General features: G+C 54.7%; 45 protein-coding genes and 2 pseudogenes (2 of these 47 cut by a window edge). 21 read left to right on the top strand and 26 right to left on the bottom strand.

From position 1 onward, the window contains the following. A pseudogene (coaBC, locus tag H3L93_RS05580) lies at positions 1–716 on the bottom strand (bifunctional phosphopantothenoylcysteine decarboxylase/phosphopantothenate--cysteine ligase CoaBC); its annotated part reaches 463 nt to the left of the window's first position; the annotation flags it as partial. Between the two features lie 377 nt (positions 717–1,093). Between coaBC and H3L93_RS05575 the strand changes: the two are divergent. Together H3L93_RS05575 and H3L93_RS05570 are read left to right on the top strand one after the other, a co-directional pair. After that, positions 1,094–4,918 carry a DUF3683 domain-containing protein gene (locus tag H3L93_RS05575; RefSeq protein ID WP_003795540.1) on the top strand — a complete coding sequence of 1,275 codons (3,825 nt, stop codon included), beginning with the start codon at positions 1,094–1,096 and terminating at the stop codon, positions 4,916–4,918. Positions 4,919–5,025: 107 nt separating this feature from the next. Next, positions 5,026–5,511, top strand: a complete 486-nt coding sequence (locus tag H3L93_RS05570) for a DUF4303 domain-containing protein (protein ID WP_040558194.1) — start codon at positions 5,026–5,028, stop codon at positions 5,509–5,511. A gap of 293 nt (positions 5,512–5,804) precedes the next feature. On the opposite strand, the gene H3L93_RS05565 is transcribed toward H3L93_RS05570, so the two are convergent. After that, positions 5,805–6,428 carry an L-threonylcarbamoyladenylate synthase gene (locus H3L93_RS05565; RefSeq protein ID WP_003795544.1) on the bottom strand — a complete coding sequence of 208 codons (624 nt, stop codon included), beginning with the start codon at positions 6,426–6,428 and terminating at the stop codon, positions 5,805–5,807. A gap of 644 nt (positions 6,429–7,072) precedes the next feature. Then, positions 7,073–8,569 (bottom strand): ribonuclease G, encoded by a 1,497-nt coding sequence (rng, locus tag H3L93_RS05560; protein WP_003795548.1) that lies wholly within the window; start codon positions 8,567–8,569, stop codon positions 7,073–7,075. 275 nt (positions 8,570–8,844) lie between these two features. Between rng and erpA the strand changes: the two genes are divergently transcribed. The 4 genes from erpA to H3L93_RS05540 all read left to right on the top strand — a co-directional run bounded on the left by erpA (position 8,845) and on the right by H3L93_RS05540 (position 12,996). Further along, the gene (gene erpA / locus H3L93_RS05555) at positions 8,845–9,192 is read left to right on the top strand and encodes an iron-sulfur cluster insertion protein ErpA (RefSeq protein ID WP_003795554.1); all 348 of its coding nucleotides are present in this window, start codon (positions 8,845–8,847) and stop codon (positions 9,190–9,192) included. Positions 9,193–9,382: 190 nt separating this feature from the next. Further along, the gene (pnp, locus tag H3L93_RS05550) at positions 9,383–11,533 is read left to right on the top strand and encodes a polyribonucleotide nucleotidyltransferase (RefSeq protein WP_003795556.1); all 2,151 of its coding nucleotides are present in this window, start codon (positions 9,383–9,385) and stop codon (positions 11,531–11,533) included. Between the two features lie 216 nt (positions 11,534–11,749). Continuing rightward, positions 11,750–11,941 carry a hypothetical protein gene (locus H3L93_RS05545; protein ID WP_235964668.1) on the top strand — a complete coding sequence of 64 codons (192 nt, stop codon included), beginning with the start codon at positions 11,750–11,752 and terminating at the stop codon, positions 11,939–11,941. A gap of 53 nt (positions 11,942–11,994) precedes the next feature. After that, positions 11,995–12,996: a quinone-dependent dihydroorotate dehydrogenase gene (locus H3L93_RS05540; protein WP_003795560.1), complete on the top strand. Its 1,002-nt coding sequence runs from the start codon at positions 11,995–11,997 to the stop codon at positions 12,994–12,996. 369 nt (positions 12,997–13,365) lie between these two features. Here H3L93_RS05540 and rfbC read toward each other — a convergent pair whose 3' ends face one another. The 3 genes from rfbC to H3L93_RS05525 all read right to left on the bottom strand — a co-directional run bounded on the left by rfbC (position 13,366) and on the right by H3L93_RS05525 (position 15,458). Then, on the bottom strand, positions 13,366–13,908 hold the full coding sequence (gene rfbC / locus H3L93_RS05535; RefSeq protein ID WP_003795563.1) for a dTDP-4-dehydrorhamnose 3,5-epimerase: 543 nt from the start codon (positions 13,906–13,908) through the stop codon (positions 13,366–13,368). Between the two features lie 101 nt (positions 13,909–14,009). Further along, complete coding sequence (surE, locus tag H3L93_RS05530) at positions 14,010–14,768, bottom strand: 5'/3'-nucleotidase SurE (RefSeq protein ID WP_003795566.1); 759 nt, start codon at positions 14,766–14,768, stop codon at positions 14,010–14,012. 12 nt (positions 14,769–14,780) lie between these two features. Next, the gene (locus tag H3L93_RS05525; RefSeq protein ID WP_003795569.1) at positions 14,781–15,458 is read right to left on the bottom strand and encodes a tetratricopeptide repeat protein; all 678 of its coding nucleotides are present in this window, start codon (positions 15,456–15,458) and stop codon (positions 14,781–14,783) included. 167 nt (positions 15,459–15,625) lie between these two features. On the opposite strand from H3L93_RS05525, the gene H3L93_RS05520 reads away from it, so the two are divergent. The 4 genes from H3L93_RS05520 (at position 15,626) to H3L93_RS05505 (ending at position 19,020) form a co-directional block, all read left to right on the top strand. After that, positions 15,626–17,329: a proline--tRNA ligase gene (locus H3L93_RS05520; protein ID WP_040558196.1), complete on the top strand. Its 1,704-nt coding sequence runs from the start codon at positions 15,626–15,628 to the stop codon at positions 17,327–17,329. Between the two features lie 74 nt (positions 17,330–17,403). Further along, positions 17,404–17,883 (top strand): DUF302 domain-containing protein, encoded by a 480-nt coding sequence (locus tag H3L93_RS05515; protein ID WP_040558460.1) that lies wholly within the window; start codon positions 17,404–17,406, stop codon positions 17,881–17,883. Between the two features lie 56 nt (positions 17,884–17,939). Then, positions 17,940–18,251, top strand: a complete 312-nt coding sequence (locus tag H3L93_RS05510) for a hypothetical protein (RefSeq protein ID WP_003795574.1) — start codon at positions 17,940–17,942, stop codon at positions 18,249–18,251. 514 nt (positions 18,252–18,765) lie between these two features. Further along, the gene (locus H3L93_RS05505) at positions 18,766–19,020 is read left to right on the top strand and encodes a hypothetical protein (RefSeq protein WP_003795579.1); all 255 of its coding nucleotides are present in this window, start codon (positions 18,766–18,768) and stop codon (positions 19,018–19,020) included. Here the strand turns inward: H3L93_RS05505 and dinG are convergent. After that, entirely contained in the window at positions 19,004–21,136 is a 2,133-nt protein-coding gene (gene dinG, locus H3L93_RS05500) for an ATP-dependent DNA helicase DinG (RefSeq protein WP_003795581.1), read from the bottom strand. The genes H3L93_RS05505 and dinG overlap by 17 nt on opposite strands. 357 nt (positions 21,137–21,493) lie before the next feature. Then, the gene (pqiB, locus tag H3L93_RS05495; RefSeq protein WP_003795585.1) at positions 21,494–23,143 is read right to left on the bottom strand and encodes an intermembrane transport protein PqiB; all 1,650 of its coding nucleotides are present in this window, start codon (positions 23,141–23,143) and stop codon (positions 21,494–21,496) included. Between the two features lie 164 nt (positions 23,144–23,307). Between pqiB and purL the strand changes: the two genes are divergently transcribed. Then, positions 23,308–27,201: a phosphoribosylformylglycinamidine synthase gene (purL, locus tag H3L93_RS05490; protein ID WP_003795587.1), complete on the top strand. Its 3,894-nt coding sequence runs from the start codon at positions 23,308–23,310 to the stop codon at positions 27,199–27,201. A gap of 5 nt (positions 27,202–27,206) precedes the next feature. Here the strand turns inward: purL and H3L93_RS05485 are convergent, their stop codons facing one another. Further along, entirely contained in the window at positions 27,207–27,362 is a 156-nt protein-coding gene (locus H3L93_RS05485; RefSeq protein WP_155803079.1) for a hypothetical protein, read from the bottom strand. Positions 27,363–27,726: 364 nt separating this feature from the next. On the opposite strand from H3L93_RS05485, the gene H3L93_RS05480 reads away from it, so the two are divergent. Together H3L93_RS05480 and H3L93_RS05475 are read left to right on the top strand one after the other, a co-directional pair. Further along, positions 27,727–29,115: a GntP family permease gene (locus H3L93_RS05480; RefSeq protein WP_003795592.1), complete on the top strand. Its 1,389-nt coding sequence runs from the start codon at positions 27,727–27,729 to the stop codon at positions 29,113–29,115. Between the two features lie 204 nt (positions 29,116–29,319). Beyond that, positions 29,320–29,829 (top strand): gluconokinase, encoded by a 510-nt coding sequence (locus tag H3L93_RS05475; protein WP_003795594.1) that lies wholly within the window; start codon positions 29,320–29,322, stop codon positions 29,827–29,829. A gap of 488 nt (positions 29,830–30,317) precedes the next feature. Here the strand turns inward: H3L93_RS05475 and H3L93_RS05470 are convergent, their stop codons facing one another. Next, positions 30,318–30,749 carry an EamA family transporter gene (locus H3L93_RS05470; RefSeq protein WP_003795597.1) on the bottom strand — a complete coding sequence of 144 codons (432 nt, stop codon included), beginning with the start codon at positions 30,747–30,749 and terminating at the stop codon, positions 30,318–30,320. 148 nt (positions 30,750–30,897) lie between these two features. Here H3L93_RS05470 and ybaK point away from each other — a divergent pair, with 148 nt between their 5' ends. Then, a complete protein-coding gene (gene ybaK, locus H3L93_RS05465; RefSeq protein WP_003795598.1) occupies positions 30,898–31,380 on the top strand; it encodes a Cys-tRNA(Pro) deacylase in 483 nt (160 codons plus the stop codon). A 10-nt stretch (positions 31,381–31,390) separates the two neighbouring features. Next, complete coding sequence (locus H3L93_RS05460; RefSeq protein ID WP_003795601.1) at positions 31,391–32,050, top strand: tetratricopeptide repeat protein; 660 nt, start codon at positions 31,391–31,393, stop codon at positions 32,048–32,050. Between the two features lie 228 nt (positions 32,051–32,278). On the opposite strand, the gene H3L93_RS05455 is transcribed toward H3L93_RS05460, so the two are convergent. Continuing rightward, entirely contained in the window at positions 32,279–33,289 is a 1,011-nt protein-coding gene (locus H3L93_RS05455) for a D-alanyl-D-alanine carboxypeptidase family protein (RefSeq protein ID WP_003795603.1), read from the bottom strand. Between the two features lie 402 nt (positions 33,290–33,691). Here H3L93_RS05455 and H3L93_RS05450 point away from each other — a divergent pair, with 402 nt between their 5' ends. Then, the gene (locus H3L93_RS05450) at positions 33,692–35,587 is read left to right on the top strand and encodes a monovalent cation:proton antiporter-2 (CPA2) family protein (protein WP_003795607.1); all 1,896 of its coding nucleotides are present in this window, start codon (positions 33,692–33,694) and stop codon (positions 35,585–35,587) included. Beyond that, the gene (locus H3L93_RS05445; protein ID WP_003795610.1) at positions 35,587–36,084 is read left to right on the top strand and encodes a GNAT family N-acetyltransferase; all 498 of its coding nucleotides are present in this window, start codon (positions 35,587–35,589) and stop codon (positions 36,082–36,084) included. The genes H3L93_RS05450 and H3L93_RS05445 overlap by 1 nt, the downstream gene beginning before the upstream one ends. 104 nt (positions 36,085–36,188) lie before the next feature. On the opposite strand, the gene H3L93_RS05440 is transcribed toward H3L93_RS05445, so the two are convergent. The 5 genes and pseudogenes from H3L93_RS05440 to H3L93_RS13315 form a co-directional block, all read right to left on the bottom strand. Beyond that, positions 36,189–37,139 (bottom strand): cupin domain-containing protein, encoded by a 951-nt coding sequence (locus H3L93_RS05440; RefSeq protein WP_003795612.1) that lies wholly within the window; start codon positions 37,137–37,139, stop codon positions 36,189–36,191. 143 nt (positions 37,140–37,282) lie between these two features. Continuing rightward, positions 37,283–37,582, bottom strand: coding sequence for an AzlD family protein (locus H3L93_RS05435; protein WP_003795615.1), 300 nt, complete (start codon positions 37,580–37,582; stop codon positions 37,283–37,285). Further along, positions 37,579–38,289, bottom strand: a complete 711-nt coding sequence (locus H3L93_RS05430; RefSeq protein WP_003795618.1) for an AzlC family ABC transporter permease — start codon at positions 38,287–38,289, stop codon at positions 37,579–37,581. Before H3L93_RS05430 ends, H3L93_RS05435 begins: the two co-directional genes overlap by 4 nt. Before the next feature lie 213 nt (positions 38,290–38,502). Next, positions 38,503–39,803, bottom strand: a pseudogene (locus H3L93_RS13485) (tannase/feruloyl esterase family alpha/beta hydrolase). Between the two features lie 152 nt (positions 39,804–39,955). Beyond that, entirely contained in the window at positions 39,956–40,081 is a 126-nt protein-coding gene (locus H3L93_RS13315) for a hypothetical protein (protein WP_003795626.1), read from the bottom strand. A 119-nt stretch (positions 40,082–40,200) separates the two neighbouring features. Here H3L93_RS13315 and H3L93_RS05420 point away from each other — a divergent pair, with 119 nt between their 5' ends. Next, complete coding sequence (locus H3L93_RS05420) at positions 40,201–40,368, top strand: hypothetical protein (protein ID WP_003795628.1); 168 nt, start codon at positions 40,201–40,203, stop codon at positions 40,366–40,368. A gap of 128 nt (positions 40,369–40,496) precedes the next feature. Here H3L93_RS05420 and H3L93_RS05415 read toward each other — a convergent pair whose 3' ends face one another. Continuing rightward, complete coding sequence (locus H3L93_RS05415) at positions 40,497–41,747, bottom strand: glutamate-5-semialdehyde dehydrogenase (protein ID WP_003795631.1); 1,251 nt, start codon at positions 41,745–41,747, stop codon at positions 40,497–40,499. A gap of 139 nt (positions 41,748–41,886) precedes the next feature. Then, entirely contained in the window at positions 41,887–42,087 is a 201-nt protein-coding gene (locus tag H3L93_RS05410; RefSeq protein ID WP_003795634.1) for a hypothetical protein, read from the bottom strand. 206 nt (positions 42,088–42,293) lie between these two features. Here H3L93_RS05410 and nrdA point away from each other — a divergent pair, with 206 nt between their 5' ends. Next, positions 42,294–44,567 carry a class 1a ribonucleoside-diphosphate reductase subunit alpha gene (gene nrdA, locus H3L93_RS05405; protein WP_003795638.1) on the top strand — a complete coding sequence of 758 codons (2,274 nt, stop codon included), beginning with the start codon at positions 42,294–42,296 and terminating at the stop codon, positions 44,565–44,567. A gap of 385 nt (positions 44,568–44,952) precedes the next feature. On the opposite strand, the gene asd is transcribed toward nrdA, so the two are convergent. From asd to H3L93_RS05380, 5 genes are all read right to left on the bottom strand, one after another. Further along, entirely contained in the window at positions 44,953–45,843 is an 891-nt protein-coding gene (gene asd / locus H3L93_RS05400) for an archaetidylserine decarboxylase (RefSeq protein WP_003795641.1), read from the bottom strand. A 168-nt stretch (positions 45,844–46,011) separates the two neighbouring features. Continuing rightward, entirely contained in the window at positions 46,012–46,614 is a 603-nt protein-coding gene (locus tag H3L93_RS05395) for a tetratricopeptide repeat protein (protein ID WP_003795643.1), read from the bottom strand. A gap of 170 nt (positions 46,615–46,784) precedes the next feature. Then, a complete protein-coding gene (locus H3L93_RS05390; RefSeq protein WP_003795647.1) occupies positions 46,785–47,453 on the bottom strand; it encodes a class I SAM-dependent methyltransferase in 669 nt (222 codons plus the stop codon). A gap of 36 nt (positions 47,454–47,489) precedes the next feature. Continuing rightward, positions 47,490–47,675 (bottom strand): DUF3460 family protein, encoded by a 186-nt coding sequence (locus H3L93_RS05385; protein WP_003795650.1) that lies wholly within the window; start codon positions 47,673–47,675, stop codon positions 47,490–47,492. A 117-nt stretch (positions 47,676–47,792) separates the two neighbouring features. Continuing rightward, positions 47,793–48,383: an NAD(P)H-dependent oxidoreductase gene (locus tag H3L93_RS05380; protein WP_040558197.1), complete on the bottom strand. Its 591-nt coding sequence runs from the start codon at positions 48,381–48,383 to the stop codon at positions 47,793–47,795. 302 nt (positions 48,384–48,685) lie between these two features. Between H3L93_RS05380 and H3L93_RS05375 the strand changes: the two genes are divergently transcribed. Together H3L93_RS05375 and odhB are read left to right on the top strand one after the other, a co-directional pair. Next, entirely contained in the window at positions 48,686–51,514 is a 2,829-nt protein-coding gene (locus H3L93_RS05375; RefSeq protein WP_003795652.1) for a 2-oxoglutarate dehydrogenase E1 component, read from the top strand. Between the two features lie 135 nt (positions 51,515–51,649). Further along, positions 51,650–52,828, top strand: a complete 1,179-nt coding sequence (gene odhB / locus H3L93_RS05370; protein WP_003795654.1) for a 2-oxoglutarate dehydrogenase complex dihydrolipoyllysine-residue succinyltransferase — start codon at positions 51,650–51,652, stop codon at positions 52,826–52,828. A 309-nt stretch (positions 52,829–53,137) separates the two neighbouring features. Here the strand turns inward: odhB and H3L93_RS05365 are convergent, their stop codons facing one another. From H3L93_RS05365 to H3L93_RS05355, 3 genes are all read right to left on the bottom strand, one after another. Next, on the bottom strand, positions 53,138–55,513 hold the full coding sequence (locus H3L93_RS05365) for a phosphoketolase family protein (protein ID WP_003795656.1): 2,376 nt from the start codon (positions 55,511–55,513) through the stop codon (positions 53,138–53,140). Between the two features lie 174 nt (positions 55,514–55,687). Then, entirely contained in the window at positions 55,688–56,884 is a 1,197-nt protein-coding gene (locus tag H3L93_RS05360) for an acetate kinase (protein ID WP_003795658.1), read from the bottom strand. 131 nt (positions 56,885–57,015) lie between these two features. Continuing rightward, positions 57,016–57,671 carry the 3' portion of a DUF808 domain-containing protein gene (locus H3L93_RS05355; RefSeq protein WP_003795660.1) on the bottom strand. It continues 211 nt past the right edge of the window, so the window shows 656 of its 867 coding nt (coding positions 212–867); its start codon lies off the right edge, out of view — the gene reads right to left on this strand; its stop codon occupies positions 57,016–57,018.

The raw sequence follows: 57,671 nt of genomic DNA, 5'->3' as shown, positions 1-57,671 counted from the left end.
TGTGCCATGCCAAACGGGATTTCCGCCGTCATTTTGCCGTGCACAAGGCTCACTTTCGCGCCCGCACGGCGGCAAGCGCGCGCAATTGCCACACCCATTTGCCCGCTGGAAATATTGGTAATCCCGCGCACGGGGTCAATCGCTTCGTAAGTCGCGCCCGCGCTGATTAACACGCGTTTTCCGCGCAAGGGCTTCGGTGTCCACACATCGGGCAACACTTCCACAATATCCGCGGGCTCAACCATGCGCCCCACGCCCACTTCGCCGCAGGCTTGCTCGCCCGAAGCGGGCATCAACACGCGGATGCCGTCTTTGTGCAACTGCTGGATATTGCGCAGGTTGGCGGGCTTTTGCCACATTTCCACATTCATCGCAGGCGCAATCACCAAAGCGCATTTGCGCGCCGAAGCCATTTCGGTAATCAAATTATCGGCAAAGCCATGCGCCAATTTGGCGATGGTGTTTGCCGAAGCGGGCGCAATCAGCATCAAATCTGCCGCGCGCGTGGCATTGATATGCGCCATGCTGCCGCTGTTTTCCGTTAAAACAGGATTGCCGCTTAGCGCTTCAAACGTTTGCGCCGACACAAATTCACTCGCCGCTTTGGATAAAGCCACGTTTACTTCGTGCCCTTCTTTTTTCAACAAACGCACCAATTCGCAAGATTTATATGCCGCGATGCCGCCCGTAACCGCCAATAAAATTCGTTTTTGCATTTGTCTTTCCCTGAAATTTGAAAAAGCGACATTGTAGCCCAGCCGCGTAAATTTCGTTTCAAAATCGTTAAATTACGCCAAATTTTGGCAAGAAAACGGATTAAAAAACAACAAAAAGCAGAGGGCGATTTCAGGCTGCCTTTAACGAATATTTACGTTAAAATGCGGCTTCGTTTTGCCAGAGGCAGCCTGAAAAGGCTGAAACGATATGCAGACGATGGCGTATGGTGTTTTCAGGCTGCCTTTAACGCATCGCAAACGATAACGCTTATCCCGCACACACCCCAAAGGTAGCCTGAAAAAGCCACCACAAACAAAAAAAGCGGATACCAACCCCAATCCGCATCACCAAAGCACAACCCACAAGGAACACACTCATGACCCATCCCCAGCGCATCCGCGAAATCCCCTATAACTACACCTCTTATTCCGACCGCGAAATCGTGTACCGTCTGCTGGGCGCAGACGCTTGGCAAACTTTGGAAACCCTGCGCGGCGAGCGCAAAACAGGGCGTTCGGCGCGGATGCTGTTTGAAGTGTTGGGCGATATGTGGGCGGTGGTGCGTAATCCTTATTTGGTGGACGATTTGTTGGAACACCCCAAACGCCAAGCCGCGCTGGTTGCCGCCATGCGCCACCGTTTGGGCGAAATTAACAAACGCCGCGATAACAACGAGCGCGTGTTAAGCCTGATTCAGGCTGCCGAAAGCGCGGTGAACCAGTTTGACAACAGCTTTGCGGCAACCAAGCTCAAACGCGCGCAAATTCTGTCGCGCCTAGCAAAAATCACGAAAAAACATAACATTATGTTTGACGGCTTGGCGCGGGTAACGCACGTTACCGATGCCACCGACTGGCGCGTGGAATATCCGTTTGTGGTGGTAAACCCTGATAGCGAAGCCGAAATTGCGCCGCTGGTTCGCGCCTTGATTGAGCTGGATTTAACCATCATCCCGCGCGGCGGCGGCACGGGCTACACGGGCGGCGCAGTACCGCTGGATGCAATGTCTGCCGTCATCAACACCGAAAAATTGGATAAACATCAAGGCGTTGAGTTTGTGGAACTGGCGGGCTTGGCTGGCAAGCATCCGATTATTCGCTGCGGCGCAGGCGTGGTTACGCGGCGCGTGGAAGAAACGGCGCACGCGGCGGGTTTGGTGTTCGCGGTTGATCCCACATCGGCGGATGCTTCGTGCATCGGCGGCAATATTGCCATGAACGCAGGCGGCAAAAAAGCCGTGCTGTGGGGCACGACGTTGGACAATTTGGCTTGGTGGAAAATGGTCAATCCGCAGGGCGAGTGGCTGAAAATTGAACGGGTGTGCCACAATTTCGGCAAAATCCACGACGAAGAAACCGCGCTGTTTGACGTGCACACGCTGCAAGACGATGGCGAAACCATCGCCCACACCGAGCGTTTGGCGATTTCAGGCTGCCGTTTTCGCAAAGTGGGCTTGGGCAAAGACGTTACTGACAAATTCCTCAGCGGCTTGCCTGCGGTGCAAAAAGAGGGCACAGACGGCATCATCACCAGCGCGGCATTCGTGTTGCACAAAATGCCGCAGCACACGCGCACCGTTTGCTTGGAATTTTTTGGCACGGTTGCCAATGCTACGCCGTCTATCGTGGAAATTCGCGATTTCCTGCTGCACCACCCAACGGTTCGGCTGGCGGGCTTGGAACATTTGGATTGGCGCTATGTTCGCGCGGTGGGCTATGCCACCAAAGCCGCGGGCAAAGGTCGCCCCAAGATGGTGTTGATTGCCGATGTGGTTTCCGATGATGAAAACGCCGTTCAGGCTGCCGCAGAACAAATCGTTTGCTTTGCCCAAGCGCGCGATGGCGAAGGCTTTATCGCCATTTCGCCCGAAGCGCGCAAAACCTTTTGGCTAGACCGCAGCCACACCGCCGCCATCGCCAAGCACACCAATGCTTTTAAAATCAACGAAGACGTGGTGATTCCGTTGGAGCGCTTGGGCGAATATTCCGACGGCATTGAGCGCATCAACATTGAATTGTCTATAAAAAACAAGCTGAAACTCTGCGCTGCGCTGTTGCAATACCTTTCAGGCAGCCTGCCTGTTGAACAGTTTGACGGCTTGCCCAAAAGCGATTTGCTGGGCGAGCGCGCCAACTATGCCGCCGCCCATGTTGCCCAAGTGCAAGCGCGTTGGCAGTGGCTGCTGGATAATTTGGACGCGCCGCTGGCGTATTACCAAGCGCGTTACGGCGACCAAATCCACGCCGCACCCGAAGCCGACCCGTCGGAAAGCTGCTTTATCGCGTTTCGCGATTTCAGGCTGCGTGTGTCCATCAAATCCGATGTGATGACGCCGCTGGCGGAAATTTTTAGCGGCAAGGCAGACACCAAAATCATGGCGGGCTTGGGCAAGATTCACGCGCAAATTGTGCGCGGCAGAGTGTTCGTTGCGCTGCACATGCACGCGGGCGACGGCAATGTGCACACCAATATCCCTGTTAATTCAGATGATTACGAAATGCTGCAAACCGCGCATCAGGCGGTCGCCCGCATTATGGACATTGCCCGCAGTCTGAACGGCGTGATTTCGGGCGAACACGGCATCGGCATCACCAAGCTGGAATTTTTGACCGATGCCGAAATGCAACCTTTTTGGGATTACAAAGCCAAAATTGACCCCAAAGGGCATTTCAATCGCCACAAATTGATGCGCGGCGCAGATTTACGCAACGCCTACACGCCGTCTTTTGAGCTGCTGGGCTTTGAAAGCCTGATTATGGAGCAGTCGCATCTGGGCAAAATCACCGACGCCATCAAAGACTGCCTGCGCTGTGGCAAATGCAAACCCGTGTGCAGCACCCATGTTCCCCGCGCCAATTTGCTATACAGCCCGCGCAACAAAATCCTCGGCGTGGGGCTGCTTGCCGAAGCGTTTTTATACGAAGAGCAAACGCGGCGCGGCGTGTCGCTGAAACATTTTGACGAGCTGGGCAACATCGGCGACCACTGCACCGTGTGCCATCGCTGCGTGAAGCCTTGCCCTGTGAACATTGATTTTGGCGATGTAACCGTGGACATCCGCAACTTTTTGCACCAAACGGGGCATACGCATTTCAACCCCGCTGTGGCGGCGGGCATGGCGTTTTTGAACGCGAAAAACCCGACCGTTATCAAAATATTGCGCGCGGGCGTGGTAACCGCGGGCTTTAAAGCGCAAAACATCGGCTACGATTTGGGACAGCAGTTCCACATCGGCGCCAACAAACAAAAGCGCGCACCCAAAGCCACCACGCAGAAAGCCTCGTTAAAAGAACAGGTTATCCACTTTATCAACCGCCCCTTGCCGCGCAATGTGCCGCTGAAAACCGCGCGTTCCATGCTGGGGCTGGATGGCGACGGCAGCACCGTGCCCATCATTCGCAACCCCGCTCTGCCCGAAGACGCGGAAGCGGTGTTCTACTTCCCTGGTTGCGGCTCGGAGCGGCTGTTTTCGCAAGTGGGGCTGGCCACCCAAGCCATGCTGTACCACGCGGGCGTGCAAACCGTGTTGCCCCCCGGTTATCTTTGCTGCGGCTATCCGCAATCCGCGCACGGCGACGCGGGCAAAGCCAACGATATGGTTACCGAAAACCGTGTGCTGTTTCACCGCATGGCAAACACCTTGAATTATCTGGACATCAAAACCGTAGTCGTATCCTGCGGCACTTGCTATGATGCGCTGGCGGAATACCGCTTTGAAGACATCTTTTCAGGCTGCCGCATTGTGGACATCCACGAATTTCTGCTGGAAAAAAACATCAAATTAGACGGCGTGTCGGGGCAGCAATACCTGTATCACAACCCCTGCCACACGCCCATCAAAAGCATGGACGGCGCAAAACTCGCCAGCGAACTCATCGGGCAAAACGTGCCGTTGAGCGACCGCTGCTGCGGCGAAAGCGGCATGTTTGCCGTAAAACGCCCCGACATCGCCACCCAAGTGAAATTCCGCAAGCAAGAGGAAATTGAGAAAAACCTCGCCGCGCTGCCGCAAGGCGAACCGGTGAAAATGCTCACCTCCTGCCCCGCCTGTTTGCAAGGGTTAAGCCGCTACGCCGAAGACAACAACCTGCCTGCGGACTACATCGTGATTGAAATGGCGAAACGGATTTTGGGCGAGAATTGGCTGAACGAATTTGTGGAAACCGCGAAGAACGGCGGCGTGGAGAAGGTGTTGTTGTAGCAGGATGGGCGGCGGATAGGCAGCCTGAAACCGCAACCGCGCCATAAAAGCAAAAGGAAGCCCCATGCGCCACGCCGACCCCGACTTATGAAGCCTTAACCCGCGAAATCGCACAAGCCGTTTTTCAGGCTGCCGCAGACCTGTTTGCCGGCACGCGCGAGCGGTTTTACTTTTTCGCGCTGTGCACCACGGGCGAGGCTTTTCCGCCCTATGTCGCCGCATGGTCGCACGAAGCCTTGCAGCGCGTGCCGGCGGCAGAGCGGGCGGATGTGAAATGGGATACGTCTTCCAGCCCGTATTTTGCCTTTGGCGCGGAATATTTTGCCGGCGTGAACCGGGTGTTTGAAGCACGCGGCGAGCTGTTCGGCATGGACGACGCGGCTTCGGAGCGGGAGTTTGAGTTCAGAATCAACGCCATGATCGAAGCGCTGCGCCGTTGCGACCAACAAGGCATTTTTGCGCTGAACCAGCCGCGCGCGGAAATAGTGATTAATGTGGAACTGCTGCCGCCTGATGAAACCAACACCCTGCGCGCCAAACGGCTGAACCCGCCCGAAGCGCTGGGGCAATGGCTGATAGAGGCGGCAGAATAGGCAGCCTGAAACGGTGCAATCTTGTTTCAGGCTGCCTTTTTGGCTTGTTGAGATGCCGCAAGGGGGATAGGGCGCGGCTCGCGGTAGGCGGCGAAACGCCTGCGCTGTGCGATTAAGCGATGTTTGTTGGCGAGTTGAAACGGGTTTTGTCATCCGTATTCTATTGCCGTTTTTTGTTTTCAGGCTGCCGTATTCATGATTGATGTTTACGGCAGCCTGAAAACAAGGCAAGCCGCTCGGCTGCCATTTGCTGCCATTTGATTTGCGCGTTGCGGAACGGCGTTTCAAGCCGCCTAGCGCAACCGCCTGTTTTCCGCCCAATCCACAATCTCACTCGGCTGCTTACGCTTGCCCACGCGCCCGCCCACAATCCACAGCTTGCGCCCAAACAGCCGCCGCACTTCGCGCTCGCTTTTGCACGCGCGTTTGCCCGATTGGTTACACGAAGTGGACACCAGCGGCGTGCCTGCGATGCGACACAATTCCCGCGCAACGGCATGGTTGGGCACGCGCACGGCAAGGCGGTTGCGCTGGTTGCCACGCAGCAGCGGCAACACGCGCGGATGGGCAGGCAGTACAAAGCTAATCGGCGCGGGCCATGTGGCGCGCAGATGTTGGCGCACGTTTTCAGGCTGCCTTTGCAGCAGCGGTTCAAGCTGCGCCAAGTTATTGCCGATGGTGATAAAGCCTTTGTGCTGCGGGCGTTTTTTCAGGCGCAAAATGGCGCGCAGGGCGTGCGCGTGGCGGGGGTTTGCGCCGATGCCGTAGCAGGATTCGGTGGGGTAGGCGATTAAGCCGCCGCGTTGGATGTGGCGGCGGAGGGCGGATGGGGCGTGGTGGGTGAGTAGGCGGGGCATAATAGAATGATTGAGGGAATGGATTTGTGGGCTGAAATCTTTGCAAGGTAGGTCGGGCATTTATGCCCGACGTTTTTAGTTGTGGCGCATTTAAAGATAAATAGGTCAGCGTGTGTCGGGCATAAATGCCCGACCTACAAACAACAGTTTGTTTTTGCGGTAATTTCTGAATATCAAGCAAGATTCCCGCCTGCGCGGGAATGACGGCATTTCTTGTTTTCAGGCTGCTTATATGGAATGAATGCAATATCCGTTTTAATCGGCAGGTAGGGCGTGAACTTGTTCGCGCACCATTAAACAAACATTGCTAATTGCTAAACGGTGCGTGGCAGAGCCATACACCCTACGCCGATATTCCGATACGCAACCCGGTAGGCAGCCTGAAACAAAACTCGGCATCGCTCAAACAAACACGCCGCATAAAACGCGGGCGCACACGTTGGGCAGCCTGAAACGCTCTCCCGCGCTCTTACGGCTTGCCGGCAAACCGTGCGTCGGCAAAAGATGATGGACGGAACGGATTGGGCGGCGAATCGTCGCTGTGCATCATTCGCTTTTTGCTGCATTAAACGCTGTTTTCACTCAACGCTGTTTCAGGCTGCCGTTTGTGGTAGCAATCCATTTTAGGTTTCAGATTAGGTAGCCTGAAACCCGAATCTTGCTTTTCAGGCTGCCTCAAATATCAAGCTAGTCAAACCGTTAAACTAAACCAGCACAATATCGTATTGTTCCTGCGTGTAAGCCGTTTCCACCGACAGCGAAATCGGCTTGCCGATAAAATCAATCAGCATCGCCAGCGATTGCGATTCTTCGTCCAAAAACATATCAATCACTTTGGGCGAGGCGATGATGCGGAACTCGCGCGCGTCAAAACGGCGGCTTTCGCGCACAATCTCGCGCTGGATTTCGTAGCACAGGCTTTGCGCGGTTTTCAGGCTGCCTTTGCCTTGGCAGGTGGGGCAGGGCTCGCACAAAATGTGTTTCAGGCTTTCGCGGCTGCGTTTGCGGGTTAATTCCACCAAGCCTAGCCGCGTGAAGCCGTTGAGGGTAACGCGCGTGCGGTCAAAGCTCAACGCTTTGGCTAGCTCCTGCAATACGGCTTCACGGTGCTCTTCCAGCATCATGTCGATAAAATCAATGATGATGATGCCGCCCAGATTGCGCAGCCGCAGCTCGCGGGCGATGGCGTGGCAGGCTTCCAAATTGGTTTTGAAAATGGTTTCGTCAAAATTGCGCGCGCCTACGAATCCGCCGGTGTTCACGTCTATCGTGGTCATCGCCTCGGTGGTTTCGATAATCAGATAACTGCCGAAATTCAGGTTTACACGCGGCTGCAAGGCGCGGTTGATTTCGGCTTCCACGCCAAACGTTTCAAACAAAGGGCGCTCGCCCTGAAATCGCTGCAATTTTTCCACCGCGCCTTGCACATATTGCTCGGCAAAATGCTTCATGCGGGCAAAGTTCTGGCGCGAGTCCACCAAAATTTCGTGCGTGTTGTTGTTAAACATATCGCGCAGCACGCGTTGCGCCAGCGGCAAATCTTCATACAGCAGCGATTCGGGCGGCAACACTTTCGCCTGATGCTGGATATTGCCCCACACCTTGGTCAAATAATCAATATCGGCTTGCAATTCGGCATCGCTGGCGTTTTCCGCGCTGGTGCGGATGATGTAGCCGTGGCAGGCGGTTTCAGGCAGCAGCGCGTTGAGCCGCTCGCGCAAGGTGTGGCGGTCAAATTCGTTGTCGATGCGCTGCGAAATGCCGATGTGTTCGTCCTGCGGCAAATGCACCAGAAACCGCCCTGCCAGCGAAATTTGCGTGGAAAGTCGCGCCCCTTTGCTGTTAATCGGGTCTTTAATCACTTGCACCAGCAGCGTTTGCCCTTCAAACAAAACGTGTTCAATGCGTTGATTGGATTCAGGGTTTTGCCGCTGCTCCACAATATCCATAATGTGCAAAAACGCCGCCCGCTCCAAACCCACGTCCACAAACGCGCTTTGCATGCCGGGCAACACGCGGCGCACAATGCCCAAATAAATATTGCCCACCAAGCTATGCTCGCTGTTGCGCTCAATATGCAGCTCGCAAATATTGTTCTCTTCCAAAATCGCCACGCGCGTTTCCTGCGGCGTGATGTTCACCAACACCGTTTCGGGCGGGCGCGGTAAATCCTTGGGCAAAGGGTAGGTTTCAAAAGCCATGATTCATTCCAATATGCAAAAAAATAGAAAAATGTTTTGCCATGGCGACTGAACCAATGCAGAAGTCATGGCAAAACAGTTTTCAGGCTGCCTCAAACGCGTAAATTATACGCGAAAATATCGCGCCGTTTTTTGGGATTACATTTGGCTATGCCCCGTTTTTACCGCGTATGTGCATTTTGCATGAACATTTGCTTTGGAGTAAAATCCGAGCCACTTGAATCTCGCGCGACACGCCCAAATCTCGCGCGCACAACACACTAAGGAGACACATCATGTCAGAAGAATTTGAATCCCCCATTAACTTCACCGATTCCTGCTGCACCAAAGTAGCCGAGCTTATCGCCGAAGAAGACAACCCCGAATTGATGCTGCGCGTTTTTGTGAACGGCGGCGGCTGTTCAGGCTTCCAATACGGCTTTACGTTTGACGAAATCAAAAATGACGACGATTTTGAAATTGAAAAAAACGGCTTAAAATTTTTGGTTGATCCCATGAGCTATCAATACCTTTTGGGCGCAGAAATTGACTACACCGACGGCTTGCAAGGTTCGCAATTTGTGATTCGCAGTAACCCGAACGCCGTAACCACTTGCGGTTGCGGTTCATCTTTCTCCGTTTAATCGCCTAACCATTTTCAGGCTGCCTAATCATTGCAAACAGGGTTAGGCAGCCTGAAAACGCATTTTGTGTTAAAATTCCACCCGTTTTTCAACCCGCTCGCCGCCTGAAATACTACCCATGTTTATTGCCGTGTTTCGCAGTAAACATTGCTAGTGTTTTAGCGCGGGCAACTTTTTGTAAAGGTCTATTATGTTTAACAAACACGTTAAATCATTCCAATATGGCAAACACACCGTAACCCTAGAAACAGGCGAAATCGCACGCCAAGCCGCAGGCGCGGTAAAAGTATCCATGGGCGATACCGTGGTTTTGGTTGCGGTAACCACCAATAAAGAAGTGAAAGAAGGGCAAGATTTTTTCCCGCTCACCGTTGATTATTTGGAGCGCACCTATGCCGCAGGCAAAATCCCTGGTGGCTTTTTCAAACGCGAGGGCAAACAAAGCGAAAAAGAAATCTTAACCAGCCGCTTGATTGACCGCCCGATTCGCCCGCTGTTTCCCGAAGGCTTTTATCACGACATCCAAATCGTAGCGATGGTGATTTCTTGCGACCCTGAAATTGACAGCGACATCCCTGCGATGATTGGCGCATCCGCTGCGCTGGTGTTAAGCGGCGTGCCATTTGCTGGTCCAATTGGCGCGGCGCGCGTGGGCTATGCCAATGGTCAATATTTGCTCAACCCCAGCAAAACCGAATTGGCGACTTCGCAATTAGACTTGGTGGTGGCAGGCACCAAACAAGCTGTGTTGATGGTGGAATCCGAAGCCAATATTTTGCCCGAAGACGTGATGCTGGGCGCGGTGGTGTTTGGTCATGAGCAAATGCAAGCCGTAATCAACGCCATCAACGAATTGGCAGACGAAGTCAACCCCGAAGTGTGGGACTGGAAAGCCCCTGAAACCAACACCGAATTGGTTGCCAAAGTGCGCGAAATTGCGGGCGCAACCATCGCCGAAGCGTTCAAAATCCGCCAAAAACAAGCCCGCAGCGCCAAATTGGACGAAGCGTGGGCAGCCGTTGAAGCAGCGTTAATTAACGAAGAAACCGACACGCTCGCCAAAAACGAAATCAAAGGCATCTTTAAGCAATTGGAAGCCGATGTGGTGCGCGGTCAAATTTTGGCAGGGCAGCCGCGCATTGACGGACGCGACACACGCACCGTGCGCCCCATCAACATCCAAACCAATGTGTTGCCGCGCACCCACGGCTCGGCATTGTTTACCCGCGGCGAAACGCAAGCGCTTGCCGTTGCCACGCTCGGCACTTCGCGCGATGAGCAAATTATTGACGCACTGAGCGGCGAATACACCGACCGCTTTATGCTGCACTACAACTTCCCACCATATTCAACAGGCGAAGTAGGACGCGTGGGCGCGCCTAAACGCCGTGAGATTGGGCATGGTCGCTTGGCAAAACGCGCTTTGGTGGCAGTGTTGCCCGATCCGGAAGATTTTAACTACACCATGCGCGTGGTTTCGGAAATTACCGAATCCAACGGCTCGTCTTCTATGGCAAGCGTGTGCGGCGGCTGTTTGAGCTTGCTCTCGGCAGGCGTGCCTTTGAAAGCACACGTTGCGGGCATCGCGATGGGCTTGATTTTGGAAGACAACAAATTCGCCGTGTTAACCGATATTTTGGGCGACGAAGACCATTTGGGCGACATGGATTTCAAAGTAGCAGGCACCACCGAAGGCGTTACCGCTTTGCAAATGGATATTAAAATTCAAGGCATTACCAAAGAAATCATGCAAATTGCGTTGGCGCAAGCCAAAGAAGCGCGTTTGCATATTTTGAGCCAAATGCAAGCCGCGGTGGCAGGGCCGCAAGAGCTGTCGCAACACGCGCCGCGCTTGTACACCATGCGCATCAACCCCGATAAAATCCGCGAAGTGATTGGCAAGGGCGGCGAAACCATCCGCAGCATCACCGCCGAAACCCACACCGAAATCAACATCAGCGATGACGGCGTGGTAACCATTGCCGCCACCACCGCCGAAGCGGGCGAAGCCGCTAAAGCGCGCATTGAGATGATTACCGCCGAAGTGGAAGTGGGCAAGGTGTATGAAGGCACAGTGGTGAAAATCTTGGATAACAACGTGGGCGCGATTGTGTCTGTGATGCCAGGCAAAGATGGCTTGGTGCACATCAGCCAAATTGCGCATGAGCGCGTGAAAGATGTGAACGATTATCTGAAAGTGGGGCAAGTGGTGAATGTGAAAGCATTGGATGTGGACGAGCGTGGTCGTGTGCGCCTGTCTATCCGCGCTTTGTTGCCGCAGCCTGAACGCAGTGCGCCTGCGCAAGAAACGGAAGCGGCTGGCGAATCATCCGCAGAATAATTGAGCGCACACAAAGGCAGCCTGAAAACGATTTCAGGCTGCTTTTTAGTATGGTAGTTTGGGAAAGCGGTGGTGTGTATGGGTTTGCGTTGCCCAATTTGCTTTCTAGAACAATCAATAGACAAGCACTTGATGCTCAACATCGCCCACCAATCAATAAGGAATTAGATTCATGGAAAAAATAACTGCTGATTTTGCTTATAAAGAATTAAAAAAATGATTAGTGAAAATTGTGATAATCAAATGATATCCAAATCTGCTACTAGTTTTTTTAATTTATGGTCAGATAGTGAATCTATAAATTCCCGCAATATTATTTATGATTTAGCCTTGCTAGATGAGCCTGGAATGGAGTTATCTCGTAATGAGGTAATTGAGTTAATTGAGAAATTAAGAAATGTGAAATAGGGTTACTCGCTTTCAGGCTGCCTATCCCGTCATTTTTTTAAGGAAATCTAAAGATGTATGCCACTTTTATCCGCCCCCTGCTGTTTAAACTTGACCCCGAGCAGGCGCACAACCTGACCATCCAAACCCTTGCCCGTGCCTATTGCCTGATGCCGCGCGTGAACCCGCACACCAAGCCCACCGCGCTGATGGGCTTGCATCTGCCCAACCCCGTGGGGCTGGCGGCGGGCTTGGACAAAAACGGCGAGGCGATTGACGGCTTGACGGCGCTGGGCTTCGGTTTTATTGAAATCGGCACGGTTACGCCGCGCCCGCAAGAAGGCAATCCGCAGCCGCGCCTGTTTCGTGCGCCCGAGCATCGCGCCATCGTGAACCGCATGGGCTTTAACAACCACGGCATTGACGCGCTGATTGCCAATGTGAAACGCGCGCGCTATACGGGTATTTTGGGGATTAACATCGGCAAAAACGCCAGCACGCCGATTGAGCGCGCGGCGGATGACTATTTGATTTGCTTGGAAAAAGCCTACGAATACGCTTCTTACATCACCGTCAATATTTCTTCGCCCAACACGCAAAACCTGCGCTCGCTGCAAGGCGGCGACGAGTTGAGCAGGCTGTTGGGCAGCCTGAAAAGCAAGCAAGCCGAGCTTGCCGCGCGTGTGGGGCGGTATGTGCCGCTGGCGGTGAAAATCGCGCCCGATTTGGACGAGGCGCAAATCGCCGACATCGCCCATGTGGTCGTGCAAAGTGAAATGGACGGCTTAATCGCCACCAACACCACTATCGACAAAACCGCGCTGGGCGCATCGCCGCTGGCACAAGAAGCAGGCGGGCTGAGCGGCGAGCCTGTGCGCGAACCGAGCAACCGCGTGCTGGCAGCGTTTGCGCGGGAATTGGGCGGCAAAGTGCCGATTATCGGCGCAGGCGGAATTTTGTCGGGCGAAGATGCGGCGGAGAAAATGCAGCTGGGGGCGAGCGCGGTGCAGCTTTATAGTGGGTTGATTTATCGTGGGGCGGGATTGGTAAAGGAGTGTTTGCGGGCGTTGGGGTAGGTTTCAGGCTGCCTTCGGGGGATGAGGTTGAGGCAGCCTGAAAACGGTTTGCGTGCGGGGTGCAGGGGCTTGCCCCTGCTCGTGGTAGACGGCGAAACACCTGCGCGGGCAAAAGATTAGCTATGTTTAAAGGCAGCCTGAAACAGGGTTGGAGCGTTTTCAGGCTGCCTTTGGGTTGCGGCAATCAGAGTAAGCAGGCTGGGCACGTTATTGCCCCGTGGCATGTTTGCCGTGAAATCATCGCGGGCGACCGCTTGCCCAGCCTGCGGGCAGCGCAATTAAACAAACAGGCAGCCTGAAAACGCATTTGAACCATTCAAGCGTTTTCAGGCTGCCTTTTATCTGCGCGGTGGTTAGGCAAACAAGCCTTTATTCAAACGTAACGGCTTCGGCAAGCGGTTTGCCGGCCAAGTCTTTGGCGGACAGGCTGGGCTCGCCGTTCAGTTGCCAGTCGATGCCGATGGTGGGGTCGTTCCAAATCAGCGAATGTTCGGCTTTTGGGTTGTAGTAGTCGGTGCATTTATAGACAAACTCGGTGTGGTCTTCCAGCACATAAAAGCCGTGGGCAAAGCCTTCTGGCACCCAAAGCTGGCGTTTGTTGTCGGCGGAGAGCACCGCGCCTGCCCATTTGCCGAAGGTGGGCGATGAGCGGCGCAAGTCCACGGCAACGTCTAACACGCTGCCTACAACCACGCGCACGAGTTTGCCTTGGGTGTTTTCAGTTTGGTAGTGCAAGCCGCGCAGCACGCCTTTGTTGGATTTGCTGTGGTTTTCTTGCACGAAGGTGCGGCGAGCAATGTGTTCGTTGAACCAGTTGTCGCGGAAGGTTTCCATAAAAAAGCCGCGTTCGTCGCCGAAGACTTGCGGTTCTAGGATTTTTACGTCTGGGATGGTGGTGTCGATGATGTTCATGGTTGTCCTTTGGGGGTGGGGCAGCTTGAAAGCTGCGTTGGGGGGGATTTATGTTTTTCAGGCTGCCTCATATAGATGGCGTTGAGGCAGCCTGAAAAGCGTTATTCAAACGTTAAGCCTTGCCAGTATTCATCCAAGGCGTGCATTTGCGAATAGGCGGTCAAATCAATTTGCAGCGGCGTGATGCTCACATAGCCCGATTCGCAGGTGGCAAAATCGGTGTCTTGTTCGTTGTCGGCAACCGCGCCCACCGCGCCTATCCAGTAAATGTCTTCGCCGCGCGGGTTGGTGGCGTGCACGATGCTTTGGGTGTGGTGCCGCCTGCCCAGCCGCGCGATTTTGTGTCCGCGCAATTGGTCGGGCGCGACGGCGGGGATGTTTACGTTCCACAAAATCGGCGCGCTAGGTGGGTTTTGCACGAGGCGGGAAACGATGTTCCACACGGCTTTTTCGGCGGTGGCGGCATATTTGTGAAATTCGTGGCTGGTGAGCGAGAAGGCAACGGCGGGGATGCCCATCAGATAGGCTTCGGTGGCGGCGGCAACGGTGCCTGAATACAGCGTGTCGTCGCCGAGGTTGGAGCCGTGGTTGATGCCTGATAACACGAGGTCGGGCTGGAAGTCGGCAAGGGCGTGCAAGCCGAGGTGGATGCAGTCGGTGGGCGTGCCGCTCACATAATAAAAGCCGTTTTCCGCACTGCGGATTTTGAGCGGGCGGTCGAGCGTGAGCGAATTGGACACGCCGCTGCGGTCGCGCTCGGGGGCAACCACGCGCACATTGGCAAATTCGCCTGCGATGCGGGCAAGGGTGGCGATGCCTTGCGATAAATAGCCATCGTCGTTGGAAATTAAAATATTCATGTTGTGCCTTTGTTATTTTTTGTGGATTTGGTTGCGCGCGCGCGCGGCAGCGGAGCTTTTGGGGTATTGCTGGATGATTTTGCGCCATGTGTCGCGGGCGATGTCTTGTTGTTGAATGCGCCATTGGCATTGGGCAACCAGCGATAGGGCTTCGGGCGCGTTCAGGCTGCCTGAAAAGCGGGTGGCGTAGCGTTGCCCGATGTTAATCACGCTTTGGCAATGGTTGAGCTTTTGATGCGCTTGCAGCAGCAGAAACATACTTTTTTGCGCGGTTTCGCTGCCATCGCCGCCGCTATCGGCTTCGCGCAGGGTGGCGGTAGCGGCTTGGTATTGCTGGGCGCGGTATTGCTGTTGCGCTTTTTCTAGCAGGCTGGGCGCGTTTTCCGTTTTCAGGCTGCCTTGAAAGGGCGGCGCGATGGGTTTGTTCACGCGCACGCGGGTGGGGCGTTTTGCAGACGCGGCGATGCGTTGTTCTAGCTGTTCCACGCGCTCGTGCAGCTCGGCAACTTGGTTTTCCAAACGGCTCACTTGGATGGCAAGCTGCTCAAATTGCTCGTTAGCCGTGGTTTCGGGATAGGGCAGCGATGACGCGATTGGGGGTGTTTCAGGCTGCCTCGGCGGCGGCGTAGTGGGCGGGGTGGCGCAGGCGGCGGTTGCCAAAGCGAGTGCGGTAAGCGATAGGCGGTTCATGTGAGCGGTTGGGATGGCTTAAAAAAGGGGCGATTATGCCATTTTTGCGCGGCGCATGGCTAGGATTGGCAGGGGCATTTTGCCACTTTCAGGCTGCCTCGACCCCACGAAGCGCAAGGGATTTTGCTATAATCCGCCCCTTTCGTTTTATCGCACAGGACACTCCCATGAAAGCCAGCCAATTTTTCATTTCCACCCTCAAAGAAGCCCCCGCCGAAGCCGTGCTTGCCAGCCATAAACTCATGCTGCGCGCAGGGCTGATTAAAGCCAACGCATCGGGCTTATACACTTGGATGCCGATGGGCTTGCGCGTGCTGCGCAAAGTGGAAGCCATCGTGCGCGAAGAAATGAACCGCGCAGGCGCGATTGAATTGCTGATGCCTGTTGTGCAACCTGCTGATTTGTGGAAAGAAAGCGGGCGTTGGGATTTTTACGGCGACGAGCTTTTGCGCATCACCGACCGCCACGACAACGCCTTTTGTTTCAGCCCCACTTGCGAAGAGCTGATTACCGACATCGTGCGCAAAGAAATCAATTCATACAAACAGTTGCCCAAAAACTTCTACCACATCCAAACCAAATTCCGCGATGAACGCCGCCCGCGCTTTGGCGTGATGCGCGCGCGCGAATTTGTGATGAAAGATGCGTATTCCTTCCACGCCGATTTTGAATCGCTTAAAGCCACCTATCAAACCATGTACGACGCTTATTGCCGCATTTTCAACCGCTTAGGCTTGGATTATCGCCCCGTGGCGGCGGATACGGGCAGCATCGGCGGCACAGGCTCGCACGAGTTTCAAGTGTTGGCAGACAGCGGCGAAGACGTGATTGCATACAGCGATGCCTCCGATTACGCCGCAAACGTAGAACTGGCGCAGACTTTGCCGCTTTCAGGCTGCCGTGTTGTGCCCGCGCAAGCGTTGGCGAAAATCCACACGCCCAATGTGAAAACCATTGCCGAATTGGTGGCGTTTTTAAACATTCCCGTTGAGCAAACCTTGAAATCCATCGTGGTGGAAGGCGAGGGCGAAGGCGAATTGGTGCTGCTGATGCTGCGCGGCGACCACGAATTCAACGACATCAAAGCCGAAAAACTGGCGGGCGTGAAATCGCCGCTCACCATGGCATCGCCCGAAGCCATCGTGGCGCAATTTGGCGCAAACGGCGGCTCGCTCGGCTGCGTGGGCTTCGCGGGCAAAGTGTATGCCGATTTTGCCTGCGAAAAAGGCGCGGATTGGGTAATCGGCGCCAACGATGACGACCACCACTACACAGGCTTCAACTTTGGGCGCGATGCCGCCGAGCCTGAATTTGTGGATTTGCGCAACGTTATCGCAGGCGACCCCAGCCCCTGCGGCAAAGGCAGCCTGAAACTGGCGCGTGGCATTGAAGTGGGGCACGTGTTCCAACTGCGCGACAAATATTCCGCCGCGCTAAACGCCAGCTTTTTGGACAGCAACGGCAAAAGCCAAATCATGGAAATGGGCTGCTACGGCATCGGCATCACGCGCATCGTTGCCGCCGCGATTGAGCAAAACAACGACGAGCGCGGCATCATTTGGACGGAGGCGATGGCGCCGTTTAGCGTGGTGATTGTGCCGATGAACTACAAAAAATCCAACAGCGTGCGCGAGGCGGCCGATCAAATCTACGCCGATTTGCAAGCCGCAGGCGTGGATGTGTTGCTGGACGACCGCGACGAACGCGCAGGCGTGTTGCTTAACGACAGCGAGTTGCTCGGCATTCCGCACCGCATTGTGATTGGCGACAGAGCGCTCAAAGAAGGCAATGTGGAATATGCCGAACGCCGCAGCGGCGAAAGCATCAGCGTGCCGCTTAATGAAATCGTGGCAAAAATCTGCGCGATTTAATGCCAAGGCAGTCTGAAAGTGGGTTTTCAGGCTGCCTTAATATTGTTCACATTTATCTGAAAGGAAATCCTATGATTAAACCCGCCCTAACCGCATTGGCAACCGCCGCCAGCTTAACCGCTTGCGCACAAAACAGCGCGCCCGAAGCGCCTGCCACGCAAGCCACAAACGCGCCGCGCATCCACACCGTTGCCAGCCAATACCCGTTTGACGAAACGGTAACGCGCCTGCAAAACGCCATCCAAGCCAAAGGCATGACCGTGTTTGCCGTGATTGACCACCGCGCCGCCGCCCGTCAAAGCGGCTTGGAAATGCAACCCGCCACCGTGATTGTGTTTGGCACGCCCAAAGCAGGCACGCCGCTGATGGTGAAAGACCCCACCTTCGCGCTGCAACTGCCGCTGCGCGTGTTGGTAACGCAAACCCCAGCGGGCGTGCAAGCCGTGTTCACCGACACCCACGCGCTGATTGACGGCAGCCGCATTGAATACAGCGAAGTGGAAAACACGCTGGCAAATGCGGAGAAGTTGATACGCGCGGTAGTGGCGCAATAACTCACAATAGGCAGCCTGAAAACGGTTTCAGGCTGCATTCTTAAATCCAACCCATTATGCAAACCACCTTCAACCTTGTCTTTTCCCTGCTGCTCACCAAACTTTGCTTGGATGCCGCCACGTATTGCAGCGCGCTTTATCAACTGTTTCGGCAGCCTGAAACCGAGTCGCGCAGCGTTTCCACCAATATGCTGATTAACTTTGCGCTGATGCTGGCATCGGCTATATTGGCGGCTTGGGGCGGGGTGTCGCTGTTGGGGCTGTGCGTGTGGCAGACGGTGCTGGCGATTGTGTTGTCGCCCGTGTTGCCGTTTGCTTTGGCGGCGTTGTTTGGCGCGGGGCTGAGTGTGATTTTGCGGCGGCGGTGAAATGGGCAGCCTGAAATGCTGCACGCCCTACGCCAAATACACGATGCTGTTTTAATGATGATTTAACGATAACAAACGAATTTGTCGGCTAGCCGCCGACGCTCCATTTTTAATTTTAGCTTCGCAACTCCGCTACGCCCCGCAGGCTGCCTTGACGGATTGAGGCAGCCTGAAAATAATTTGTGCTTTGTGGTTGGCTTTGGGTGTAGGGGAAAGGGCAGTAGCATCAAGCAGTTGTGAAGCATTAGGCAGCCTGAAACCATTGCCAAACCTAAGTAGGTCGGGCATTGATGCCCGATGTTTTTAAATTTCTGGCGTGTTAAGAGACAAATAGTATTTGTCGGGCATCAATGCCTGACCTACAAATGCCTTGATGGAATAGGCAGCCTGCGGAGCGTAGCGGCGTTGCGAAGCTCAAACCAATCTATCCAGCAAAAACCGCGTGGCAGAACACCAAGCGGTTTTTGTTTTTCAGGCTGCCTTTTGTTTATGCGATAAGGCAGCCTGAAACGGGATGCGGCGTGTGAACGTGGGCGCAAAGGTTGGGCAGCCTGAAAAGCTAATCCGCGCCTCTACGGCTTGCTGGCAAGCCGTGCGCTGGCAAAGGATGATTTGGCTGAATGGGCTGATTGGGCGGCGCGCCGCCGACACTCCATTGGATTGTTTTAACTTCGCAACTCCGCTATGGTTTCAGGCTGCCTATTGTGTATGCGACACACACAATAGGCAGCCTGAAACCGTATGCGCGGGGTTTACCCTAGCCGTTTAAACGGCGGTAAGCAGGCGAGCAGTTGTTGCCCGTAGCGTTGAGTGGTGATGCGGTTGTCTAGGATGGTGATGCGCCCGTAGTCGCTTTCGGTGCGAATCAGCCGCCCAACGGCTTGCACCAGTTTGATGCTGGCTTCGGGCACGGTGATTTCCATAAAGGGTCGCCCGCCGCGTTTTTCTATCCAGCGGCTTTGGGTTTTTTCTATGGGGTTGTCGGGCATGGAAAAGGGGAGTTTGACGATGATAACGTGCACGCAGGCTTCGTGCGGCAAGTCTAGCCCTTCGGCAAAGCTGTCTAGCCCGAAGATGATGCTGGGCTTGCCATCGGCAAGGTTTTGATGATGCTGGGCAAGCAGCTTGGATTTGGATTGTTCGCCTTGTATCAGCAGGTGCGGCAGGTAGTTTTCAGGCAGCCTGAAAGCGACTTCTTGCATTTGCTTGCGCGAGGTGAATAACACCAGCGTGCCTATGGGAGCGGTGTCGCTGATGAGCTTGGGCAGCCATTCAATCACTTCGTTGGTGTGAGCGACGGGGTCTTTGGGGCTGGTGCTGATGGGCGGGAGATAGAGTTCGCCTTGCTCGGCAAAATTAAATGGGCTTTGCAGGGCGAGGGTGGTGGTTTCGGGCAGCCATGTGAGCCCTGTTTGGTTGAGCAGCAGCTTGAAGTTGCCGAGGCTTTGCAAGGTGGCGGAGGTGAGAATGGCGCCTGCTGCGCGTTTGAATAATTTGTTTGCCAACATGGTGGCGGCGGTGATGGGGCTTGCGTGGAATGTCCAGTCTATTTTGTCGCTTTGCGGGTGGCTTATCCATTTGGCGAGCGGTTCTTTGTCTTCGCTGGGGGCGGTGGCGATGAGTTGCCACACGGCGGCGATTTGCTCGGTGCGGGCAACGAAGATGCCAAATTCGGTGCTGATGCGGTCTATTTGGCTGCTGTCTTGGTCTTTGTCGCGGCGGGCGGCGGCAAGCGCGTCGGCAAGCTGGCTGACGTTGTTGGCAAGGGCTTGGGCGGCGATGTTTGTGTTGTGAACAAGGTTTTCCAATTCGGGCGGGATGATGCCGTCTTGCCACAGCCAAATGGTTTCGTGCTCTTGCTCGCTGGCGGCTAATTCGGGCGCATCCATCAGGTGAAATTGCCATTCGTTTAGGCTGTCTAGCAGGCTGTTGGCGGCTTCGTTGGCTAGGTTGGCAAGTTCTAGCTTGTCGGTGAGCAGGGCGATTTTTTGCGTGTGCTGCGGCAGTTTTTCGGCTGTCCACATCGCGTGTAGCCAGGTGTGTTCGGCGGCAAATTGGTTCAGGGCTTTTTTCGGCAGATGATGCGCTTCGTCAATGCAGTAGAAGCTGTTTTCGGGCGCGGGCAGAATCACGCCGCCGCCCATGCTGATGTCGGCGAGCAGCAAATCGTGGTTGGCAACGATGACATCGGTGTGTTCCAGCGTGTCGCGGGCGAGGTAAAACGGGCATTCGGCGCGGTTGGGGCAGGCGGATTTCAGGCAGCCGTGGCGGTCGTTGGTTACTTGCTGCCACAGGGCATCGTCGATTTTTTCGCTCCATGTGTCGCGGTCGCCGTTGAATTGGCGGCTGGCAAATTGGTTTGCCATGTTTTGCAGAGTGGCGATTTCTTCGGCTTTGGGCTTGTTGCTCCACAGCACGGCGGGCTGTTCTATGCCGTCTAGGGTTTGCTGGGCGTTGGTTTGAGTGAGCTGGTAGAGTTTGTAGGGGCAGAGGTAGCGTCCGCGCCCTTTGGCGAGGGCGAAGCTCAGTTCCAGCCCGCTTTGCGCGACCACAAACGGCAAATCGCGTTCCACCAATTGCTCTTGCAGGGCGATGGTGGCGCTGGAAACGATTAGGCGCTTGTTGCGCGTTTGCGCCATGATGCCGCCTGCCAACAAATACGCCAGCGATTTGCCTACGCCTGTTGGGCCTTCGATAACGGCGATGCTCTCGCCTTGTCGCTCGGGCGCGTCGCCGCCTTCTTCGCGCGTGAGCGTGCGGGAAAAGGCGTTGGCAATGGCGGCAATCATTTCGCGCTGGGCGGGGCGGGGGCGAAAGTGGGGCAGGTTTTCGGAGATGGCGCGGTAGTGGTCGCGGATGGCGTTTTTTTCTAGGTCGGTGAGCATGGTGATTTGTTGGTTTGGTTTTCAGGCTGCCTTTTGGGGCAGCAAAGGCAGCCTGAAATCTAAAAATGGTGCGTTCAACTGGGCTTAAAAAGTTGCCAATATGTCGGCGAGCTGCCGATGTTCCATCGGTTGCAGGTTTGGCATGAAATAGAGTAGGGCGGGGATTAGGCGTTTCAGGCTGCCTGTTAGGTTAAGGCAGCCTGAAAACGGGAAAACAGTTGTAGAGCAAATGAAACAAGAGCAGGGCGATGCGCCACAGTGGCAGATAGGCAGCCTGAAACAGCTTTTGGCAAACAACCATTTTCTCATCTTTAATGATGCGTTCGCCAAGTTTCAGGCTGCCTATCCGCATCCGCCTTATTTACCCTTCGGAATCGGGTCTTTGCCGCCCCTGTTAAAAATCAACGCATTGGGCTGTTCTTTCAGCGTGCGGATAACGGGCTGGGCGGATTGCAAGGTGCGGTCTATGCTTTGCAGCGTGTTTTGCACGTCTTGATACACGGGCGATTGCGGCGACACGCCTTGCAGCGTTTGGCGCAGCTCGCGCAGGGTTTGGTTCAGCTCGGCGGGCAGGCTTTGCGTGCTGTTTTGCGCGATGAGTTTGTTTGCCGATGCCAGCATGGTCTGCGCGGATTTCAGCGTGCCGCGTAGCTCTTTCAGGCTGCCGTTAAGCTCGCCCACGGTTTTATCCAACGGCAGGGCGTTGAATTTGTCCAACAGCTTGGCTACTTGGTTTTGCAAATCATCCAAGCCGCCGCCGCGCGTGCCAATCACGATGTCGCCGCCGTATTCGCTGTGCGGTTTCAGCGGCGGCGTGCTGCTGGGGCTGTCGTTTAGCTCCACCAGCTTGCTGCCGAGTACCAAATTGTTGCTGCCCAAGCTGGCGGTTAAGCCGTTATCTAAGGCAGCCTGAAACGTGCTTTGCCAGTATGCTTTGCTTTGGGGCGTGTCGCCACGTTGTTCAATTCGGTCGGGGTCTATGCGAATGCGCACGGGAACGTAGCCGTGTTCAAACAATTTCGCGCTGTCGCCCGCTTGAAAATAGGGCACAGCGGCAACGTTGCCAATGCGGATGCCTTTGTACACCACGGGTGCGCCGATGTCTAAACCGCGCACGGAGCTGTTGAAAAAGGCAACGTAATACAAAGTGCGCTCGTTGGGCTGGTTTTCAATTTCGGCGCGGTCGTTGTGGATGGTGAAGGTGGTGCCGCTGCTCACATTGTTGGCAGAGGGGGGCGAGTCAAACGCAATTGCGCCCGACAAAATGGCAGAAAGCGGTGCGCTGTCCACTTTAATCCCGCCGCCGTCCAGCCGCACGTCTATGCCGCTGTCCAGCCAAAAATGGCTGCCCGAGTTCACAAGGCTTTCGTTGGGGCTTTGGATGAAAATGCTGTATTGCACGCTTTGCGTTTTCGGGTCAAATTTCGCGCTTTCCACCGTGCCCACGGTGTGATTTTCATACATCACGGGGCTGCCCGCGCCTATCATTTTGCGGTTTTTGCCCGTGAGCGTGAGGCGCAAGCCTGTTTGCCCTGCGGCGGAAATCGGCGGCAAGTCGGATACTTTAAATTCGTGTTCCACTTCGCTTTGCGGGCTGCCTGCGCTAAACGCGATGTATGAGCCTGAAAGCAGCGTGCCCAGCCCGGTTACGCCGTTTTGGTCTATGCGCGGTTTGACCACCCAAAACTGCGTGTCTTTACGCATCAAAGCCGCGCCGTCTTTGTCAATTTTGGCAGTAAGCTCCACACCTTTTTGGTCGGGCTGCAAGCGGATGCGTATCACGCGCCCCACTTCCACATTCAGCATCCGAATGGTGGTGTTGTTTACTTCAATGCCATCGGCGTTATCCATATACAGCTTGATTTCTGTGCCGCGCGAGCGAAAGCTGTCAATCAACAGATAGCCGCCCACAATGGCGGCGGCAAGGGGAATCAGCCAAACGGTGGAAACCAGCGTTTTGCTGGGGCGAACTTTGGCGGTGTGCGGATGGGGCGTGTGTGCAGTCATACAATAATCAATAATAAAAGGGCAGCCTGAAAATAGGCAGCCTGAAAAAGGTGTTAGTTTACCGTAAAACGGCTAAATTTTCAGGCTGCCCTGCAAACCAGCATCGCAATCTCGCGTATAATCCGCCTTTTTCCCAACCCTTGTCTGAACGAAAGATTGAGACCATGTCTGTTGTTACTGCTTTTCGCGGCGAAACCGCGCTTTCTGCTTTCCGCATCAACAAATTGCTGCAAAAAGCCCAAACGCTCGGGCTGCCTGAACACGCTGTTGCCAGCGAATATTGGTATTTTGTGGCATCGGATGCGCCGCTATCAGATGCGGATGCGTTGCAATTAAAGGCTTTGCTGGCTGCTGAACGGGTAACTCCCCCAGATGCCACGCAAAGCCTTTTTTTAATCACCCCGCGCATCGGCACGATTTCCCCGTGGTCTTCCAAAGCCACCAACATCGCGCACAACTGCGGTTTGGCGCACATTGAGCGCATTGAACGCGGCATGGCGGTATCGCTTTCAGGCAGCCTGAAAACGGATGAGCGCGAACAATGGGCTGCCTTGTTGCACGACAGAATGACCGAAAGCGTGTTGCCCGATTTTCAGGCTGCCGCGCAATTATTCGCGCAACACGACAGCCCATCCTTCGCCAGCGTGGATATTCTGGGCGGCGGCAAAGACGCGCTGCTTGCCGCCAACGCCGAAATGGGCTTGGCGCTTTCGTCCGATGAAGTGGACTATCTGCTGGACAACTATCGCGCGTTAAACCGCAATCCAACAGACGTGGAACTGATGATGTTCGCCCAAGCCAACAGCGAGCATTGCCGCCATAAAATTTTCAACGCCGATTTTGTGCTCAACGGCGAAAAACAGCCCAAATCGCTGTTCCGCCTAATACGCGACACCCACGAAGCCAGCCCCAACGGCACCATCGTTGCCTACAAAGACAATTCTTCCATCATCGAAGGCGCGGAAATTGCGCGGTTCTACCCCAGCGCGGCGTGCAACCAAGCCTACGATTTTCATACTGAAAACACCCACATCCTGATGAAAGTGGAAACGCATAACCACCCCACCGCCATCGCCCCCTTTGCCGGCGCGGCAACAGGCGCAGGCGGCGAAATCCGCGATGAAGGCGCAACAGGGCGCGGCGCACGCCCCAAAGCAGGGCTAACAGGCTTCACTGTTTCCAATTTGCAAATTCCCGATTTCAGGCTGCCTTGGGAGCGCGATTACGGCAAGCCCAACCGCATTTCATCCGCGCTGGACATTATGCTTGAAGCCCCCATCGGCGGCGCAGCGTTTAACAACGAATTTGGTCGTCCCAACTTGCTGGGCTATTTCCGCACCTTTGAGCAAACCTTTAACCAGCAAGTGTATGGCTACCACAAGCCGATTATGATTGCGGGCGGCTTGGGCAACATCCAAGCGGCGCAGTCGCACAAAAACGAAATCCCCGAGGGCGCATTGCTGGTGCAACTGGGCGGCGCGGGGATGCTGATTGGCTTGGGCGGCGGCGCGGCTTCTTCTATGGCAACGGGCAGCAACAGCGCGGATTTGGATTTTGACTCGGTGCAACGCGGCAACCCCGAAATGGAACGCCGTGCGCAAGAAGTGATAGACCGCTGCTGGCAGCTGGGCGATGCCAATCCGATTATTTCCATTCACGACGTAGGCGCGGGCGGCTTGTCCAACGCCTTTCCCGAATTGGTAAACGATGCAGGGCGCGGCGCGGTTTTCAGGCTGCGTGATGTGCCGCTGGAAGAACACGGCTTGTCGCCCTTGCAAATTTGGTGCAACGAATCGCAAGAGCGTTATGTGCTGGCAATTTTGCCCGAAGATTTGGATACATTCCGCGCCATTTGCGAACGAGAACGTTGCCCGTTTGCCGTGGTTGGCACGGCTACCGATGATGGACATTTGCGCGTGCGCGATGATGTGTTTGACAACAGCCCTGTTGATTTGCCGCTCAATGTGTTGCTCGGCAAACCGCCCAAAACCACGCGCACGGATAACACCGTAAGGCAGCCTGAAACGGCATTTGACGCATCCCAATACGATTTGCAAGAAAGCGCGTATCGCGTATTGCGCCTGCCTGCCGTGGCCGCGAAAAACTTCCTGATTACCATTGGCGACCGCAGCGTGGGCGGCATGACGCACCGCGACCAAATGGTGGGCGCGTGGCAGACTCCCGTGGCCGACTGCGCCGTTACGCTGATGGGCTTCAACACGCATCGCGGCGAAGCCATGAGCATGGGCGAAAAACCCGCGCTCGCCCTGTTTGACGCGCCCGCATCGGGCAGAATGTGCGTGGGCGAAGCATTGACCAACATCGCGGCAACCCATATCGGCGCATTGGGCAACATCAAATTGTCCGCCAACTGGATGGCAGCCTGCGGTGTGAAGGGCGAAGACGAAAAACTCTACCGCACCGTGGATGCCGTTTCGCAACTGTGCCAATCGCTCGGCGTGAGCATCCCCGTGGGCAAAGACAGCCTGTCGATGAAAACCGTGTGGCAGGAAAACGGCGCGCAGAAATCCGTCGTGTCGCCGCTCTCCTTGATTATTTCCGCCTTCGCCCCCGTGCAGGACGTGCGCAAAACCGTTACGCCCGACATCAAACCCGTGGCGGACAGCGTGCTGCTGCTGGTGGATTTAGGCTTCGGCAAGGCGCGCATGGGCGGCTCTGCATTGAGCCAGGTGTGGAACGACTTGGGCGGCGAAAGCCCAGACATCGACGCGGACACACTGAAAGTGTTCTACGAAATCATGCAGCAGCTGGTGGCCGAAGACAAACTGTTGGCCTATCACGATCGTTCGGACGGCGGCCTGTTTGCCACGCTGGCAGAAATGGCGTTTGCCGGCCGCACGGGGCTGAACATTGATTTGGAAGAAGATTTCGCCATGGAACGGCTGGTGGAAAACCGCTGCGATCAAGACATCCTGTTCAATGAAGAACTGGGTGCGGTCATCCAAATCCGCCATGAAGATTTGCATTATGTGCAGGCCTTGTTCGAGCAGCGCGAGTTCCCCGAACTTCTGTACCAAATCGGGCAGCCTGAAATCGGCAGCGGCGACCTCAAAATCGGCGAAACCGTGTTTGCATTGGCCGATTTGCAGGCTGCGTGGCAGGAAGCCAGCCACCAAATCCAACGCCTGCGCGACAACCCCGCCTGCGCCGACAGTGAATTTGCCTTGCTTAAAGACAATGCCCGCAGCAAATTGTTCGCTGATTTAACGTTTGACCTGCGCGAAGACATCGCCGCGCCATTTATTTCAGGCAGCCTGAAACCCAAAATCGCCGTATTGCGCGAACAAGGCGTAAACGGGCAAGTGGAAATGGCGGCAGCGTTCCACCGCGCAGGCTTTGAGGCGTATGACGTGCATATGTCCGACCTGCTAAGCGGGCGTACCGACCTTGCCGATTTTCAAATGCTGGCGGCGTGCGGCGGGTTCAGCTACGGTGATGTGCTGGGCGCGGGCGAGGGCTGGGCAAAAACCATTTTGTTCAACGCCAAGCTGCGCGATATGTTCGCCGCCTTTTTCGCCCGCCCCGACACATTGAGCCTGGGCGTGTGCAACGGCTGCCAGATGATGAGCAACCTTGCCGAAATCATCCCACATGCGAACCATTGGGCGAAATTCAAGCGCAACGAATCGGAGCAGTTTGAAGCGCGGTTCGGCATGGTGCGCGTGCCCAAATCGCCCTCGCTGATTTTGGCGGAGATGGCGGGCAGCGCGTTGCCCGTGGTGGTGAGCCACGGCGAAGGGCGCGCCGATTTTGCCCACTTTGGCGCGGGCGGCGGTGTGCCGCAAGATTTGGCCGTTGCCCTGCAATACATCGACGGCTTGGGCGAAGTTACCCAAGCCTATCCGCTCAACCCCAACGGCTCGCCCAACGGCATCGCAGGCATCACCACCCGCGATGGGCGCGTTACCATTATGATGCCGCACCCCGAGCGCACCTTCCGCACCGCGCAAATGAGCTGGCTGCCCGAAAGCTGGAAACAGCATGAGCTGGCAGGCTGGTATCGCTTGTTTGCAGGAGCGCGTAAGGCGTTGGGCTAGGGCGGTTATCGTTCAAGGCAGCCTGAAAAACGAAAAATGGAGCGGCAACGGCTCGTCGCCAAAATGTCGGCAAGCCGCCCATGCGCCATTGGATTATTTTTCAGGCTGCCTTTTGTTTGCACGATGAGGCAGCCTGAAAAATGAGTAGGCAATCGTTGCATTTGCCGTTTAAACGGTGATTAAACGATGGCAAACGAATTTGCCGGCGAGCCGCCAACGCGCCATTTCCCGTTTTCAGGCTGCCTCTACCCGCTTAATTAAGCCACATCCGCAACACCTCACGCCACCCTAACAATCATCTCCCGCTTAACCATAACAAAAAATTCTAAACAAATCTTTACACCGGTGCCATAATACCGCCAACACAGTTGAACCATCCGCGCGGCAGTTCGCGCCCGCTGCGCCGTTTGCTTCGTTGCCTCCACGCCGCAGGGGCAGGGCGCAACACCACCCCCGTAACGGTTCATCCGGTTCTGATTTCTAACAATTATTTCCCACCATCCCTTGCTACAACAGGAGAATCCCATGAACGATTGGCATCAAACCCTAAGCTCAGGCACGCTGCTGCTGATTGCCGCCGCAGCCATCGCCTTAATTTTATTGATGATTATGCGCTGGCGCGTTCACGCGCTGCTCACGCTCACCGTGGTGAGCCTGCTCACCGCGCTGGCAACAGGCATTCCCGCGCAAGCCATTGTGAACGATGTGTTGTTGAAAAATTTTGGCGGCACGCTCGGCGGCGTGGCGATTTTGGTGAGTTTGGGTGCGATGCTCGGGCGGCTGGTGGAAACATCGGGCGGCGCGCAATCGCTTGCTGATGCCATGATTCGCACCTTTGGCGAAAAGCGCGCCCCGTTTGCGTTGGGCGTGGCATCACTGTTGTTTGGCTTTCCCATCTTTTTTGACGCGGGCTTGGTGGTGATGCTGCCCATCGTGTTCGCCGTGGCGCGGCGCATGAAAGCCACCGTGTTGGCGTATGCCTTGCCCTCCATCGGCGCGTTTTCCGTGATGCACGTTTTCCTGCCGCCGCACCCCGGCCCGATTACCGCCGCCGAGTTATACGGCGCCAATTTGGGCTATGTGTTGATTTTGGGCATCCCCATCGCCGTGCTCACTTGGTTGGTGAGCGGCTACGCATGGGGCTTGGCGGCCGACAAAATGTTCCCCATCAACGTGCCCGATTTAATCGCAGGCGGCAAACAAGACGACGACCAGCCCAAGCAGCCCGCCGGCGCAGGCTTGGTGGTGTCGCTGATGATGATTCCCATGCTGTTGATTTTCCTCAACACAGGCTTGCACATGGCAAGCGCATCGGGCTGGGTGGACGGCAAATCGCCCGCCGTGCAATTTTTGCGCATGGTGGGCAGCACGCCCGTTGCGCTGCTGATTTCGGTGTTGGCGGCGATGTATTTTCTCGGCACCAAACGCGGCATGAACGGCAGCGCGTTGGAAAAAACGCTGGACGGCACGCTCGGACCCGTTTGCTCCGTTATCCTGATTACAGGCGCGGGCGGCATGTTTGGCGGCGTGTTGCGCGCATCGGGCATTGGCGACGCGCTCAAAGACAGCATGGCGCATTTGGGCGTGCCCGTGTTACTCGGCTGCTTTTTGGTGGCGTTGGCACTGCGCATCGCGCAAGGCTCGGCAACCGTTGCCCTAACCACCGCCGCTGGCTTGATGGCAAACGCCGTTGCCGCCGCTGGCTATAACGATTGGCAACTGGCAGGCGTGGTGCTGGCTACCGCCGCAGGCTCGGTGGCCGCCAGCCATGTGAACGATTCGGGCTTCTGGCTGGTGGGGCGTTTGCTCAATTTAGACGTCGCCACCACGCTGAAAACGTGGACAGTCAATCAAACCCTCATCGCGCTGATTGGCTTTGCGCTATCGGCGGGCGCAGTTGCGCTATTGGGGTGATTTTATGATGCTGTTCCAAAAAGTATGCAGGCTTGATGATTATTGACAGCAAGCCGCTCCTTCTCCCGCTGGCGGAGAAAGGTTAGGATGGGGGCGGCAGGTTCAACAAACAGCCGCTCCCATCCGCAAAAGTAGCTTCACATTTTATCGGGGCAGTTTTCAGGCTGCCATGCCCATTGCCCCAATTAGAAAGGAACGCCATTTATGACCCACCACTACATCATCATGGGCATCTGCGGCTGTGGTAAAACCACCGTTGCCGAAGCCCTGCAACAGCATTTGCATTGCCCCTTTGCCGAAGGCGACGATTTTCACACCCAAGCCAACCGCGACAAAATGGGCGCAGGCATCCCGCTCAACGACGACGACCGCCGCCCGTGGCTAGAACGGCTGCGCGACTGGATGAGCGAGCAAGCGCAACACGGCGCAAGCCACACCATCGTTACCTGCTCCGCGCTCAAACACAGCTACCGCGATATTTTGCGGCAGGCGCAAGGTGAAGTGCATTTTGTGCATCTGTCGCCCCCCATCGCCGCCAACCGCGCCCGCATGGAATCGCGGCAAGGGCATTATATGAAAGCAGGCATGATTCAATCCCAGCTAGACACCTTGCAGCCGCTCGCCGCCGACGAGCAAGGCGTAGTGATTACCAGCGCAGGCGCGCCCGATGAAGTGATGGTGGACGTGATGCGCTATGTGAACGCGCAGCAATAATCAAAAGCAGCCTGAAACATTTGCCAGCGCACGGCTTGCTTGCAAGCCGTAGAAAGCGCGAACCCCAATTTCAGGCTGCCTTATTCGTGCAGAGTAGGGCGTTGCCACAATGCGCACTGGGTAAAAATACAGCGCACCTAGCGTGGGTATGGCGGCGCAACGCCATGAAACGGCTTAATTGCAGAAACGATAGATTGAAAGCGAAAAGGCAGCCTGAAAACGTTTTAAATGCCGTTTTATAGCCACTCAAAAAGTAGGGCGTGTGGCTTTGCCACGCACCGTTTAGCAAACCTTATCCCACGATAATTTCGCCGTAATAAACCCACACCCGTTTTCAGGCTGCCTATCGTCCATCCGATACCCTATTGCCGATTAGCTACCGCCCAATACTTGCCCACCATAAAAAGCAGCCTGAAAAGCCAAATTTAGCTTTTCAGGCTGCCTCTATACGCTGCATCACATCATCCCCGTATTAAACGAAACGCCCCTCACCGCTTAACCGCCAACACCAACACCCCCGCCGCCACCAGCGCAATCCCCAGCCAAGTCTGCCCGTTGGGCCGCTCCCCCAAAAACACCACCGCAAACACCGCCACCAACACCACGCTCAACTTATCAATCGGCGCCACTTGCGAGGCATCCCCCATCTGCAACGCCTTAAAATACGCCAGCCAAGAAGCCCCCGTTGCCAAGCCCGACAAAATCAAAAACAGCCAATTTTTCGCCGACAAACTGCCCAGCGGCTGCCATTTTTTCGCATAAGTCAAAAACGCGCTCAACGCCGCAATAATCACCAGCGTGCGGATAAACGTCGCAAAATCCGAATCCACGCCCTGCAAACCCAGTTTGGCAAAAATCGCCGTCATCGCCGCAAAAATCGCCGAAGCCAACGCCCAATAAAGCCAAGATTGCGCTGCCATGTTGCACTCCTTTCATGGTTTAAAAACACCATTTTACCGCGTTTCAGGCTGCCCATGCGCATCCCCCAGCCAGCGCCAGCCAGCAAAGCGCGAAAGGCAGCCTGAAAACTGCTAAAATCGCCTTTTTGCAACCCATCCCTCCAACATCATGGCAAAACCCGACTACCCCATCACCCCCGCTATCCGCTTTCTGCGTGAGCACAACATCGCCTTTGAGCCCAAACTCTATCCCTATGTAGAACACGGCGGCACGGCCGTTCCCGCGCAACATTTTGGCGTGGATGAACACGCCGTCGTCAAAACCATCGTGCTGGAAAACGATAAAAAACAAGGCTTAATCTGCATTATGCACGGCGACAAACACATCTCCACGCGCAACCTCGCCCGCGAGCTGGGCATGAAACACATAGAACCCGCCCAGCCCAACCAAGCCAGCAAATGGACAGGCTATCTGGTCGGCGGCACCAGCCCGTTCGGCACCAAAACCCCGCTGCCCGTGTTCGTCGAAGAAAGCATCTACGCGCTGCCCACCATCTACATCAACGGCGGCAAACGCGGCTTTCTCGTCGCCATTTCCCCGCAAGACCTCGCCCCTCTCAACCCCACCAGCGTGCACGTCGCCACCGAATAAGGAAAACACAATGAAAAAAACATGGAAAACCTGCCTGCTCACCGCCAGCCTGGCCGCATTCGCATTCGCCCCCCAAGCCGCGCTCGCCCAAGCCCCCGCCCAGCACAGCAAAAAAGCCAACGCCCGCAAAAGCGCCACCAACCAAGCCGTCTACAACCAAGCCATCGCCGCCGTGCAAAAAGGCGACTATGCCACCGCGTTCAAAATCCTAGAACCGCTCGCCAAAAAAGGCGACGCCACCGCGCAGCACAACCTAGCCGTGCTGTATCAAGACGGCTTGGGCACCACAGCCGACGCCAAACAAGCCCTGCATTGGTATGAAAAAGCCGCCGCGCAAGGCGAACCCGAAGCCCAATTTATGGCGGGCCTGATGTACAGCGACGGCATCGGCACCGCGCAAGACTACAAAAAAGCCGCCCAATGGTACGAAAAAGCCGCCCAAAAAGGACACGCCGAAGCGCAAAACAACCTCGCCGCGCGCTACGCCACAGGCACAGGCGTAACCCGAGACATGGCAAAAGCCAAATATTGGTATGGCAAAGCCGCCGCGCAAGGCAACAAACAAGCCGCCTACACGCTCCAACAGCTTGAAGCATTGGAGAAAAACAACGGCAGCCTGAAAACCCAAATGCTCAACGAAGCGCAAAAAACATTGCCGAACAAAAAATAAATTTCAGGCTGCCTCAACCAGATAAGGCAGCCTGAAAACGAGTAAAGCACGTTTTAGCGAAATGAATCATTAGGGCAGAGCAGGGCGGTTGCAACCGAACTATTACAACCAAACAACTTAAAACAATCATGCCAACGTGTTTTCAGGCTGCCTCATCGCACACCAAAGGCAGCCTGAAAAGCAAAAACGCATCCCATCAACAGGATGCGTTTTATCTTGTTCACAGCATTACAACGTCATCTGCGCGATGTTGCCCAAAGAACGCGCATCGCTGGCGCGGCTGGCGGAAGTTGCCGACCCTAGCACCACAATCACAACAGGCGTTTGCCCCATTTTCGCTTGCAGCACCATGGAACGCCCCGCCTCGCGGATGTAGCCCGTTTTTTGCAGCGTGATATTCATCAAACCCTCGCGCACCAAAACATTCGTGTTTTTATACTGCTGCAACTTACCATTGCTGGTATAAGCCTGACCATAATTGGAAGTCGTCAATTCGCGAATCTTCGCATAATGGCTTGCCGCTTGCACCATTTTGCCCAGTTCCAGCGCAGTGGAAACATTGCGTGGGTCTAAACCGGTCGGCTCATAAAAACGACTGTTCGCCATTCCCAAACTGCGTGCCTTGGCGTTCATCGCCGCCACAAACGCCGACATGCCGCCGGGGTAAGTCCGCGCCAGTGCATGAATCGCACGGTTTTCACTGCTCATCAACCCCAAGTGCAACAGTTGCGCGCGCGTTAGCGTCGTACCCACCGATAAACGGCTGCCGGTGCCCTTCAAACGGTCAATTTCCGCTTCGGTAATCGTAATTTGCTCATTCATATCCAAATGCGCATCCAGCAACACCATTGCCGACATCAATTTAGAAATGGAAGCAATCGAACGCACGCTGCTCATATTTTTCTGATACAAAACTTGCCCAGTTTTCGCATTCATAATCAACGCAGATTGCGCTTTAAGCATAGGACCAGCCTGTGCCGCCTGATATTGAATCGTGTTGGTGTGAACAGCATTAACAGGCGCAGCATTAAAATTGACAGAAGGCTGCATATAAGCCGCCAGCGGATCATATTCCGCCGTTTGCAGAGGAACATTATTTTGAACTTGTTGCGTTGCGAATTTTTGTTCCAAAAATTGCCCCAAAACATCCTCATCATCAACCGCATAAGCATTACTCATCAAGCCCAAGCTCAATAATGACGTGATACAAATGGTTTTGCCAAATTTCAAAATTGCCATAAGATTTTGTATTCCAAAAGATTTAGTTGCAGTGAATTAAAAAGAAAAAAGGTGATGCGCCAACCAATAAACTTGCCGCGCGAAAATAGAAAGAGAATATATCATTATTTCGCAATGAGTTAAAGAGTTTTTTTGCAAATTTTGATGAGTATGTAAGTTCCAATAATGTATATTATGTTAAATATTTGGTTTGGAAATTATCTTTACATTTTCCTTACGCAATTCTGTCCTTTTCAGGCTGCCTGAAACCTATCTTTTTGCAAGAAAATTGTGTAAAATCTAGGTACTTGGTAACAAATTGCGCCAATTCTTTTTTTCTGGCTGCAAACACAAACAAACCAAGTTCTCCGCGTTTTCTTTGTGTTCTCATTTTAACCACATCACTATTTAAGGACAGCCCGCATGACTGCGCTTCTTCTTTATGCTTTTATTTATCTTTCGTTTGCTGTGGGAGCGGTTTTAATCTCGCAAAAATTGGGCTTGGGCTCTGTGTTGGGCTACTTAATGGCGGGAATGTTAATAGGTCCTGTTTTACATTTTGTTGGCAAGGAAGCGGAATCTATTCAACATGTTGCAGAATTTGGTGTGGTAATGATGCTGTTTTTGGTGGGCTTGGAGCTTGCGCCAAAAATGTTGTGGCAACTGCGGCATAAATTGCTGGGGTTGGGTGGCTTGCAAGTGGTGCTGACGGTGGCGGCGATTACGGGCATCTCTATGGCTTTGGGCTATAAATGGCAAATTGGCGTGGCGGTGGGCTGTATTTTGGCGTTGTCGTCCACGGCGATTGTGTTGCAAACGTATAACGAGAAGCAGTTGATGCAAACGGCTGGTGGGCAAGCTGGGTTTGCGGTGTTGTTGTTTCAAGACGTGGCGGCGATTCCGATGCTGGCGTTGATGCCGCTTTTGGCGACTTCGGGCATTGCGAAAAAAGGGGAAGGCGGGCATACGGCTGGCAATTTGTTGGCGCATCAGCCCGGTTGGATTGTGGCGATTGTGAGCGTAGCGGCGATTTTGCTGATTGTGCTGGCGGTGCGTTATGTGGTGCCGTTTATGTTTCGCATCATCATCAAAAGTCGTGTGCGCGAGATGTTTACGGTGTTCACGCTGCTTTTGGTGGTGGGCATTGCCACGCTGATGTCGCTGGTGGGCTTGTCGCCTGCGCTGGGGGCTTTTGTGGCGGGGGTTACGCTGGCAAACAGCACTTATCGGCACGAAATGGAAAGCCGTTTGGAGCCGTTTAAGGGGATTTTCTTGGGGCTGTTTTTTATCACGGTGGGCGCGGGGATGAATTTTGCGATTTTGCAAAGCAAGTTTTTCCCGATTATTGGGATGACATTGGCTTTGCTGCTGGTGAAGGCTGCGGTGCTGTGGCTGCTGGCTAAGATTTTCAGGCTGCCTTCATTGGCGACCAAACTGTTTGCGCTGAGTTTGGCGCAGGCGGGGGAATTTGGTTTCGTGTTGCTGTCGATTGCGCAGGCGAACCATGTTTTGCCGAAAACGGTGTTGGACCGCATTAATTTGGTGGTGGCGTTGTCGATGGTGCTAACGCCGCTGTTGTTTATTGTTTATGAAAAGATTTTTGCGCCGCGTGCCATTAAGGAAGAAAACGAGGAAAGCCGTCAAAACGATACGATTGACGAAGCTAATCCTGTGATTTTGCTGGGGCATGGGCGGTTTGGGCAGCACATCAACAGCATGCTGACGGCTTGCGGCTACCACACGACGGTGATTGATAACCACGCGGAGATGGTGGAAGGCTTGGCGAAGCTGGGCATCAAATCGTATTACGGCGACGCGACCGACCCTGAGTTGCTCGGCTCGGCGGGTTTGGCGCACGCGAAGCTGCTGATTGTGGCGATTGACGGCAAAAGCGACACCACCGCGGTGGTGGAATATGTGCGCCGCCACTACCCTACTCTGCCGATTATTGCGCGGGCGCACGACCGTGTGCATGCTTATGATTTGCGCCATGCGGGGGCGAGCTACATTATCCGCGAGCTATCGGATTCTTCAGTGCGCGCGGGGCGCATTGCTTTGGAAAAACTGGGGATGCCGCCTGAAAAAGCGCGTGAGTTGAGCAAATTTTATGCTGCGCGGGATAGATATATGTCTGACCGTTTGGCGGAAGTGTATGACCCGAGCTTGCCGCTGTTTACCAATGAAAATGTGATGAGCGTGGTGCGCGAGGTGGATGGCGAAACGCAGGCGATGATGCAGACGATTTTGCACGATGGGCAGGTGGATTGGCATGAGCAAACGGAAGTGCCTGAAACCAAAATGAAAACGGGTATTTCGTGATGGACTACACGCTGTCGCTGGCGCAGTGCGAAGATTTGCCCGAAATTGTGGCAATTTACAACAGCACCATTGCTTCGCGCCAAGTTACGGCGGATTTGCAGCCTGTTTCCGTTACCGAACGCGAGGCTTGGTTTGTGGCGCATCAGCGCGAGAATCGTCCGCTTTATGTGGTGCGCGATGTTTCAGGCTGCCTGATGGCTTGGGCGAGCCTAAGCGATTATTATCCGCGTGCGGCATACCATCGCACCGCCGAAGTAAGCATTTATATCCACGCGCAACATCGCGGGGCGGGTTTGGGCAAATGGCTATTGGGCGAGATGATTCGGCGCGCGCCTGCGTTAGGCGTGCATAAATTGGTTGCGGTGATTTTTGTGCACAACACGGCGAGCATGGCGCTGTTTCGTGGCTTGGGCTTTGAGATTTGGGGGCGGCTGCCCGAGGTGTGCGATTTGGATGGGATGCTGGCGGATGTTGTGTTGCTGGGGAAAACGGTTTGAATAAAACCATTTGATTTAATTGAATAAAGCGTTTTCAGGCTGCCTATTGGTGATCACGATAGGCAGCCTGAAAACGCTTTTGGCGTTGTTGTAATGAAGAAAATTCAAATGCTGTAATCTTCTGTTTTCAGCGTTTCGGCGGTGATGCGCTGTTGGCGGTATTGCTTGGGCGTGCAGCCGTAGTGTTTTTTGAACACTTTGCCAAAGTGGGTTTCGGATTGGTAGCCTGATTCTAGGGCGACGGCGAGGATGGTGCTTTGGCTGTTGCGCAGGAGCATGGCGGCTTTTTGTAGGCGCATGCTGCTAACGAAGGCGTGGGGGCTGGTTTGCATTTGGCTGCGGAAAAGGCGCATCAGCTGGGCGCGGGAGAGTTTGGCGAGCTCGGCGAGTTCTTCTACGCGCCAGTCGCGCCCGGGCTCTTGGGTTACGGCTTGCACAACGCTGCGCAGGCGGCGATCGCGCCAGCCGTTGAGCACGCCTGTTAAGGGGGCTTGATGCTCGTTTTGGCTTAAATAGGTGCGCAGGATGTGAACGAGTAATACGGTGGACAGGGCGTTGATGGCGGCGGTTGTGCTGTGTTCGTTTTGGCTGATTTCGTATTGCAAAAGGCTAACGATGGCTTGGGTGGTGCTGTGTGGGGTGTTGAGAATGATGATTTCAGGCAGCCCTTGCAGCAGGCTGTTGTGGGTTTCGTAGGCGAAGTGGGCGCAGTATAGATTGAGCTGGGCGGCATTGGCGCTGGCGCTGGTTTGCTTGTGGGTTATGCTGCCTTGCTGGCTGATGCTGGGGGCGTGTTGGCTGTTGTTGCAGCCGATTTGGCTGCTGAGCGTGTGGGCGGCGTTGCGCGGGAAGAAGATGATGTCGCCCGCTTGCAATTGGCGGGCTTGGGCTTCGTTGTCTAGTTTTAGATAGCCTGTGCCGTGGGTTACGATGTGCACGACGCCTTGGGTGCGCTGGCTGCTGTGGCGCACATACCAATCGCCGTTGAAGCTGCATTGCACGTCTATGCTGCCTGTGATTTGGGCTAGGGTGATGAGGTTGTCTAGGATGGTCATGGCTGTGGGGTGAAAATGGATTGAGCTGGGATTTTAGGCAGCCTGAAAACGTTATACAAATGGTTTGTGGCTGCGATGCGCGTTTTGGTGGAGAGAATGCGTTTTTTGGCGGGAATGGGGTTTTCAGGCTGTCCCAATGCGCCCTACCCCATCAGCCAGCCTAAGATGCCCGATGTGGCGACGGCAACGATTACCGTGGGCAGCATGGAAAAGCGCGCTGCCATAAACAGGGTTACGGCAAGGGCGATGAGTTCATGCGGTTTGTGGGAAATAAAATGCGGCGCGATAACGGATAGCAATACGCAGGCGGGCGCGGCTTCTAGCGTGCGTGCCATGCGCGGCGAGAGCGTTTTGTTTTTTAACAAGAAAAAGCCGAGCAGGCGGGTGGAATAGGTTACGCAGAGCATGCCGATGATGGTGAAAAACGAAGCCCAGCTAATCATTTGGCGTCTCCATTGGCGAAGTAGGCAAAGAGCAGCCCTGCTAGCGTGCCTGCGGGGACATACCAGCCGCTGTTGGGCGCAATGGCGTACACAATAATGGCGACAACAAGGCTGATGAGCCAGGGTTTGGCAGCCTGAAAACCGCGCCACATGCCGCGCACGAGCACCAAAAACACGGCGGGAAACGCCATGCCGAAGCCGAAGCGGGAAACGTCGCCGAGCAAAGGCCCGATTGACGAGCCAAGTAAACCGCAGCCCACCCACATCACATACAGCACAACGGCCGTGCCCATGTAATACGGATAGCTAAACGGGGGCAAGCCTGCTTGCTGGCGGTGTTTGGCATCGGCGATGCCCATTGCCCAGCTTTCGTCTGTCATCACAAACAAGGCGGGCAGCAGCTTTTTGAGCGGCAAATCGCGCAGATACGGCACAAGGGCGGCGCCCATTAGGATATGGCGGCTGTTAATCATGGCGGTCATGGTGATGATGAGCAGCACGGGCAAGGGCGATGTCCACAAGCCGACGGCGGCAAATTCGGAGCCGCCGGCAAAGTTCAGCCCCATCATCAGCGTGGTTTCCAGCACGCTCATGCCTTTTTGCCCTGCTTGCGCGCCGAGAATCAAGCCGAAAGGAACAATGCCTATCATGATGGGGATGCAGTCTTTTGCGCCGCGTTTAAATTCTTGTTGGGTTTCTGATTTCATGGTGTGGATTGGGGGGTGGTTAAAGATGGGCAGCCTGAAATGGGGGGCATGGGGGAATGGTTTTCAGGCTGCCTTTGAGTTGGGCGGGATGTGAACGGATGGATGGCGGTACGCAAGATGGCGGTTTACCGTTGCTTGCGCTTGCGCGATGTTTTATGTTTTCAGGCTGCCTTGACAAAACGCATTGAGGCAGCTTGAAAACGGTTTGCGTCCTTATCGGCACACAAAACTTTCCGCTTGGTTTACATCGCCGTGGGTGTAGGTTGCCACTTTGGGGTAGGCGCACAGCGGTTGCGATTTGGCGGAGAAGGCTTTGCCTGTTGCCCGCATGGATTCGGGGGCTTTGCCGCTGTCGTGCCATTGTTCCAGCGCGGTGAGCGGGTCAAAATTGTCTAACGCGCTGCCGCCGCCGCAATGGGTCATGCCGGGGACGTTAAACAGGCGCACGGTGTCGCGGGCGTTTCGGGTGTCCGCCAAAAGCTGTTTGTACCAATCGCGCAAGTCCACAGCGGAGAACACGGGGTCGGATACGCCTTCAAAAACAATCATTTTGCCACCGCGCGCTTGGAAGGTGGAAAGGTCGGTGCTGGTGGCATCGTTTAACGCGCCGATTTGGTTGGTTTTGGCGACATCGCGGTCAAAATTGAAATCAAACGTGCTGAGCTGCGGTTGATAGGGGGTCATAAAATAGCTGGGCAAGCTGGCTGCGCCCAGTGTGATGTTGCGGGCGTTGGGCTGCGCAGTTTGCGAGTCGCCCAGTTTCCAAGCGCGCCAGCCTGCTTGGTTGATGCCTGCATCGTAAAACCAGCCGCTGTAAATGGGCTCGCCTTTGCTGGTTTTTGCGCCATCAAAAATGGCGTGCAGCAGTTTCACTTTATCTTTGCCGATTTGGTTTTGCACCATTTCGGGTTTGAAATCGCAGCTTTCCCATGCGTTGATGATGCGTTTTTTAAGCCGTCGCTTTTATCGCAACGGTTGAGCACGCCTTGCGCGATGGCATCTAAATCTTGTTGCGTGAGTGCGTTGGCAAAAATGCGTTCGCCTTGGGCGTTTTTCGGCGCGGCAGCCTGAAAATGCTGGTTGTCCCATGATTGCGCGATGGCGGCGCGTGATAGGCGAAAACCTGGGTTGCCCGCCACCACGCCATCAAACTCGGTGGGATAGCGCATGGCGGCAAGCATGGCTTCGCGCCCGCCGTTGGAGCAGCCCATAAAATAGCTGTGTTTGGGCTCGGCGCGGTAGGCTTGGCGGATAAGCAGCTTGGCGGCTTGGGTTACTTTGCCTGTGGATTGGTAGGCAAGATTGAGCCGCGCTTGCTGGTCTGCGCCAAACGATGCGTCGCCCGCGCCTTGATGCCCGCCATCCATGCTGACAACGGCGTAGCCGCGTTTGAGCGCGGGCGTGGCGGTTGAGCCTGCCACGGGCGTTGCGCCAACGGCGGGGGCGATGAAGCCATCCATGCCGCCACCGCCTTGAAACAGAAATTTGCCGTTCCAGTTTTCAGGCAGCCGCATTTGGTAGCCAATGTAATACGGCTTGCCGTCTGCGCCTGTGCGCTTTTCCAACTCGCCCGACACCACGCAATGTGCGCCAAATTCCACATCAGCGGCGGCGCGGGATGCGCCTGTGAACGCGGCTTGGTCGTCGCTGGGCAGCTTGCCTGCGTTCACCCATTGCGCGGAAACCACGCTATCGGCTGGGCGTATTGCTGGGCATTAAAAGCAGCAGCCTGAACGCTGCTGGCGGCAAACGCGGCGGCGAGGGCGAAACAGAGTTTTTTGCGGGATAACATGGGAATACTCCTTTGGGCGGCAATGATGGGTTGCGATAAAATGAAAGCGGCGATTGTATCATTTTGCGGGCGGCGGGAGTTTCAGGCTGCCTAATCGGCTTGGTTATGAAAGGCAAAATATGAAAACATTTGGCGCGGCATTCTTGTATGTATTTGCGCAGGGCTTGATTGCGCTGCTGTGGCATTATGTTTGGAATGATGATGAAGATGAGCCGTTTTGGAAAACACTATTTTATATTTGCTTGACATCGTTAGCATTGGCGGGGTTGAAGATTTGGTTGGATTAACAAGTGTTTCAGGCTGCCTGTTGATTAAGAATGATTAGGCAGCCTGAAAATAAAACAGTTTAAGCAAATAACGGAGCAATACCCCTGTTTCAGGCTGCCTCATCCCCCCAAGGCAGCCTGAAAACCATCTATCTTACCTGCCCATCCCCCAGCACCACCCATTTTTGCGAAGTCAGCCCATGCAAGCCCACGGGGCCGCGCACATGAATCTTGTCGGTGGAGATGCCAATTTCCGCGCCCAAGCCGTATTCAAAGCCATCGGCAAAGCGCGTGGAGGCATTGACCATCACGCTTGCGCTGTCCACCGCGCGCAAAAACTGGTTGGCGCGGGTGTAGTTTTCCGTGATGATGGTGTCGGTGTGGTGGCTGCCGTGCGTGTTGATGTGGACGATGGCGGCGTTCAAATCGTCCACGATTTTGATGGACAAAATCAGTGCGAGGTATTCGGTGTCCCAATCTTCATCGCAGGCAGCCTGAATATCGGGCAACACGGCGCGTGTGCGCTCGCAGCCGCGCAGTTCCACTTGCTTTTCGGCGAGCTTGGCGGCAACGGCGGGCAGCAAATCGGCGGCGCGGTTTTGATGCACCAGCAGCGTTTCCACCGTGTTGCACGTGCCGCAGCGCGAGGTTTTGGCGTTGAACACGATGTTGACGGCTTTTTGCGCGTCGGCGGTTTCGTCCAAATAAATGTGGCAGATGCCGTCCAGATGCTTGATAACGGGCACGCGGGCTTCCGCGCTGATGCGCGCCACCAGCGATTTGCCGCCGCGCGGAATAATCACGTCAATTAAATCAGGCAGTTGCAGCATCGCGCCCACGCTTTCGCGGCTGGTGTTTTCCACAAAGCACATGGCGTTTTCAGGCAGCCCCGTTTCGCGCAAAGCCTGCTGGATAAGCTTTGCCAACGCCATATTGCTGTGAAATGCCTCGCTGCCGCCGCGCAAGATGCAGGCGTTGCCCGATTTCAAGCACAGTGCAGCGGCATCCACGGTTACATTAGGGCGCGATTCGTAAATAATGCCGATGACACCCAGCGGCACGCGCATTTTGCCGATACGCAAACCGTTGGGGCGCAGGCGGAATTCGTCCATTTCGCCCACGGGGTCGGGCAGCGCGGCGATTTGATGCAAGCCCTCTATCATGGTTTTCAGGCTGCCTTCGGTGATTTTTAGGCGATCCAGCATGGCTTCGGATAAGCCTTTTTGTTTGCCGTGGGCAAGGTCTTGTTGATTGGCGGCAAACAGCGCGGCTTGGTTGGCGTGGATTAAATCGGCAAGGCGCAGCAGGGCGGCGTTTTTGGCGGCGCTGTCGGCTTGGGCGATTTGGTAGAACGCGGCTTTGGTAGCTTGGGCGATTTGGCGGATGTAGGCGTGTGGCATCGGGTTTCCTTGTTGATTGGGCTGATGGAGCAGCCTGAAAAAGCGTGATTATAAAACGTTTCAGGCTGCTTTATTGGGCAAAGCGGGCGTTTGAGAAATCGCATTGGAAAAATGCGCCATACAAATAATCCGCAACAATCTACCCCTCGCGCACATCGCGGCAGCCTGAAAACGCCCCTGCCCTCCCCCGCCCCAACTTGCCATCTTTCTGCCGTCCGCACGCCCAAAACAGCACAAAATGGCAAATTTGCATTTTCAGGCTGCCTCGGACATTTTCGTTTGTCTTTTTTGTTACATCCGCCGTTTTCAGGCAGCCTGAAAACGCGAATAACCCATTCAAAATACATTGTTTGTGGATAATTGCCCTATTCTGCCCCAATCAAGCAAATCACCATTATCACAATATAAAACAAATAATTACAATGTGAGAATTTTTGTCAAGCTATGCAAACAGTCTGAAAATTCGTAAAATTTGCCCACTCAAAAACCCCCAAGAAATGCCGAATATAAACTCGGCATTTTGCATTTTCATAGGGAGACGCACACATGACCGGCAACATGCAAGTAACCAAGCGCGACGGGCGGCTGGAACCCATCAATTTGGACAAAATCCACAAGGTCGTAACGTGGGCGGCCGAAGGCTTGGACAACGTGTCCGTGTCGCAAGTGGAGCTGAAATCGCACATCCAGTTCTACAACGGCATCCGCACCGACGACATCCACGAAACCATCATCAAATCTGCCGCCGATTTAATCTCCGAAGAAACGCCCGATTATCAATATCTTGCTGCGCGTCTCGCCATTTTCCACCTGCGTAAAATTGCCTACGGCGAATATGCGCCACCGCACCTGTTTGCCCATGTGCAAAAAATGGTGGCGTTGGGCAAATACGACGCGCATCTGCTGCAAGACTACACCGAAGCCGAATACAACGAAATCAACGGCTATATTGACCACGAGCGCGATTTAACCTTTTCCTACGCCGCCGTAAAACAAATGGAAGGCAAATATTTGGTACAAAACCGCGTAACGCGCCAAATCTTTGAAAGTCCGCAATTTTTGTATATTTTGGTGGCGATGTGTTTGTTTGCCAAATACCCCAAAAACACGCGCTTGGATTATGTGAAACGCTTTTACGATGCCGTTTCCCAATTCAAAATTTCCTTGCCCACGCCGATTATGAGCGGCGTGCGCACGCCCACGCGCCAATTTTCCAGCTGCGTGTTGATTGAATGCGACGACAGCCTAGACAGCATCAACGCCACCACTTCATCCATCGTGAAATACGTTTCCCAACGCGCGGGCATCGGCATCAACGCGGGGCGCATTCGCGGCTTGGGCAGCGAAATCCGCGGCGGCGAAGCGCAGCACACCGGCTGCATTCCGTTTTTCAAAATGTTTCAGGCTGCCGTGAAATCCTGTTCGCAAGGCGGCGTGCGCGGCGGCGCGGCAACGCTGTTCTACCCGCTGTGGCACATTGAAGTGCAAAGCCTGCTGGTGCTAAAAAACAATCGCGGCGTGGAAGAAAACCGCATCCGCCAACTGGATTATGGCGTGCAAATCAACAAATTGATGTACACGCGGCTGATTAAAGGCGGCAACATCACCCTGTTCTCGCCCCACGAAACCCCAGGGCTATACGAAGCCTTTTTCGCCGACCAAGACGAATTCGAGCGCCTGTACACCCAATACGAAAACGACCCCAGCATCCGCAAAGAAACCATCAGCGCGGCAGATTTGTTCTCCATGCTGATGCAAGAGCGCGCGGGCACGGGGCGCATCTATGTGCAAAACGTGGATCATTGCAACACGCACAGCCCGTTTGACCCGAAAGTCGCGCCCGTGCGCCAATCCAACCTATGCTTGGAAATCGCCCTGCCCACTAAGCCGCTGAACAACATCAACGATGAAAACGGCGAAATCGCCTTGTGCACGCTATCGGCGTTTAATCTCGGCGCATTGGAAAACTTGGACGAATTTGAAAACTTGGCAGATTTGACCGTCCGCGCCCTAGATGCGCTGCTGGATTATCAAGACTACCCCATCCCCGCCGCCAAAAAAGCGACCATGAACCGCCGCACGCTAGGCGTGGGCGTGATTAACTACTCTTATTATTTGGCGAAAAACGGCGTGAAATACAGCGACGGCAGCGCAATCGACTTAACCCACCGAACCTTTGAAGCCATGCAATATTATTTGCTCAAAGCCTCGGTGAACCTGGCCAAAGAATACGGCGCATGCCCGCTGTTCAACGAAACCACCTATTCCCAAGGCATCTTGCCGATTGACACCTACAAAGCCGATTTGGACAAATTCTGTAACGAGCCTTTGCATTACGACTGGGAAGCCTTGCGCGCCGATATTGTTAAATATGGCTTGCGCAACAGTACGTTAAGTGCATTGATGCCCAGCGAAACCAGCAGCCAAATCGCCAACGCCACCAACGGCATTGAGCCGCCGCGCGGCTTGGTAACGATTAAGCAATCCAAAGACGGCATCCTGAAACAAGTCGTGCCCGAGTTTGAACGCTTGAAAAACCAATACGAAACGCTGTGGCAAATGGGCGGCAACGACGGCTATTTGAAACTGGTGGGCGTGATGCAAAAATTTATCGACCAAGCCATTTCCGCCAACACCAGCTACGACCCCAAACGCTTTGAGGGCGGGCGCGTGCCGATGAATCAGATGCTGAAAGATTTGCTTTCGGCGTATAAATACGGCGTGAAAACGCTGTATTACCACAACACACGCGATGGCGCGGATGATAGGCAATCGGATTTGCAAGATGATGATTGCGTGGGCGGGGCGTGTAAGATTTAGGCTCCGCACCCAGTTGAGCGCATAAAAAAACGCCCCTGAGTCTATCGGGGGCGTTTTGTGTAGGCATCGCTTGATAACTGCTCTGGGGCTGGTAACCCAATGGGCTGGATAAACGCTGAATCAGATTCAAGCCTACTCGTGCGTTTTATCGGGGTATTGCATCAATTTGGTTTTCAGGCTGCCTATTGTGTTGCTTGTAAGGCAGCCTGAAAACGCTACTGCAATGTTTAATTGCTTGCTGATATTTTGTTTGGCGAACCACGCGGCTGATTAAATCGCAACAACAACTATTGCGCGACAAGCCATGCTGTCGCCATTCCATTTTCAGGCTGCCTTTCATACAACGCGAAAGGCAGCCTGAAAACATTTAACTCGCTGAAAACGTTTAATTCACCGTGCCCAGCAATTCGCCGACGCGTGTTTCGGCGTTTTCTTGTAAACGCTCATCCAGCGTGATGGCGTTGTGTGGGAAAAGGTTAATAACGGTTGAGCCGAGCAAGAATGCGCCCATTTCGTCGCCTTTGTTGAAGCGGATGGCTTGCTCGCCGTCGGTGGGGTAATCCCACGTGCGCACGGTTTCGCTGCGCGGTGGGTTGATGATGCCTGCCCATGTGGTGCGGATGCTGGCGGTGATGGTTGCGCCAACAAGAATTTGCACCATTTTGCCAAATGCGGTGTCAAATACGCAAATTACGCGCTCGTTGCGGGCAAAAAGGTTGGGGATGTGTTGAGCGAGAAAGGGGTTCACGGAATAAAGTTCGCCGGGGACGTAAATCATTTGGCGCAAGGTGGCGGCGCAGGGCATGTGCACGCGGTGGTAGTCGCGGGGGGAAAGGTAGGTGGTGATGAATGTGCCGTTGGCAAATTGGGCGGCTAGGGCTTCGTCGCCTGCGAGCAGGTCTTCCAGCGTGAAGCTGTGTCCTTTGGCTTGCAGCAGTTGGTTGGCTTGGATGGCGCCGCTTTGGCTCACGCTCCCGTCGGCTGGCAGGGCGATTTGTTTTTCGTCTGCAACAATGGGGCGTACGCCGTCTTTTAGGGCGCGGGTGAAGAATTGGTTGAAGGTGGGGTAGTCGCTGGGGTTGGGCTGAGCGGCTTCTTGCCAGTTGATTTTGTAGGCGCGGGCAAATTGTTTGATGATGAAGTGGGTTGCGCCGCCCCATTGTTGGTTTGCTACCCAGCCTGCTAGGCGGGTGAGCGTGTGTTGGGGGGTGAGATAGTGCAAGGCGAGTTTGATGCGTTGGCTGGGGGTGGGTTTGGGGTAGAGTTTATGCGACATGGGTTGTCCTTGGGTTGAGGCAGCCTGAAAATGGGTTTGTGAATTACAAGAAAGGTTTGGGCTGCGGGGCGTGGTGCGCGGCGCAACGCGCGAGAATGGCTTGGTTGAAAATTGATGGGGCAGCCTGAAAACTGTGTAATGGCTTTTCAGGCTGCCTTTGGCTGGGGGTTATAAGCCCATTTCGTTTAGTTTGGCGAGGGCGGCTTGGGCATCGGGATTGTTTTGGGCTTGGGCTTTGTTCCACCAGTGCCGTGCGTGGGTGTATTGCCCTGCGTTGGCGTAGAGTACGCCGAGGTTGTATTGGGCGGGGGCGTGCCCTTGCAGGGCGGCGGCTTCGTACCAATCGGCGGCGGTGTCGGTGTCTTGTGGCACGCCGATGCCTTGGGTGTAGAGTGAGCCGAGTTGGTATTGGGCGTCGTCGATGCCGTGTTCGGCGGCGCGTTGCCAGTAGCGGGCGGCTTTTTCGGGGTCGGGCGTGCCGATTTCTTCGTCCATCAGCAGGTAGCCGAGATAGTGTTGGGCGGGGGGGATGTCGTTGTCGGCGGCGAGTGTGCAGTAGGCGAGGGCTTTGGCGGCATCGGGTTCGGTGCCTTGCCCGTTGTGGTACATGATGGCGAGGTTGAACTGGGCTTGGGCGTCGCCTGCATCGGCGAGTGGTTGCCATGCGGCGAGCGCAGTGGCGTAGTCGCCGTTTTGGTAGGCGGTTAGGGCTTCGTCTTGGGCGGCGTGGTTGAGGTCGGTTTCGTTTTGGGTTTGGGGTTCGGTGGTCATGGTGTGCTTTCGGGTTGAGGGATAGATTTAGCGTGTTGCAAGTGGTGTGCCAGTTTTCAGAACCTGTATTTATTATTTTCAGGCTGCCTTATGGGCGGATAGGTTGAGGCAGCCTGAAAATGGAATTGGGCGTTTTGGCTTCGCCGAAACTCACTTTATTCGTTTTCAGGCTATTTTTTCAACAACAGAGTTAAACCATCCCCCAAGGGCAGCGTGAGCGGGATGATGCGGTTATCGCGGGGCAGGCTAGCGTTGAAGGTTTGCAGGATGGCTTGGCTAGCGGGGCTGCGTTCGTTGGTGGGTTGGATGATGCGCCCGCCCAGCAGCAAATTGTCTATGGCGATGATGCCGCCGCTGCGGACGAGTTTCAGGCTGCGTTCGTAGTAATGCGGGGTGGGCGGCTTGTCGGCATCGATGAATATCATGTCGTAGCTGCCTGCCTTGCCTTGGGCGATGAGTTCGTCCAGCGTGATGATGGCGGGTTGCAGGTGCAGCGTGATTTTGTGGGCGATGCCTGCGCGCTGCCAGTGTTGCCGGGCGATGGCGGTGTGGGTTACGTTGATGTCGCAGCAGGTGAGCCGTGCGTGCTCGGGCAGGGCAAGCGCGATGGCGGTGCTGCTGTATCCGGTGAACGTGCCGATTTCCAGATAATTTTCTACGCGCATCAGCCGTGCGAGCCATGCGAGCAAGGCGGCTTGCTCGGGGGCGATGGCCATTTTGCCCAAGCGGTGCGCTTCGGTGTGGGCGCGGATTTGCGCGAGAATGGGGTGTTCGGGTTCGCTGATTTGGCGCAGATAGGCGAGTAAATCGGGGGAGAACGGGGGGGCGTGAACGGTCATATTGGGCGCAGATGGGGTTTTCAGGCTGCCTCTGGCTTAATCGGCTTGATAGGTGTAAGGTTTTTTGGCGATGCGCGCTTCGGCAAAGGCTTTTTGTTCATCGGCATTGAGTTCTACGTCCCACAACAAATGGCGGTTTTTCAGGCGTTGCTTGGCTTCTTCGGGGTGTTGTTCAATGAATTCGTTTAAAAATTGCGTGGTGTCGGATTGGTAGTTATACATGGTATGTCCTTTATGAAAGAGCGCATTTTACTGGGAAAGTTCATGCCGGGGAAAGGGTTTCGGCTTTTCAGGCTGCCTTTGGCAGATACGGCAGCCTGAAAACAGCATTCAAGCGGATTATGCAAAATATTGCTCAACCAATGCTTCTGCCTGTTGCAACCATGTTTTTCGTTCCGCTTCGCTGCTGTCGGCAATCACGCGAAACATCAAGCGGTCAAACACGTTTACGCCGCAAAAAGCGAAAATGCAATCACGCCACAAGCGTTGCAAAGGGTCGCCAAACACTTCGTTTTCCCGCTCCGGCGGCGTGTTAGACGTATTAAACACCAACGCCGCTTTTGCTTTGAGCAAACCCAATGGCAAACCGCCGCCATTGTCGCCCTCCGGAAAAGCATACGCCACATTTTCCCGCAACACCCTATCCACCCAGCCCGTCAAAATGGCAGGCGGCTGCCCCCACCAATTGGGATGCACGATAACAATGCCGTCTGCTTGGCGGATTTCTTCTTGATGCAAGCGCACAAGCGCATCATCTGTGGCATCGCTTGCCAATTCCTGCGCGGGCATAATCGGGTTGAACTGCTCGCGGTACAAATGATGAAACCACACTTCATGCCCCTTGCGTTGCAAAGTGTTTACAACAGTTTCTGCAACCGCAGCATTAAAACTGCCGTCATACGGATGCGCCAAAATCACCGATATTTTCATTATCCCTCTCCAAAAGTAAAAAGGCAGCCTGAAAAGCATGCCGTTTAAGCCGTCTAAAACAAACGGACACAGGCAGCATACATAAGGCAAAACCGCAAATCAAGCAGCCATCAAAAAACACCGCAGCACAAATTGCGTTAAACCATTTATCAAAAACCCCAACACTATTTACAAAAAAAACTACATCCCCTTACATAACTTCACAAAAAAACATTACAATAGCCCGCAGCAGGCATAGGCAGCCTGAAACGCTGTTCAGCGAAGCTAAAACCACCACCCCTGCCCCAAAGGAATAATGTGCCATGAAAGAAGCCCACAATTTCTCCTACTTATTCGGTTCAAACGCGCCCTATATCGAAGAACTCTACGAATCCTATCTCGACAACCCCCAATCCGTTGAAGAAACATGGCAACGCTATTTCGCCGACCTTGCCGCCACGGGCGACAGCGAAAAAGACGTTGCCCACCATCCCATCCAAGAATCTTTCGTGCAGCTTGCCCGGCAACACCGCACCGCCACCAACGCCGCCAAAGGCTTGGACGAAGAATTGCTGAAAAAACAAATCGCCGTGCTGCGCCTGATGACTGCCTACCGCATTCAAGGCTCGGATGCCGCCGATTTAGACCCGTTAAAACTGCGCCATCCCCGCCCCGTGCAAGGCCTGCAACCCGAAGAACACGGCTTAACCAACGCCGATATGGCGGTGCAATTTGGGCTGGGCGATGGCGATTTTTCTGTGGGCGATGCGGGCAAAATGCCGCTATCCGAAATCATCAACAAACTACAACGCACCTATTGCCAACACATCGGCGTGGAATACATGCACATCGGCAGCCTGAAAGAACGCCTATGGATACGCCAACGCTTTGAAGGCGATTTATCCACTCCGCATTTCAGCGCAGACGAAAAACGCTATCTTCTCAAACAAATCACCGCCGCCGAAACGCTGGAACGCTATTTGCACACCAAATACGTTGGGCAAAAACGCTTTTCAGTGGAAGGCGGCGAAAGCGCGATTGCAGGCTTAAACTATCTCATCCAAAACGCCAGCAAAGACGGCGTAGAAGAAATCATCATCGGCATGGCGCATCGTGGGCGCTTAAACGTGTTGGTTAATGCCTTGGGCAAAAAACCTGCCGATTTGTTTGCCGAATTTGAAGGCAAGCAAGACATCAAATTCCCCAGTGGCGATGTGAAATACCACAACGGTTTCAGCTCCGACATCGCCACGCCGCACGGCGCGGTACACGTTACCCTAGCCTTCAACCCTTCGCATCTGGAAATTGTGAACCCCGTGGTGGAAGGCTCTGCCCGCGCCAAACAACGCCGCCGTGGCGAAAAAGGCGCAGAGCAAGTGTTGCCCGTGTTGATTCACGGCGACAGCGCCTTTATCGGCTTGGGCGTGAACCAAGCCACGTTTAACCTATCGCGCACACGCGGCTACGGCACAGGCGGCACGGTACACATCGTAATCAACAACCAAATCGGCTTCACCACATCCGACACCCGCGACACGCGCTCTGCCGTGTATTGCACCGACATCGCCAAAATGGTGGAAGCGCCGATTTTCCATGTAAACGGCGACGACCCCGAAGCCGTGTGCTATGTGATTCAGGCTGCCTTAGACTATCGCCACACCTTCCATAAAGACGTGGTTGTTGACATCGTGTGCTTCCGCAAGCTGGGGCACAACGAAGGCGACGACCCCACCCTAACTCAGCCATTGATGTATCGCGCCATCGCCAAACACCCTGGCACGCGTGCGCTGTATGCCGAAAAATTGGTTAACGAAGGCGTGCTCACAGCAGAACAAGCCGATGGCTTTGTAACCGCCTACCGCGAAGCTTTGGACAAGGGTGAACACGTTGAACTCACCCGCTTAACCGATTACGAAAACAAATACCGCGTGGATTGGAGCAAATACCAAGGCAAAGATTGGCGCGAGCCTGTGGAAACAGGGCTGTCCGCTGCCGACATCGCGCGTTTAACCGAAAAATTCACCGCCGTGCCCGAAAATTTTGGCTTGCACAACACCGCCAAGCGCGTGATTGAGCAGCGCAAAGCGATGGCAAAAGGCGAGCAGCCGCTGGATTGGGGCATGGCAGAAACCATTGCCTACGCCAGCATGGTTACCAACGGCACGCCCGTGCGCATTTCGGGCGAAGATTCGGGGCGCGGCACGTTCTCGCATCGCCACGCCGTGTTGCACGACACGCAACGGCAAAAACACGACTTGGGCATTTACACGCCGCTGGAACACATGGCTGAAAACCAAGCGCCGTTCACCGTGATTGACAGCATTTTGAACGAAGAAGCGGTGTTGGCGTATGAATACGGGCACGCTTGCTCCGCGCCCGAGCAGCTCACCATTTGGGAAGCGCAGTTCGGCGATTTCGCCAACGGCGCGCAAGTGGCGATTGACCAGTTTATCTCGTCGGGCGAAACCAAATGGGGGCGGATATGCGGCTTAACCGTTATCCTGCCGCATGGCTACGACGGGCAAGGGCCCGAGCATTCGTCGGGGCGGTTGGAGCGCTGGCTGCAACTGTGTTCCGAAGAAAATATGCAGGTGATTATGCCCAGCGAAGCCGCGCAGATGTTCCACATTTTGCGCCGCCAAACGCTGCGCGCTTACCGCAAGCCGTTGGTGATTTTTATGTCCAAACGCCTGCTGCGGTTTAAAGATTCCACCAGCCCGCTGGCGCATTTTGTGGAAGGCACGGCGTTCCGCCCCGTGATTGGCGACGGCTTGGCGCGCGACAACGGCAAGGTGAAACGCGTGATTGTATGCGCGGGGCAAGTGTATTACGACTTGCTGGCGGGACGCGCCGAGCGCGGCGTGGACAACGACATCGCCATCGTGCGGCTGGAACAGCTTTATCCGATGCCGTATCCCGAATTGGCCGCCGAGTTGGCAAAATACCCCAACGCGCAGCTGATGTGGGCGCAGGAAGAGCCGAAAAACCAAGGCGCGTGGTATCAAATCCGTCATCGCTTGGAGCGCGTGTCGCCGCACACGCATTGGCGGGTTGCCGCGCGTCCGTCCAGCTCGTCGCCTGCGGTGGGCTACGGCAGCCTGCACGCGGCGCAGTTGAAGCAGTTGGTTGAGGATGCGTTGAAGCCGGATTGACGGTGCTGTTTGAGGCAGCCTGAAAACGGTTGCCCCGCCCCAACCCTTATTCGCACAAACACACGGCAGCCTGAAAGCCATTTTCCCGTTTTCAGGCTGCCCAAGAGTGAAACTAAACCCCATTGGAGACAAATCATGATTGTTGAAGTAAACGTACCCGTATTTGCCGAAAGCATCACCGAGGGCACCTTGCTCAAATGGTATAAAAAAGTGGGCGAAAGCGTTGCCCGCGATGAAACGCTGGTAGACATTGAAACCGATAAAGTGGTGCTGGAAGTACCTGCGCCGCAAGCGGGCGTGTTGGTGGAGATTGTGGTGCAAGACGGCGAAACCGTTACCACGCAGCAACTGCTCGCCAAAATTGATACTGCAGCCGTTGCCGCGCAAGCCGCGCCTGCCGAAATTCAGGCTGCCTCTGCTGCGCCAGCGTCTAACAGCCAAACGGGCGTTGCCATGCCCGCCGCCGCCAAACTCGCCGCCGAAAAAGGCGTGGACGTGAGCCAAATCCAAGGCTCGGGGCGTGGCGGCCGCGTGTTGAAAGAAGACGTGCAAAACGTGCCTGCCGCGCCCAAAGCCGCCCCTGCCTTTCAGGCTGCCGCACTGCCTGCGGGCGAACGCTTTGAACAGCACGTGCCGATGAGCCGTTTGCGCGCGCGGGTGGCGGAACGTTTGCTGGAATCGCAAGCGCAAAACGCCATTTTGACCACGTTTAACGAAGTCAACATGAAGCCTGTAATGGATTTGCGCGCCAAATACAAAGACAAATTTGAAAAAACATACGGCGTGAAGCTGGGTTTTATGTCGTTCTTTGTGAAAGCCGCCGTTGCCGCGCTGAAAAAATACCCCGTGGTGAACGCATCGGTGGACGGCAAAGATATTGTTTATCATGGCTATTTTGACATCGGCATCGCCATCGGCAGCCCGCGCGGCCTGGTTGTGCCCATTTTGCGCGACGCCGACCAAATGAGCATCGCCGACATTGAACGCGCCATCGCCGATTACGCGGCAAAAGCCAAAGACGGCAAAATTGCGATTGAAGATTTGACAGGCGGCACGTTCAGCATCACCAACGGCGGCACGTTCGGCTCGATGATGTCCACGCCGATTATCAACCCGCCGCAATCCGCCATTTTGGGCATGCACGCCACCAAAGAGCGCGCGGTGGTGGAAAACGGCGAAATCGTGGTGCGCCCGATGATGTATCTCGCGCTGTCGTATGACCACCGCATTATCGACGGGCGCGAAGCCGTGCTCACGCTGGTTACGATTAAAGAATTGCTGGAAGACCCTGCACGGCTGGTGTTGGATATTTGATTGTTGCGCGGTGAATAAAAGGCAGCCTGAAACTGGGGGTACTGGTTTCAGGTTGCCTTTGGTGTTGGCAGCGATATAGGCAGCCTGAAACCTTTGCCAAAACCTAAGTAGGTCGGGCATTTATGCCCGACGTTTTTAAATTTAGCGTATTAAGATAAATGCGTGAGTATTTGTCGGGCATAAATGTCCGACCTACTAATAAACAACAACAATAATTAAAACCTTTATTGCAAACCCTTCGTCCAAACCAAAGGCAGCCTGAAAACGCATTCAAGCATTTTCAGGCTGCCTACTCTTTTTCAGGCTGCCTTATTTAGCCAACGGCTGCCATTTCCATTCCGCCACTTCGGGAATATCCTTGCCGTGTTCGCGGATATAGCTGCGGTGGAACTGGATGGTTTCATCCATTTTGTTGGCAAAATCCGCTGCTTTTTCGCCGTAAACGGCTTGCGCGGCATCCTTGGCAACGTGGAATCGGTCCATTTCCGACAACACGCGCATATCAAACGGCGTGGTGATGTCGCCGTTTTCGCGGTAGCCGTGAATGCGCACATTGCGGTTGTGGCGCGGGAAGAAAATGTCGCGCACCATGTTTTCATAGCCGTGGAAGCAGAATACAACGGGTTTGTCGCGCGTAAACAGCGCGTCAAACGCCTCATCGCTCAAACCGCGCGGGTCTATGCTGGGGTGGCGCAGTTTCAAAATGTCCACCACGTTGATAAAGCGGATTTTCATTTCGGGATAGTGTTTGTGCAACACGTTAATCGCCGCCAACGCTTCCATGTTTGGCTCTGTGCCCGCCGCCGCAATCACCACATCAGGCTCGCCATCGTGGCAAGTGGATGCCCATTCGATGATTTTGTAGCCCTCGCGCACCAATTCTTTGGCTTCGTCCGCGCTGTAAAACTGCGGGCGCAAGTGTTTAGACGACACGATTAAATTGATGCGGTCGCGCGAAGTTAAGGCTTCACTCATCACCGCCAACAGCGTGTTGGCATCGGCGGGCAAATATTCGCGCACAAATTCGGGCTTTTTCTCTGCCAAATGGGTGAGCAAGCCGGGGTCTTGGTGGGTGTAGCCATTGTGGTCTTGCTGGAACACGGTGGAAGTGGCAATCAAGTTCAGCGATGGATAATCCTTGCGCCAAGGCGCGTGGGTTTTGCATTTGCGCAACCATTTGAAATGCTGGGTAATCATAGAATCTACCACGCGCAAGAACGATTCGTAGCTGGCAAAAAAGCCATGCCGCCCCGTTAAAACGTAGCCTTCCAAAAAGCCCTCGGCTTGGTGTTCAGACAGCTGCGAATCAATCACACGCCCAACAGGCGCAATCCATTCGTCATACGCCGCATCGCGCACGCCCAGCCATTGACGGTTGGTTACTTTAAACACTTCGTTCAAGCGGTTGGATTTGGTTTCGTCTGGGCCAAAGATGCGGAAATTATCGGGGTTGGCGGTAATCACATCCGCCATCAAGCGTCCGCACTCAATCATATCTTGCGCATCTTGGCTACCAGGAGTGCCAATTTTTAGCGCGTGTTTCGTCCAATCGGGCATCACCAAAGCCTTGGGCGCAACGCCACCATTGGTAATCGGGTGCACCGACATCCGTTTTGCGCCTTTGGGCGAAATTTCGCGCCATTTGTCTAAAAAGCGGCCGTTGTCGTCAAACAATTCTTCGGGGCGATAGCTGCGCAGCCATGCTTCCAGCGCATCGGCGGTGCTCATATCGTGTGAATTGGTGGGAATCGGCACTTGGTGGGCGCGGAAACCGCCTTCAATCGGCTCGCCGTTCCATGTTTTCGGCCCAGTCCAGCCTTTGGGAATGCGTGCCACCAACACGGGCCAACGGGGCATGGTGGCATCGTTTGCGCTGCGGCTGCGTGCATCTTGCCAAATCGCCAAAATGCGTTCAACGGCTTCGTCTAATTTTTGCGCCATGATGGCGTGGCTATGGGCGGGGTCGCTCACTTCCACAAAAATCGGCTCCCAGCCCATGCCGTTGAAATATTGGGTTAATTCGGCATCGGTTTTACGCGCCAAAATGGTGGGGTTGTGGATTTTGCCGCCGTTTAAATACAAAATCGGCAATACTGCGCCATCGTTTACAGGGTTGATAAAGGTGTTGCCAAACCAGCCTGCGCACAAAGGTCCAGTTTCCGCTTCGCCATCGCCAATCACGGCAGCGGCGATGATGTTGGGGTTATCCAACACCGCGCCAAATGCGTGCGACAAGGCGTAGCCCAATTCGCCGCCCTCGTGGATAGAACCAGGGGTTTCAGGCGCGGCGTGCGAAGCGATGCCGCCAGGGAATGAGAAAATTTTGCACAGCTTTTTCAGCCCTGCTTCGTCTTGCGTGATTTCGGGATAGATGTCGGTGTAGCTGTGGTCAAGATAGGAATTGGACACCATCACTTGCCCGCCATGCCCTGGCCCTTCAATGTAGAACATATCTACATCGTATTTGTTGATGGCGCGGTTTAAGTGGGCATAGATGAAATTTTGCCCCGGTACCGTTCCCCAATGCCCAATGGGGTGCGCTTTAACATCGTTGGCAGTGAGCGGTTTTTTGAGCAATGGGTTGTCTTTTAAATACATTTGCGCGGCGGAAATGTAGTTGGCAGCGCGCCACCAAGCATCTACTTTGGCAAGGTATTCGGGAGTGTCAAATTGCGTGTTTTGCATATTTTTCTCTTTCTATCGTTGTTTACAATGGATTACGGTGTGCAATCATACTCCCTTTGCCCCGATTTTTGTAATAAAACTAGAATAGTTTGCGCATAAATTGCGCATAAACAAAGGCAGCCTGAAAACTAAATTTCAGGCTGCCTTAATTATGCTAGCAACGGCGTGATTAAATTACAAGCCAGACAAACGCGCGGTGTCGTGTGCAATCATCAATTCTTCGTTGGTGGGGATGACTACGCCAGTCACGGGGCTGTTTTCGGCGGTGATGTAGCCACCATTGCCGAAACGTGCGGCGAGGTTGCGCTCGTGGTCGGCTTTCAAGCCCAAGAACGCGCAGTATGTCAATACTTTTTCGCGGATGGTGTTGGAGTTTTCGCCGATGCCGCCAGTGAACACCACCGCATCCAAGCCGCCTGCGGCAACTGCCATGGCAGCGATGTATTTAGCCAAGCGGTAGGAGAAAATTTCCAACGCCAATACTGCGCCTGCGTGTCCTTGTTCGGCGTTTTCTTCAATGGTGCGGCAGTCGTTAGACAAGCCTGAAATGCCCAGCAAGCCGCTTTCTTTGTTCAACATATCGGTAATTTGTTGGATGTTCATGCCTGCGTTGTTTGCCAAGAATGAGAACACGCTGGGGTCAATGTCGCCAGAGCGGGTGCCCATTACCAAGCCTTCCAATGGGGTTAAACCCATGCTGGTGTCCATACATTTGCCATTGCGCACGGCAGCGATGGATGCGCCGTTGCCCAAGTGGGCGATCACCAGTTTCAGGTTACTGCTGTCTTTGCCCATAAAGCGTGCGGCTTCTTCGGCTACAAAGCGGTAGCTGGTGCCGTGCGCGCCATAACGGCGCAAGCCCAAATCGGTGTAGTATTTGCGCGGAATGGCGTAGATATAGGCGTGTTCGGGCATGGTTTGGTGGAATGCGGTGTCAAACACGGCAACATTGGGCAAGCCTACGAAATATTTGCGCGCGGCGTGGATACCGAGCAAGTGCGCGGGGTTGTGCAATGGAGCGAGTGGGATACATTTTTCAATGCCTGCAATCACTTCGTCTGTAATCAAAACAGAGTCGCTATACAGTTCGCCGCCGCTCACCACGCGATGACCGATTGCGCCGACTTTTTCATACAGCCCCAATTTTTTCAATTCTGCCAACAAGGCTTCCACCGCGCCCGTGTGGTTGGGCGCGTGTGCCAATTCCACGCGCTCTTTTTCGCCGTTTACTTTGAATGTGATGTAGGCATCGGGCAAGCCCATTTTTTCTGCCAAGCACGTCATCAACACATCGCCGTTGTCGTTGTTTAATACCGCGCCTTTGAGCGATGATGAGCCACAGTTCAATACCAAAATCAGTTTATCTGTCATGATTGAGATGTCCTTTAAATAAAGTTGTGAAGTTAATCAGGCTTGCGCCCAAAAAAACCTGCGCATTCTAGCATGAAAAAGCCCCCGATATCGGGGGTTTTCGTTTTGGCTTTACTGATTTTCAGGCTACCTCAATGCCGCTTGCCCAGCATTTTGCTCAACGGCAACACTAGCGCACACGCCAGCGCGCCCACCGCCATGCCCACGCCGATGGTGAAGCCCGTATCCGCCGAAAAATTGTTCCATTGAAAATGATGCAGCCAAGCGACGTTGTGCATAAAAATGCCGCCGCCCACAAGGAACATCGCCAGCGTGCCCGCCACGCTCAAACCGCGCATCAGCCAAGGCACAACCCGCACCAAGCCTTTGCCCAGCCACCACATGATTTTGCTCGGTTTGCGCATCAGATAAAAGCCGAAATCATCGGTTTTCACAATCATCGCCACCAAGCCATACACGGCAACCGTCATCCCCACGCCCACCAGCGACAACGCCAGCACTTTGCCCAGCATGGTCGCATTGCCGATGCTGTCAATCGCGCCCAACGCCAAAATCACAATCTCTGCCGACAAAATAAAATCGGTGCGAATCGCGCCGCGTATTTTGTCTTTTTCCGAATTTAATGAATCGGTTATCACTTCATCGCCAGAGTGCTGATGGTGCGGCAAAAATTTGTGCAGCAGCTTTTCCGCGCCTTCAAAACACAAATATGCGCCGCCCACCATCAGCAGGGGCGTAATCCATTTGGGGGCAAACGCCGCCAGCAACAGCGCAATCGGAATCAGGA

This window comes from Kingella oralis (assembly GCF_014054985.1).
GTDB lineage: Bacteria > Pseudomonadota > Gammaproteobacteria > Burkholderiales > Neisseriaceae > Kingella_B > Kingella_B oralis.
This window is presented reverse-complemented; position numbering and strand designations above follow the sequence as displayed.

Coding starts and splice junctions, on each gene's coding strand:
- H3L93_RS05385 (WP_003795650.1), bottom strand. CDS start 47,675: ATGTATAACTACCAATCCGACACCACGCAATTTTTAAACGAATTCATT.
- H3L93_RS05540 (WP_003795560.1), top strand. CDS start 11,995: ATGTATGCCACTTTTATCCGCCCCCTGCTGTTTAAACTTGACCCCGAG.
- H3L93_RS05525 (WP_003795569.1), bottom strand. CDS start 15,458: ATGAACCGCCTATCGCTTACCGCACTCGCTTTGGCAACCGCCGCCTGC.
- pnp (WP_003795556.1), top strand. CDS start 9,383: ATGTTTAACAAACACGTTAAATCATTCCAATATGGCAAACACACCGTA.
- H3L93_RS05455 (WP_003795603.1), bottom strand. CDS start 33,289: ATGGCAATTTTGAAATTTGGCAAAACCATTTGTATCACGTCATTATTG.
- erpA (WP_003795554.1), top strand. CDS start 8,845: ATGTCAGAAGAATTTGAATCCCCCATTAACTTCACCGATTCCTGCTGC.
- H3L93_RS05450 (WP_003795607.1), top strand. CDS start 33,692: ATGACTGCGCTTCTTCTTTATGCTTTTATTTATCTTTCGTTTGCTGTG.
- rng (WP_003795548.1), bottom strand. CDS start 8,569: ATGGCTTTTGAAACCTACCCTTTGCCCAAGGATTTACCGCGCCCGCCC.
- H3L93_RS05445 (WP_003795610.1), top strand. CDS start 35,587: ATGGACTACACGCTGTCGCTGGCGCAGTGCGAAGATTTGCCCGAAATT.
- H3L93_RS05390 (WP_003795647.1), bottom strand. CDS start 47,453: ATGACCGTTCACGCCCCCCCGTTCTCCCCCGATTTACTCGCCTATCTG.
- H3L93_RS05360 (WP_003795658.1), bottom strand. CDS start 56,884: ATGACAGATAAACTGATTTTGGTATTGAACTGTGGCTCATCATCGCTC.
- H3L93_RS05510 (WP_003795574.1), top strand. CDS start 17,940: ATGCAAACCACCTTCAACCTTGTCTTTTCCCTGCTGCTCACCAAACTT.
- H3L93_RS05565 (WP_003795544.1), bottom strand. CDS start 6,428: ATGCCCGACCTACCTTGCAAAGATTTCAGCCCACAAATCCATTCCCTC.
- asd (WP_003795641.1), bottom strand. CDS start 45,843: ATGTCGCATAAACTCTACCCCAAACCCACCCCCAGCCAACGCATCAAA.
- pqiB (WP_003795585.1), bottom strand. CDS start 23,143: ATGACTGCACACACGCCCCATCCGCACACCGCCAAAGTTCGCCCCAGC.
- surE (WP_003795566.1), bottom strand. CDS start 14,768: ATGAATATTTTAATTTCCAACGACGATGGCTATTTATCGCAAGGCATC.
- H3L93_RS05475 (WP_003795594.1), top strand. CDS start 29,320: ATGACCCACCACTACATCATCATGGGCATCTGCGGCTGTGGTAAAACC.
- H3L93_RS05440 (WP_003795612.1), bottom strand. CDS start 37,139: ATGACCATCCTAGACAACCTCATCACCCTAGCCCAAATCACAGGCAGC.
- H3L93_RS05365 (WP_003795656.1), bottom strand. CDS start 55,513: ATGCAAAACACGCAATTTGACACTCCCGAATACCTTGCCAAAGTAGAT.
- H3L93_RS05575 (WP_003795540.1), top strand. CDS start 1,094: ATGACCCATCCCCAGCGCATCCGCGAAATCCCCTATAACTACACCTCT.
- H3L93_RS05375 (WP_003795652.1), top strand. CDS start 48,686: ATGAAAGAAGCCCACAATTTCTCCTACTTATTCGGTTCAAACGCGCCC.
- H3L93_RS05480 (WP_003795592.1), top strand. CDS start 27,727: ATGAACGATTGGCATCAAACCCTAAGCTCAGGCACGCTGCTGCTGATT.
- H3L93_RS05435 (WP_003795615.1), bottom strand. CDS start 37,582: ATGATTAGCTGGGCTTCGTTTTTCACCATCATCGGCATGCTCTGCGTA.
- H3L93_RS05430 (WP_003795618.1), bottom strand. CDS start 38,289: ATGAAATCAGAAACCCAACAAGAATTTAAACGCGGCGCAAAAGACTGC.
- odhB (WP_003795654.1), top strand. CDS start 51,650: ATGATTGTTGAAGTAAACGTACCCGTATTTGCCGAAAGCATCACCGAG.
- H3L93_RS05460 (WP_003795601.1), top strand. CDS start 31,391: ATGAAAAAAACATGGAAAACCTGCCTGCTCACCGCCAGCCTGGCCGCA.
- H3L93_RS05470 (WP_003795597.1), bottom strand. CDS start 30,749: ATGGCAGCGCAATCTTGGCTTTATTGGGCGTTGGCTTCGGCGATTTTT.
- H3L93_RS13315 (WP_003795626.1), bottom strand. CDS start 40,081: ATGTTATCCCGCAAAAAACTCTGTTTCGCCCTCGCCGCCGCGTTTGCC.
- H3L93_RS05485 (WP_155803079.1), bottom strand. CDS start 27,362: ATGCAACGATTGCCTACTCATTTTTCAGGCTGCCTCATCGTGCAAACA.
- nrdA (WP_003795638.1), top strand. CDS start 42,294: ATGACCGGCAACATGCAAGTAACCAAGCGCGACGGGCGGCTGGAACCC.
- dinG (WP_003795581.1), bottom strand. CDS start 21,136: ATGCTCACCGACCTAGAAAAAAACGCCATCCGCGACCACTACCGCGCC.
- H3L93_RS05420 (WP_003795628.1), top strand. CDS start 40,201: ATGAAAACATTTGGCGCGGCATTCTTGTATGTATTTGCGCAGGGCTTG.
- ybaK (WP_003795598.1), top strand. CDS start 30,898: ATGGCAAAACCCGACTACCCCATCACCCCCGCTATCCGCTTTCTGCGT.
- H3L93_RS05395 (WP_003795643.1), bottom strand. CDS start 46,614: ATGACCACCGAACCCCAAACCCAAAACGAAACCGACCTCAACCACGCC.
- H3L93_RS05380 (WP_040558197.1), bottom strand. CDS start 48,383: ATGAAAATATCGGTGATTTTGGCGCATCCGTATGACGGCAGTTTTAAT.
- H3L93_RS05415 (WP_003795631.1), bottom strand. CDS start 41,747: ATGCCACACGCCTACATCCGCCAAATCGCCCAAGCTACCAAAGCCGCG.
- H3L93_RS05545 (WP_235964668.1), top strand. CDS start 11,750: ATGATTAGTGAAAATTGTGATAATCAAATGATATCCAAATCTGCTACT.
- H3L93_RS05505 (WP_003795579.1), top strand. CDS start 18,766: ATGCGGCGTGTGAACGTGGGCGCAAAGGTTGGGCAGCCTGAAAAGCTA.
- rfbC (WP_003795563.1), bottom strand. CDS start 13,908: ATGAACATCATCGACACCACCATCCCAGACGTAAAAATCCTAGAACCG.
- H3L93_RS05520 (WP_040558196.1), top strand. CDS start 15,626: ATGAAAGCCAGCCAATTTTTCATTTCCACCCTCAAAGAAGCCCCCGCC.
- purL (WP_003795587.1), top strand. CDS start 23,308: ATGTCTGTTGTTACTGCTTTTCGCGGCGAAACCGCGCTTTCTGCTTTC.